This window comes from Bordetella genomosp. 10 (assembly GCF_002261225.1).
In the GTDB taxonomy this organism is placed as follows: Bacteria; Pseudomonadota; Gammaproteobacteria; order Burkholderiales; family Burkholderiaceae_B; genus Bordetella_C.
In genome coordinates, this window is the sequence record NZ_NEVM01000001.1 from 1,990,114 (window position 1) to 2,046,368 (window position 56,255).

A 56,255-nucleotide genomic window follows, 5' to 3' on the forward strand; every position below is an offset into this window, starting at 1 on the left:
AGCCGGCGGTTTTGTCGTATTTGGCGCTGGTCGTGCCGCACGCGGCGAGGACCAGGGTGAAGAGCAGGGCGAAGAATGTACGCGCGACCGACCCGAATCGGGAGGCGTGGATTGAGTGGGCGGGAACGCGGAGAATCACGACGGTTGTTTCCTTGGTGTTAGCATGGCTGCGGTCGATTATATGATTTGTCTCCATGTCCGATATAGCCGCGACTGCGGAATTCCCGTCCGACGACGAACCGCAGACCTTGCGCCTGCCCTTGAACGCCCCCGCCGACCGTCTCGATAAAGTGCTGGCCGGCTATTTGACGGACCATTCGCGCAGCCGCCTGCAAGGCTGGATCGAGGCCGGACACGTCCTGGTCAACGGCGCGCCGGCCAAGGTGCGCCAGCTCGTGGGACCGGGCGATGTCCTGACGATCTGGGCGCAGCCGGCGCCCGAAAGCCTGGCCTACACCCCGGAACCGGTCGATTTCGGCGTGGTGCAGGCCAGCCCGGACTGGATCGTGGTGGACAAGCCGGCCGGCCTGGTCACCCATCCCGGCGCCGGCAACTGGACCGGCACGCTGCTCAACGGGCTGCTGTACCGTTATCCCGAGCTCGCCACGGTGGCGCGCGCCGGCATCGTGCACCGGCTGGACAAGGACACCTCCGGCCTGATGGTGGTGGCGCGGACCGAGCGCGCCCAGACCCATCTGGTGCGCCAGTTGCAGGCGCGCAGCATGGGGCGGGAATACCTGGCGCTGGCGCACGGGCGGCTGGCGGCCGGCGGCACGGTGGACCGGGAAATCGGCCGCGACCCGCGGGTGCCGGTCAGGATGAGCGTGGAGCGGCCGGTGGCGCCCAAGCAGGCCATCACCCGTTATGAGCCGCGCCGCTGGGGCCTGGCCGACGGCGCGCCGGCCACCCTGGTGGCCTGTCGCCTGGAAACCGGCCGCACCCACCAGATCCGCGTGCACCTGGCCAGCCTGGGGCATCCGCTGCTGGGCGACGTGCTTTACGGCGGCCGCTGCGTGGCGGGCGCTACGCGGCAGATGCTGCACGCCCGCGCCCTGCATTTCGAGGATCCGGGCGGCGGCGGCGAGCGCGCCTTCGAAACGCCGCCCCCCGCCGACATGCAGGCCGTCCTCGATGCCGTGCAGTGGCAATGAGCGCGCCGGGCCGCCCCAAGCGCGAATCCTCCCTCGGGGAGGGGGCGCGCAGCGACAGGAGGGCACACAATCAACGCGCCGGGCCGCCCCAAGCGCGAATCCTCCCTCGGGGAGGGGGTGCGTAGCGCCAGGAGGGTAGTCCAGTGAACTATTCATGCCCGGTTACCCGCCATCCCGGCGTTTCTCTCAGGTAAAGCATCCATGCCGCAGCAAGCTTCCACCCCCGATACGCCCGTCCTGCCCGTGGTCAGCGGGCCGGCCTGGCCCGGTCTCCGCTATTTCTGCACGACCCGCGGCGGCGGGGTGGGGCGCGCGCCGCACGATACGCTGAACCTGGGCTTGCGCGCGGGCGACGATCCGGACGCCGTGGCGGAAAACCGCCGGCGCCTGCGCGCCATGCTGCCCGCCGAGCCGCTGTGGCTGAAGCAGGTCCACGGCAGCGGGGTCATCGACGCGGACCTGCCGCTGCCCGGCGCGGAACCGGGCGAGGACCCCGCCGCCGACAGCGCGGTGACCGCGCGCGCCGGCCGGGTGCTGGCCGTCATGGCGGCGGATTGCCTGCCCGTCATGCTGGTCGACCGCGACGCCACCGTGCTGGGCGCCGCGCACGCGGGCTGGCGCGGACTGTCGGGCGGCGTGCTGGAAAACGTGTTGGCGGCCCTGCGGCGCAAGAATCCGGCGGCGACGCAATGGCGGGCCTGGGTCGGTCCCGGCATCGGGCCGTCGGCGTTCGAGGTCGGCGAGGACGTCCTGCGCGCCTTTACCGACGGTGACGGCGACGACGACGGCCAGGCCGCCGCGCTGTTTCGCCCCTATCCCGGCCGGCCGGGCAAATGGCTCGCCGACCTGCCCGGGCTGGCGGCCCTGCGCCTGCGCCGCGCCGGCGTGCAGGACGTGCACGTCAGCGGCCTGTGCACGTATACCGACCACGAGCGCTTTTTTTCCTATCGCCGCGACGGCGCCACCGGCCGCATGGCCATGCTGGCATGGCTGGAACCCGGCGAGGCCGCTCGCTACCCCTGAGGTTACCCGCATTGACAGCCCTCGCGGCGACAATGCACCATCCCTGCAAAAGCCATCATTCATAACAAGGTGTTGAGGTGACAGCCCATCAATCCGCAGCATGGCCCGTTCCGGTGGGCGTGGCGCCGGACGTCCTGGCTCAGATCCAGGCGGATTTCGCCCGCGATTGGCAACGTCTGATGGACGATGCCCGGCAGGGGCAGCTTGCCGCGCCGACCGATCGCCGTTTCGCCGGCGAGGCGTGGCGCGGCAGCGCGCAGCATTTGCTGATGGCGCATGCCTATCTATTGTCGGCCAAGGCCATGGAACGCATGGTCGACGCCGCCGACGTCAGCGACGCGCTGCGCGCGCGGCTGCGATTTTCGGTGATGCAATGGGTCGACGCCATCGCGCCGTCCAATTTCCTTGCGCTCAATCCCGAAGCCCAGCAGTCCATCGTGGCCTCGGCCGGCAAGGCGCTGGACGTCGGACTGTCCAACCTGATCGCCGACTTGCGCAAGGGCCGCATTTCGCAGACCGACGAAAGCCAGTTCGAGATCGGCGTCAACGTGGCCACCACGCCCGGCCAGGTGGTGTACGAGAACAAGCTGTTCCAGTTGATCCAGTACGCGCCCACCACCGAGCGGGTGCATGAGCGGCCGCTGGTCATCATCCCGCCCAACATCAACAAGTTCTACATCCTGGACCTGCAGCCGGCCAATTCCCTCGTGCGCCATGCGGTGGATGCCGGTCTCACCGTGTTCATGGTGTCGTGGCGCAATCCGGTGGCCGGCGACAAGGACGGGACGGAGCACGCCTCCTGGTCGGATTACCTGGACGAGGCCGTGCTGCGCGCCCTGGCCGTCGCCAGCGAGATCAGCGGGCAGGACCAGGTCAACGCGCTGGGCTTCTGCGTCGGCGGCACCATGCTGGCCTCGGCCCTGGCGCTGGCCGAGGCGCGCGGCGAGCAGCCCGTGGCCGCCTTGACGCTGCTCACGGCCCTGCTGGATTTCCGCGACACCGGCGTGCTGAACGTCTTCGTCGACGAGACCCACGCCCTGCTGCGGGACCGGCAACTGGGCGGCGGCGGGCTGATGTCCGGCCGCGAGCTGGCCACCACCTTCAGCTTCCTGCGCCCGAACGAGCTGGTCTGGAACTACGTGGTGGGCAACTACCTGAAGGGCCAGACGCCGCCGGCCTTCGATCTCCTGTTCTGGAATGCCGACGGCACCAACCTGCCGGGGCCGTTCTTCGCCTGGTATTTCCGCAATACCTATCTGGAAAACAATCTGAAGGTCCCCGGCCGCTGCACGGCCGCGGGGCTGCCGCTGGACCTGACCCGCCTGTCGATGCCGGTCTACATCTACGGCTCGCGCGAAGACCATATCGTGCCGTGGCCGTCGGCCTATGCCTCGACGCAATTGCTGCGCGGTCCGCGGCGTTTCGTGCTGGGCGCCTCGGGCCACATCGCGGGTGTCATCAATCCGCCCGCCAAGCAGCGGCGCAGCTACTGGGTGGTGGGCGAGGAAGCAGGGGGGGACGATTATCTGCCGGGCGATCCGGTGGCGTGGCTGGGCCGCGCCACCGAACACGCGGGCAGTTGGTGGCCGGATTGGCTGGCCTGGCTGGCGCCGCACGGCGGCCGCCTGGTCAAGGCGCCCGCCAAGCAAGGCAGCAAGGCCTATCCGCCGTTGGAGCCGGCGCCGGGCCGATATGTGAAAGTGCGGGCCATGTAGCATCGGCCCTGATGTCAATAAGCGTAGTCAATAAGCGTAGCTGCATCTCCGGGGCAATGTATTCCGGACTGAAGTACCCCCGCGACAGAAACAGGAGAATTCAATGAGCGATAAATTGGCATATGTGACGGGCGGCATGGGCGGCATCGGCACCGCGATCTGCCAGCGCCTGGCCAAGGACGGGTTTCGCGTGGTTGCGGGTTGCGGTCCTAGCCGCAATTACCAGCAGTGGCTGGATGAGCAGTCGGCGCAGGGTTATAACTTCTATGCGTCCGTCGGCAACGTATCGGATTGGGATTCCACGCAGGCCGCGTTCGACAAGGTGCGGCAGGACTACGGCCACGTCGACGTGCTGGTGAACAATGCCGGCATCACGCGCGACGGCTTGTTCCGCAAGATGACGCTGGACGACTGGCGCGCGGTGATCGACACCAACCTGAACAGCCTGTTCAACGTGACCAAGCAGGTGCTGGATCCCATGGTCGACCGCCAATGGGGCCGCATCATCAACATCAGCTCGGTCAACGGCCAGAAAGGGCAGTTCGGGCAGACCAACTATTCCACCGCCAAGGCGGGCATCCATGGCTTCACCATGGCCCTGGCGCAGGAAGTGGCCAGCAAGGGCGTGACGGTCAACACGATTTCGCCGGGCTATATCGGGACGGACATGGTGCGCGCCATCCGGCCGGACATGCTGGAAAAGATCGTCGCCACGATACCCGTGCGGCGGCTGGGCACGCCGGAGGAAATCGCCTCCATCGTGTCGTGGCTGGCGTCGGATCAATCCGGCTTCGCCACCGGCGCGGACTTCTCGCTGAACGGCGGCCTGCACATGCATTGAGCGGGCTGGCCATGGACGCTCGCGCGGCGCCAGGCCAGGCGCCGCGCGAGCGAGGTGACAACCTTCATTCCTACAAATACAACGCGATCGACCCAAGCTGGGGATAACCATGACGCAAACGCAAACAGGCGCGGCGACGCGCCTGATCAAGAAATATCCGAATCGCCGTTTATACGACACGCAGACCAGCACCTACATCACACTGGCCGACGTCAAGCAACTGGTGCTGGCCTCCGAGAACTTCCAGGTCGTCGACGCCAAGAGCGGCGAGGACCTGACCCGCAGCATCCTGCTGCAGATCATCCTGGAGGAAGAGGGGGGCGGCGTGCCCATGTTCTCGTCGAACATGCTGGCGCAGATCATCCGCTTCTACGGCAACGCGATGCAGGGCATCATGGGGTCCTACCTGGAAAAGAACATCCAGGCCTTCATGGAAATCCAGGAGCGCATGGCCGAACAGTCCAAGGGCCTGTACGGCAACCAGTTCGGCCCCGAGGCCTGGACCCAGTTCATGAACGGCCAGACGCCGATGATGCAGAACATGATGAACAGCTACATCGAGCAGAGCAAGAACCTGTTCGTGCAGATGCAGGACAAGATGCAGGACCAGACCCGTTCGATGTTCTCGAATTTTCCTTTTTCCGGAAATACGCCGAACACCCGCAAATAGGGAAGCCCACCCCTGAGGGAAGCCCACCCTAAGGGAAGCCCACCCCCTACCCGCTTCGCGGGCCCCCTCAAAGGGGGCGACGTCGGCGGACCGGCAGAGCCGGATCCGCGACGCCCTGGATGGGCATCGAGGCTTGCGGCCGGCCTTTCCTGCCGCCGGGGCGCCAAGGGAAGCCCACCTCGTGCCCGCTTCGCGGGCCCCTCGGGAGCAGCAAGCGGCTGCTGCTTCCGTATCTTCGCGGCGCGCTGGATGTATTACCATCCCGTGTCGCGTCATAAAACCCTGCTACCGACCCTGACTTATACGGCCCCTTTTAAGGTCATGGTAAGCTTCGTGCGTTAGCCTTATGCGAACGGTTCTTGTTTGCATTATTCTTGTAATTTCCGAATGATGAACGGGAACGGCTTGCAAAGCTGACGGTCTATTGGTCGATTGCATAACCCGAAGGAAGATCTCTCATGATGAAGAAGGCCTTGGCCCTGGCCGCCGGTATTGTGTTCTCCAGCGCGGCGTTGGCCGCTGAATATCCGATCGGCAAGCCGGTGGAGAAGGGCGGCATGGAGATCGGCGCGGTCTACCTGCAGCCGATCGAAATGGACCCGCCGGGCGTGATGCGCGCCGCCAAGGACTCCGACGTCCACCTGGAAGCCGACATCCACGCGCTGGCCAACAACCCCACCGGTTTTCCGGAAGGCGAGTGGATGCCCTACCTGGTCGTGAAGTACGAACTGCAGAAGCAGGGCAGCCAGAACGTGATCAAGGGCATGCTCATGCCCATGGTGGCGAACGACGGCCCGCACTACGGCGACAACGTCAAGCTGGACGGCCCGGGCAAGTACCACCTGAAGTACTACATCGCGCCGCCGACGGCCGACAGCATGAGCCATTTCGGCCGCCACATCGACAAGGAAACCGGCGTGGGTCCGTTCTTCCAGCCTTTCGAGCTGGAATATGACTTCGTCTACGCCGGCACCGGCAAGAAGGGCGGCTACTGATGAAGGCGCGCCGATCGCTCCTGGCGTCGGCGGCCCTGGCGCTGGCCCTGGCCGGCGCGGGCGCCCCGGCGCTGGCCGACGAGTTGCCCACGTTCCAGCTCACCTTCAAGGCGGACGGCACCTTCGAACCGCAGCGGCTGGAAGTGCCGGCGGGCCGTTTCAAGATCGAACTGACCAACGAAAGCAAGGAACCGGTCGAGTTCGAGAGCATTCCCCTGCGCAAGGAAAAAGTGCTGGGGCCCGGCGTCAAGTCCTTTGTCGTCATCACGATTTCGCGGCCCGGCGAATATCCTTTCTTCGATGATTTCCATCAGAACGTGAAGGGTACGCTGGTCGTCAAACCCAAGGAATGAAGCGGTCCGCCACGCGCGGACCGGCAGTGCCATGGAACAGGTTTCTTTTATCGTCTGGCGTGAAAGCGTCGAAGCCCTGCTGGTCGTAGGCATTCTGTACACCTGGCTGCGCGCCTCCCCCGAGGGGCGCCGCGGCCTGCCTTACCTGTGGGGCGGCGTGGCGGCGGGCCTGGGCCTGGCGTGCGCGCTGGCGCTGGTGCTGCTGGGCGTGTCGTCCTGGCTGTCGGACGAAGGGCAGGAGTGGTTCCAGGCCGGCATGGCCCTGGTGGCATGCGCGCTGGTGGTGCAGATGGTGCTGTGGATGAAGAAGCACGGCCGCACGCTCAAGCGCGAGCTGGAGACCGGCGCGCGCGACAGCGTGCAGAACGACAACTGGTGGGGCTTGCTGATCCTGGTCACGATCGCCGTGGCGCGCGAGGGCAGCGAGACCGTGGTGTTCCTTTACGGCACGGTGTCGGCCGGCGAAGCCTCCGGCAGCATGCTGTCGCTGGCGCTGGCGGGCCTGGGCGGTTTCGTCGCGGCCCTGCTGACCTTCTGGCTGCTGCAACTGGGCGGCAAGCTGATTACCTGGCGGCGCTTTTTTGCCCTGACGGAATTCCTGCTGCTGCTGCTGGCGGGCGCCCTGCTGGTGGGCGGCCTGGATCATCTGATTTCCCTGGGCGTGGTGCCGCCGCTGGTCGATCCCATCTGGGACAGCAGTTGGCTGCTCAGCGACAGCACCGGCATCGGCAAGGTGCTGGCGGACTTCGCCGGCTACCGCGCCTATCCCGCCCTGATCTCGGTGCTGGCGCTGGCCGTGTACTGGATCGGCGTCTGGCTGACCCTGCGCATGATCGACGCCAAGGCGGCGCGCGCGCAGGCGGCGCGGGCATAGTCCCTACTGGCGCCCGGGCCGGAAGGTCCTGGCCGGGAGCAAGCTGTTAAAGTCCAGGGCTTGAGCAATACGACGCGTGCCGGCTTCGGCACGCAAGGCAGGTAAGTACGATGGCTGTTGTGGCAGCGGGGCGACTCGGGCGCGCTAGCGCGCGGGTCGCCGATTTCCTGCGCGACCATGCCCCCTTGCTGCGCAAGCTGCAGTGGGGCATCGTCGCGCTCTATGCATTTCTGTTGATCGTGCCGGCGGCCATGCCCCTGCCCGACAACACCGCGTCCGTCTTCAACAACCTGACCATCGTCGCCCAGTTCGCCTTCTGGGGCGTCTGGTGGCCGTTCGTGCTGGTGTCCATGCCGGTGATGGGCCGCGCCTGGTGCGGGCTGTTCTGTCCGGAAGGCATGCTGACCGAATGGGCCAGCGAGCGGGGCCAGGGGCACGCCATTCCGCGCTGGATGCGCTGGGGCGGCTGGCCTTTCGTGGCGTTCGCGCTGACCACCATCTATGGCCAGATGGTCAGCGTCTATCAATATCCGCTGGCGGTGCTGGCCGTGCTGGGCGGGTCCACCGCCGCGGCCATGGTCGTGGGCTGGCGCTATGGGCGCAGCAAGCGGGTGTGGTGCAAATACCTGTGCCCGGTCAACGGCGTGTTCAATCTGCTGGCCAAGCTGGCGCCCTGGCATTTCAAGGTCGACGAGCAGGCCTGGCGCCATCCCGTCATCCGCATCGAACCCATCAACTGTGCGCCCCTGGTGCCCTTGCGCCAGATGAAGACCGCCGGCGACTGCCATATGTGCGGCCGGTGCAGCGGCTACCGCGGCGCCATCGCGCTGGCCCCGCGCTCGAGCGAGCAGGAAGTCGTCGAGACATCCGACGGCGACAAGTGGCAGACCGCGCTGATGGTGTTCGGCATGATGGGCATCGCCATGGGGGCTTTCCTGTGGACGTCCAGCCCGTGGTTCGTGACGATGAAGCAGTGGCTGGCCACCTGGCTGATCGAGCGCGACATCACCTGGCCCCTGCTGGACAACGCGCCCTGGTTCATCCTGACCCACTATCCCGAAGTCAACGACAGCTTTTCCTGGCTGGACGGCGCCTGCCTGCTGATGTTCGTGGCGGGCGCGACCGTCGTGATCGGCGGCGCGCTGTACGCCGCCCTGTGGCTGGCCGACCGCATCCTGCCGGCCCTGGCGCCGCGCACCTGGATCGGCGGGCCGGGCCTGCACAAGCTGGCGCAGGCCCTGATTCCCTCCGCCGGCATCGGCGTGTTCCTGGGCCTGTCGGCCACCACCATCACGCTGCTCAAGCACGAGGGCGTGCAGGCCCATTGGGCCAACCCCGTACGCTTCACGCTGTTGACGCTGGCGATCGCCTGGACCCTGCGCCTGGCCTGGCGCGTGATGGGCCGCCGCCAGGGCGCCGGCCTGGGCCGCCGCTTCGCCGCGTGGCTGGTCTTCGCGGCCGGCCTGGCGCCGTTCTGCACGGCGTGGGTGCTGTTCTTCGTGATCTGGTAAGAACGGCGAAGAACGGCGGCGCCGGCATTACGTCCCCGGGAAAGAAAATCTCCGCGATCCGGCGGGCCGGTTCGCGGAGATTTCACTCTCGGGTTCGATCGCGTCGAGGCGTTCTTTATTTACGCGCGATCAACGGGGCGCTTCTTTCTTATTTGTGCGCTTTCGAGGGATCGACCTTGAGGTTGTTCTTCACCTGCGTGACGCCCTTGACGGTGCGGGTCACGCGGGTCGCTTCGTCGCTCTGGGCGGCGGTGGCGACCGAGCCGGTCAGGGTGACGACGCCATTATTGGTCTCCACGGCAATGTCCAACGCGCTGAGCGCCGAGTCCCCGACGATTTCCGCCTTCACCTTGGTGGTGATGACGGCGTCCGAGGTGTATTCGCCCACGGACTGCTTGGGCTTGCCATCGTCGGCGGCATAGGCGGCCGAGGTCGCGAGGGCGCCCAGTCCGAGGGCGGCGGCGGCGATCAGTTTACGGGTTTGCATCATGGGGTACCTCCTTGTTTGCTGCGCGTAGGGATGAATTGCGTGCGGGGGCGCCGAGGCGCCGTCCCGCGTTTATCGGATCGGCTCGCTACCTGCGGAAGGCGCCGCTGAGGATGGACAGCAGGGCCAGGACCAGGAACACGAAGAAGAGGATCTTCGCGATGCCGGCCGCGCCCGCGGCGATACCGCCAAAGCCGAGCACGGCCGCGATGATGGCGATGATGAAGAAGACGACGGCGTAGTACAGCATGGGGAACCTCCTTGTTGATCGGCGCCGGGCATCGGGGGATGGCCGCGCTCGTGCCAGGGGATCGCAATAAGCGTTCCCGGGGAAAGTTCCCTGCTGCGGACGGCGTAAGCCAGGGGAAGGAAGGCCGGCCAGGTCAAACGGCGGCGTTGGGAAATGTAACGGAGCGGCGGAGAAAAGGATTTGCCTTAAGAGACTGTCCGGCCTGTTACAGATGAGCAACGTATCGGCGCGGCGCCGGCCCGGGCCGGGCGCCGGTGCGCCGCGCTGTATCGGCTCGTACTCGGCGTGTAGAAAGGGGTAGAAATGCAGCGGGCGCCCCTGGAGGCGCCCGCTGCATGTTTCCGAAGGCTGTCCCGCGTCAAGCCGGCGCGGCGCTCTCCGCGATGCGTTGCGCGATGTGCGCCAGGGCTTCCTCCACCTGGTCCACCAGGATCAGACACAGGTCGCCCGGCGCCAGGCGGGCCAGCGCCGCGTCGATGGCGACGAATTCGCCGTCGATTTCCTCCGAGTACCGGGCCCGCCCGGCATTGCGCAGGCCCTCGCGCAGCAGGGCGATGACCTCGCCGTCGGCGCGGCCGCGCTGGCACTGGTCCTGGTACAGCAGCACGTCGTCGAAGGCGTCGCCCAGCAGCTCGGTCTGGCGCCGGATATCCTCGTCGCGGCGATCGCCCGCGCCGCTGATCAGCGCCACGCGGCGCCTGGCCGGCATGGCGTCGACGGCCTGGATCAGCGCCAGCATGGCGTCCGGGTTGTGGCCGTAGTCGGCGATCACGGTGGCGCCGCGATAGCCGAAGACGTTGAAGCGTCCCGGCGCCGAGGCGGCGTCGTTGACGAAGCTGCCCAGGCCGCGTTCGATCTGCGTCCAGTCCGTGCCCAGCGCCCACGCCGCGGCGATCGCGGCCATGGCGTTCTCGACCTGGAAGGGGATGCTGCCCTGGCGGGTCAGCGGAATGGCGGACAAGGCGATGGCGTGTTCGTCAGCGCCCTGCGCGGCGACGATGCTGTCGCCGTCGCGGTAGACCACGCGCAGGCCCTGCGCGCGATGCGTGATCATGCGCGGATGGTTCCTGTCCTGCGCGAAGAAGGTGACGTTGCCGGGGCAGGCCGGGGCCATCTCCGCGACGATGGGGTCGGCCGCGTTCAGTACCGCCGTGCCCTTTGAACCGACGTATTGCACGATGACGCGCTTGACCACCGCCAGGTCTTCGACCGTGCTGATGTAGCCCAGGCCCAGGTGGTCGCCCATGCCGATATTGGTGACGACGGCGACGTCGCAGCGGTCGAAGGCCAGGCCTTCGCGCAGGATGCCGCCGCGCGCGGTTTCCAGCACGGCGGCGTCGACCTCGGGATGCATCAGGACGCTGCGGGCGCTGCGCGGGCCGCTGCAGTCGCCGGTGTCGATGCGGCGGTCGCCGATGTACACGCCGTCCGAGTTGGTCATGCCCACGGTCCGGCCGTCCTGGCCCAGGATGTGCGCGGTCAGCCGCACCGTGGTGGTCTTGCCGTTGGTGCCGGCCACGGCGACCACGGGAATGCGGCCGTCCTCGCCTTCCTCGTACATATTGGCGATGATGGCCTCGCCCACCGCGCGGCCCTTGCCGAACGAGGGGTTCAGGTGCATGCGCAGGCCGGGCGCGGCATTGATTTCCACCACGCCGCCGCGCTGCTCCTCCAGCGGCTGGTGCACGGTTTCCGCCACCACGTCCACGCCGCACAGGTCCAGGCCTATCATGCGCGCGGCCGTGACCACGCGCGCCGCCAGCTCCGGGTGGACTTCGTCGGTGACGTCGGTGGCCGAGCCGCCGGTGCTGAGGTTGGCGTTGTTGCGCAGCACCACGCGCGTGCCCGCCGGCGGCACCGAGTCGGGCGTATAGCCTTGCTTGGCCAGCACGCCCAGGGCGATGTCGTCGATGCGGATCTTGGTCAGCGTGGTGGCGTGGCCGTCGCCGCGCAGCGGGTCGGTATTGACCTGGGCGACCAGTTCGCGGATGGTGCGCGCGCCGTCGCCGGAGACTTGCGGCGGATCGCGGCGCGCGGCCGCCACCAGCTTGTCGCCCACCACCAGCATGCGGAAGTCGTGGCCCGGGATGTAGCGCTCGACGATGACGTCGTCGCTGATGGCTTCGGCGGCGGCGTAGGCCGCCGCGATCTGCTCGCGGGTTTCGATGTTGACCGCGACGCCGCGGCCCTGGCTGCCGTCGCGCGGCTTGACCACCACCGGGCCTTGCAGCGCCTGCGCGGCGGCCCAGGCGTCCTCGACGTTGTCGACCGTGCGGCCCAGCGGCACCGGCACGCCGGCGGCGTCCAGCAGCATCTTGGTCAGGTCCTTGTCCTGCGCGATCGATTCGGAAATCGCGCTGGTCAGGTCGGTCTCGGCGGCCTGGATGCGGCGCTGGCGCGAGCCCCAGCCGAACTGCACCATGCTGCCCTGGGTCAGGCGGCGGAAGGGAATGCCGCGCGCCACGGCGGCGTGGACGATGGCGCCGGTGCTGGGGCCCAGGCGCAGGTCTTCGTCCATTTCGCGCAGGCGGGCCAGCGCCGCGGGCAGGTCGAAGGCCTGGTCGGCCATGGCCGCCAGGCAGAGCTGTTCGGCCAGTTCGAGCGCAAGGCGGCCGACCTGTTCCTCGCTGTATTCGAACACCACCTGGTAGATGCCGGGCTCGATGGTGGCCTGCGTGCGGCAGAAGGTGACCGGGCAGCCGGCGTGGGCCTGCAATGCCAGCGCGACGTGCGCCAGCGTGTGCGCCAGCGAGACGTCTTCCAGGTGGCCTTCGGGACGCAGCAGCCCCAGTTGCGGGAAACGCTTGCGCAACTGGCCTTCGAACCCCGGCAGGTGGTCGATCGAGCACTCGGCGTCGGTGCAGGCCACGATGGCCTCGATGGCGGTGTTGCGGCTCCACAGATTGGGGCCGCGCAGCGCGCGTATGCGGGAGACTTCCATGCGGATGATTCCTGTCGTCAGCTTTGCTGGATCCAGCGGCGGACCAGGTTGATGGTGGGTTCGGAGGCGCCTTCGTCGGTTTGCAGCAGCAGGAAGTCGCCCGGACGCAGGCGGGCCAGCGCGTCGCGCGCGGCGCGCGCGTGGTCGGGTTCGTCGACGATTTCCAGCGCGCGTCCGGCGCCGGCCTGTTCCAGGCCGGCGCGCAGCAGGGCGCGCGCCTGGCCGGCCGGCCGCTTGCTGGGCACCGAGGCGTCGTCGTAGAGCACCACGCGGTCGAAGACCGCGCCCAGCGCCAGGCCCTGGGCCACCAGGTCTTCGTCGCGGCGGTCCACGCCGGCGCCGTAGACGACGGTGCGGTGCTGGGCCGGGAAGTGCCGGATCGCATCGGCCAGCGCGTGCAGCGCCGAGACGTTGTGCGCGCCGTCGACCACCACGGTGGCGCCGTCGCGCTCATAGGGCGTGAACTGCCAGGGCGCGTCGGCCTGGTCGATGTCGAAGGTTTCGATGCCGACGCGGATCAGGTCGGCCGGCACGCCCAGCGCCCAGGCGGCGCCGACGGCGGCCAGCACGTTTTCCAACTGGAAGCCGACGCGGGCGCCCTGGGTCAGGGGCAGGTTGATGGCCGCCGACAGGGTTTCCTCGCGCGAGCCCGTGGCCATGATGACCTGGCCGTCGCGCACGTAGACCGCGCGCTTGCCCAGCGCCAGGTGCGAGGCGATGACGGAATTGCGCGGGTCGAGTCCGAAGTAGAGGACCTCGCCGTCGCACAGCTCGGCCATCTCGACCACGCGCGGATCGCGCGCGTTCAGCACCGCGGCGCCGGTGGGCAGCACCACGTCGACCTGCGTGCGCAGCACGTTGAACATGCGGTCGGCGTCGCCGATGTCGAAATCGCCCAGGTGATCGGCGGCGTCGATGTTGGTGACCACGCCGACCTGGCAGCGGTCGTAGGCCAGGCCCTGGCCCAGCACGACGTCGCTGCCGTTCTCGATGACGGCGGCGTCGACGGAGCGGTTCATCAGCACGCGGCGGCCGGACGCCCAGTTGGCGCAATCGCCTTTCTGCACCTGGCGGCGGTCGAAATACAGGCCTTCGCTGCAGGCCACGCCGACATGCCTGCCCCACAGCGAGAGCAGGCGGCCGACCAGGCGCGAGACCACGGTCTTGCCGTTGGTGCCGGTCACGCCCACCACCGGGATGCGGCCGTCCTCGCCTTCCGGGAACAGGTGGTCGACGATGGCGCGCCCGACGGGGCGCGGCTGGCCGGCGGCCGGCTTCAGGTGCATCAACAGGCCGGGACCCGCGTTGACCTCGACGATGGCGCCGCGCTGGTCCTCCAGCGGGCGCGAGATGTCCTCGGCCACCAGGTCCACGCCGGCCACGTCCAGGCCGACAACGCGCGCGGCCAGCACCACCGCCCGCGCGACGTCCGGATGGACCTCGTCGGTGCAGTCGAAGGCGACGTTGCCGTTGCGCTGGATCAGCACGCGGCGGCCGGCTTCCGGCACCGCTTCCGGCGTCAGGCCCTGGCGCGCCACTTCCAGGCGCGCCGCGGAATCCAGGCGCACGGGGTTCAGGGGGCAGTCCTCGCCGCGGCCGCGGCGGGGATCGGAATTGATCTGGCTTTCGATCAGCTCGTCGATGGTGGAGACGCCGTCTCCCACCACCCAGGCCGGCTCGCCGCGGGCCGCCGCCACCATGCGCTCGCCCACCACCAGCAGGCGGTGTTCGTTGCCGACCACGAAGCGTTCGACCATCACGCCGCTGCCTTCTTCCTCCGCCACGGCGTAGGCCGACGCGACCTCCTCGTAGGTGGCGAGGTTGGTGAAGACGCCGCGGCCGTGATTGCCGTCATAAGGCTTGATCACCACCGGCAGGCCGATGTCCTGCGCGGCTTCCCAGGCTTCGGCGGCGCTTTCGACCAGGCGGCCTTCCGGCACCGGTACGCCGCACTCGGACAGCAGCGACTTGGTCAGGTCCTTGTCGCGCGAAATGCCTTCGGCGATGGCGCTGGTCTTGTCGGTTTCGGCGGTCCAGATCCGGCGCTGGCGGGCGCCGTAGCCGAACTGCACCAGATTGCCCTCGAACAGGCGGATATAGGGGATGTCTCGGTCGTCGGCGGCGTCGACGATGCAGGCCGTGCTCGGTCCCAGGCAGTGGCGGTCGACCAGGCGGCGCAGCCGCGCGACGGTGGCGTCGACGTCGAAAGGCCGGTCTTCCATGGCGGCCATGACCAGGTCGCGGGCCTCGGCCAGGGCGGCGCGGGTGACCTGCTCCTGCCAGGCGCGCACGACGACCTTGTAAACGCCCCGTTTCGAGGTCTCGCGCGCCTTGCCGAAGCCGCCGGGCAGGCCGGCCAGGTTCTGCAATTCCAGCGTGACGTGTTCCAGGATATGGCCCGGCCACGTGCCCTCGCGCAGGCGCTGCAGGAAGCCGCCCCGCACGCCGGGGCTGCAGCGGTGTTCGATCAGCGTGGGCAGCCAGGCGGACAGGCGCTCGTAGAAGCCGGGAATGGTGTTGGAAGGAAAGTCCTCCAACTCGCCGATATCGACCCAGGCTTCCAGCACCGGCCGGTAGGTCCAAATGTTCGGGCCGCGCAAAGCCACGACATCGAGAAATTCAATGTCTTTCTTTTTCATGTTTTAATTTGAGGAGATATCCGATGGCGGACGGAAGGGCTTCCAGGCATTTGCGGCAGGGCCGCGACAGGACCGGGGCGCGTGGTGTTCAGCGCTTTTTGTGTGTCCGGGCGATTCTTGCAGATGTTGTCGATTATAGAAAATGAGACCCTTTTTGTCGGGCATTGCCCCTCGGTCATGGCGCCTGCTCTGTTGTAAGGAAGGAACACGTTTTCAGCTCTCCGGCCGAAACCGCGAACTTGCCTTGTTGGTCCGGCCGCGGCTTTGAACGTTTTCGATGAAGAATCATTCGTCTGTTTCCACATACGACGGTCATTTATTGCCCAGCAACTGGCGTGACGACGTCCTGGCCCAATTGGGTGCGGATGAAACCGTGCTGGCATGGCTGGAACTAGACCTCGATACCGCCCTTAAGTTCCGGCCGGGCCTGCTTCTGGTGACCGACCGGGCCATCCTGGCGCGCGATCCCGATCGTGCCGGATGGCGCCGCTGGGCGCTGGCCGATACCCGCACCCTGACCCTGTCCGACCACGCGGGGGCGGGCGCCCTGGAGCTCTACGACAACCACGCCCGCCTGGCGGCCTGGCGCTATACGCTGGGTCGCAACCCCGCGGCGCTGCGCCTGCTCGACGCCTATGCGCGGCGGCATTCGAGCCTGAATGCGCCGGACGCCGGCGCCGCCGAGGGGGACGCCGTCTCCGACGGCCGGATCTGCCCCAGTTGCCAGGCGCCGCTGCCGGCCGGCCAGGACGAATGCCCGTCCTGTGGCGCGGAAACCGGCCCGCCTTCGACCTGGGCCCTGCTGCGCCTGTGGCGCTTCGCGCAGCCCTACCGCACGCCCCTGATCACCGGTTTCATCTTGACCTTGCTGGCGACCGCCGCCACCCTGGTCGCGCCCTACCTGACCATGCCGTTGATGGACGACGTGCTGATCCCGTTCCAGAGCGGAGCGCCGATCGACTACGACCACGTCCGCTGGCTGCTGCTGGGCCTGCTGGGATCGGCCCTGCTGGCCTGGGTGTTGGGGTGGGCCCGCACCTATATCCTGGCCTGGGTCAGCGAGCGCATCGGCGCCGATATGCGCACGGCGACTTACGCACACTTGCAGAACCTGTCATTGGAGTATTTCGGCGGCAAGCGCACCGGCGACCTGATTGCGCGCATCGGCAGCGAAACCGACCGCATCTGCGTCTTTCTGTCGCTGCATTTGCTGGATTTCGCCACCGACGTGCTGATGATCGTGATGACCGCGGCCATCCTGATCTCCATCAATCACTGGCTGGCGCTGGTGACGTTGGTGCCGCTGCCTTTCATCGCCTGGATGATCCACGTGGTGCGCGACCACCTGCGCCACGGCTTCGAAAAGGTCGACCGGGTGTGGTCGGAAATCACCAACGTGCTGGCCGACACCATTCCCGGCATACGGGTGGTCAAGGCCTTCGCCCAGGAAAAGCGCGAGGTGCAGCGCTTCCGCGACGCCAATAACCGCAACCTGGAAGTCAACGACCGAGTCAATACGGTATGGGCGCTGTTCTCGCCCACGGTGACGCTGCTGACGGAAATCGGCCTGCTGGTGGTGTGGATCTACGGCATCTGGCAGGTGTCGCGCCACCAGATCACGGTGGGCGTGCTGGCCGCTTTCCTGGCCTACATCGGCCGCTTCTACACGCGCCTGGATTCGATGAGCCGCATCGTTTCGGTGACGCAGAAGGCGGCCGCCGGCGCCAAGCGCATCTTCGACATCCTGGACCACGTATCCAGCGTGCCCGAGCCCGCCCGGCCGGTGCCGGTGCCGCACGTGGAGGGCCGCATCGAGCTGCGCGGCGTGGGTTTCCGCTACGGCAACCGCTCGGTGATCCGGGGCCTGGACCTGACGATCGCGCCGGGCAAGATGGTCGGCCTGGTCGGGCACAGCGGTTCGGGCAAGAGCACGCTGATCAACCTGATCTGCCGGTTCTACGACGTTTCGGAAGGCGCCATCCTGGTGGACGGCGTCGATATCCGCGCCATGTCGGTGGCGCAGTACCGCGGCAATATCGGCCTGGTGTTGCAGGAGCCTTTCCTGTTCTTCGGCACGATCGCCGAGAACATCGCCTACGGCAAGCCGGACGCCTCGCGCGAGGACATCATCGCCGCCGCGCGCGCGGCGCACGCGCACGAGTTCATCCTGCGCCTGCCGCATGGCTACGATTCGCTGGTGGGCGAGCGGGGCCAGGCACTGTCCGGCGGCGAGCGGCAGCGCATTTCCATCGCGCGCGCGCTGCTGATCGACCCGCGCATCCTGATTCTCGACGAGGCGACGTCCTCGGTGGACACCGCCACCGAGAAGGAAATCCAGATCGCGCTCGACAACCTGGTGCGCGGCCGCACCACGATCGCCATCGCCCACCGGCTCAGCACCCTGCGCAAGGCCGACCAGTTGGTGGTGCTGGATCGCGGGCAGATCGTCGAGCAGGGCGGCCACGAGGAACTGATGGCGCGCGAGGGCGCCTACTATCGCCTGTACCAGGCGCAGGCGCGCGCGGCCGAAGCCGAGGCGCAGACCGAGGACGACGACGATCTGGTGTTGTCTTGATCCGGTGCTGTCTTGATCCGTGCTGTCTTGATCCGTGCTGTCTTGAACGGCGCTGCCCTTGAGGAATCCGCGGCCATGAGTTCAACCGCTTTCACATTGCATCGCAACGCCCTGGGCCGCCTGGTCCACACCGGCGCCGACGGCGTCGCCCGCGAGGGCGTGCTGCCGGTGCGCGCCTTTCCCATCAGCGATCCCGACCGCGGCCTGTCGCTGGTCGACGCCGAGGGCCACGAAGTGGCCTGGATCGATTCCCTCGACGACCTGCCCGCGGACATCGCCGCCTTGCTGCGCGAGGAGTTGGCCAGCCGCGAGTTCATGCCGGAAATCCAGCGCATCGTGTCCGTGCAGGGTTACGCCACGCCCAGCAACTGGGAGGTGATGACGGACCGCGGTCCCACCACCTTCATCCTGCGCGGCGAGGAAGACATCCGCCGCCTGGGCGCGCATACGCTGTTGATCGCGGACAGCCACGGCATCCATTACCTGGTGCGCGACCTGTCCACGATGGACAAGGCCAGCCGCAAGCTGCTCGATCGCTTTCTCTGATTCGTTTTCTCTGGTTTCAACGCGCCATGACGCGATTGCGGCCATGGCGCTTGGCTTCGTACAGGCCGCGGTCGGCGGCGTCGATGAGCTGGGTGAAGGAGTCCAGCCTTTCGGGCATCAAGGTGGCCACGCCGACGCTGACCGTGAGCCATTCCGCCGTCGCCGAGTCGCGGTGGGGAATGCGCAGGGCCTCGATGGAACGGCGGATCTTCTCGGCGATCAGCCGCACGCCGCCGGCCGGCGTGCCGGGCAGGACCACGGCGAACTCCTCGCCGCCGAACCGGGCCGGCAGGTCGGCGGAGCGGTCGCAGCAACTGGCGATGGTGGCGGCCACTTTCTTCAGCACTTCGTCGCCGGCCATGTGCCCATAGGCGTCGTTGTAGCTCTTGAAGTGGTCGACGTCGATCATCAGCAGGCTCAGGTCCAGCCTTTCGCGCAAGGCGCGCTTCCATTCGGCGCCGAGATAGCCGTCGAAGTAGCGGCGGTTGGCCAGGCCGGTCAGTCCGTCGGAATTGGTCAGGCGCCGCAATTCCAGGTTGGTTTCCAGTAGCTGCTGCTGGCTCTGCCGCAAGGCCTGGTAGGCCTCGTCGCGCTGGAGCATGGCGAGGTAGCTGCGCGAGTGGTAGCGGATGCGGGCCACCAGTTCGATGCTGTCGGGCAGCTTGACCAGGTAGTCGTTGGCGCCCGCGCTGAAGGCGGCGCTCTTGACCACGGCGTCTTCCTTGGTCGACAGCACGATGATGGGGATGTCGCGGGTGGCGGGGTTGGCGCGATAGGCGCGCACCAGCGTCAGGCCGTCGACGCCGGGCAGCACCAGGTCCTGCAGGATGACCGTGGGCCGCGTCTGGGTGGCGACGTTCAGCGCCTCGTGCGGATCGGGGCAGAAATGGAAGTCTATATTCGGCTCGTCGGCCAGGGCGCGCCGTATCGCTTCGCCCACCATGATCTGGTCGTCGACCAGCAATACCATCGCGTTCTGCGGGCGCTGGCCCAATCCGCCGGTGTAGTCCATGACGGGTTCCATAGGTCTTCCTTCTTTACGTTCTTGGTGCGCCGGTCGTCGCGCCGAGCGCGGCGATCAACCTGGGCGCAATGCGGTCCAGCGGCAGGATCTCGACGGCGGCGTCGAGTTCCGCGGCGGCCTTGGGCATGCCGTAGACCGCGCTGGTGGCGCGGTCCTGGGCGATGGTCAGCATGCCGTGCTCGCGCATGGCCTGCAGGCCGCGCGCGCCGTCGCGGCCCATGCCGGTCAGCAGGATGCCGATGGCCTGCGCCCGGCCATGCCGGGCCACGCTCTCGAAAAACACGTCGATGGAAGGCCGGTAGAGGCCCTCGGCCGGTTCGCGCGTGTATCTTAAGGTGCCGTCGTCGTGCAGCACCAGGTGATCGTCCGTCCCGGCCAGCAGCACGGCGCCCGGCTGGGGGCGTTCGCCGTCGACGGCCAGCCGCACGGGCAGCGTGACCTGCTCGTCCAGCCAACTGGCCATGCCGGCGGCGAAATTGGCGTCCACATGCTGCACCAGCACGATGGCGGCCGGGAAGTCGGCCGGCAAGCCGCCCAGCAGCGCGGCCAGCGACGGCGGGCCGCCCGCGCTGGCGCCGATGACGATCAGGCAAGGGGCGAGGGCGGCGGCCACGGGCCGGACCGGCGGCACGGGATGCCGGGGCCTGTCGCGGTCGTAGGCGCCGATCAGCCAGCCGACGTTGCGGATCTTGCGCAGCAAGGGCGCGGCGGCGGCCTGCGGGTCGGCGCCGCCCATCTGCGGCGTATCGATGGCGTCCAGCGCGCCGTGGCCCATGGCCTCGAAGACGCGCGAGGTATTGCGGTCCATGTCGCCGGTGACGATGATGATGGCGCAGGGCGTTTGCGCCATGATGCGGCGCGTGGCCTCCACGCCGTCGACCACCGGCATCAGCAGGTCCATCAGGATGATGTCCGGGCGTTGCGCCGCGCAGGCATGCAGGGCCTGCTCGCCGTCGCCGGCCACCCAGGCCACGCTCAGCCCGGGGTCGAGCGCGAGCGCCTGTTGCAGGGCCTCTACCGCCAGCGGCATATCGTTGACGATGCCTATTTTCATTGTGCGCGTCCGATCAGGTCTTCGACCGCCTGCAGCAAGGCGTCGTCGTGGAAGCTGCTCTTCCCCAGGTAGTAGTCCGCGCCGGCATCCAGGCCGCGCTGCCGGTCTTCGGGCCGGTCTTTATAGGACACTACCATGACATGCATGGACCGCAGGCGGGCATCGTGTCGGATGCGCGTCACCAGTTCGATGCCGTCCATGCGCGGCATGTCCACGTCGGTCACGACCAGGTCGTAGGCGCCGGCGCGCAGCATGTTCCAGCCGTCCATGCCGTCGACCGCCACCGCGACCTCATAGCCGCGGTTCTGCAGCAGCTTGCGTTCCAGTTCGCGCACCGTCAGCGAATCGTCGATGACCAGCACGCGCTTGCGGCGCCGGTCGTCGGCGCGCGGCCCGTCGCCCACCCGCAGCAGGTCGCCGCTGGCGACCCGTTTTTCGATCGAGCGCAGCAGGTCCTCGACGTCCACGATCAGGACCGGCGCGCCGTCGTCCATCAATGCGCCGGCCAGGATGTCCTGCAATTTGCCCAGGCGCGGATCCAGCGGCTGCACCACCAGCGTCCGTTCGGCGACGTAACGGTCGACCGCGATGCCGAAGGTATGGACGGCGTCGCCCAGCAGGATCACCGGCACGTCGCCGGCCGGCGGCGATCCCGCCGGATATTGCAGCAGCAGGCGGCCGGCCACCAGGCCGATCTGCCTGCCCTCGTGGGTGAAGTGCTGGCGGCCCTCCAGTTGCGCGATGGCGTCGCGCGGCACCGTCAGGGCGCGCTGCACGTAGGCCAGCGGGAAGGCGTAGCGTTCGTCGCCGATGTCGACGATCAGGCAGCGCGCGACGGACAGGGACAGGGGCATTTCCAGCGTGAAGCGCGTGCCTTCGCCCTTCCGCTGGTGGATCCGGACCGTGCCGCGCAACTGGCGCATCATGTCCTGCACGACGTCCAGGCCGACGCCGCGGCCGGAGACCTCCGTCACCGCGTCGCGCGTGGTGAAGCCGGGCAGGAAGAGGAAGCTGAGCAGTTCGCTTTCGCTCAAGGCGTCCGCGGTGTCGGCGCTGGCCAGTTGGCGCTGCACGACTTCCTCGCGCAATTCGTCCAGGTCGATGCCGGCGCCGTCGTCGGCGACCTCGACCAGCAGCATGCCCGCGCTGTGGCGCGCTTCCAGCGTCACGGTGCCCGTGGCCGGCTTGCCGAGCGCCTCGCGCCGGGCCGGCGTTTCGATGCCGTGGTCGACGGCGTTGCGCAGGAGGTGGTTCAGCGGGGCGTCCAGCCTTTCCAGGACGTCGCGGTCGACCCGGGTGGCGTCGCCGCTGACGACCAGGCGGATCTGCTTGCCGAGGTCGCGGGCCAGATCGCGCAGCATGCGCGGCAGGCCGCCGGTCGTGTCGCCGAAAGGACGCATGCGGCACGCCAGCGACGCGTCGTAGAGCCGTTGCGCCAGGTCGCCGATGCGCCAGCCGAACTGGTCGGCACGGGCCATGCGGTCGCCCAGGGTCTGCTGGCATGCGTCGGCCAACTGGCGCGCCTGCGCGAGCGCTTGCCGCAGGGTGTCGCCGTCGGCCGCGTCGTGGTCGGCCGCGGCCAGCGTCCGGGACAACTGTTCCTGCATGCGCTTGAGTTGCAGCAGCGAGGCGGCGAAGGGGCCCAGGCGATGCGATTCGACCAGGGTTTCGCTGCTCAGGCCCAGCAGGCGGTCCAGCGTCTCGGCGTTGACGCGCAGGTCGCGTTCGGCGCCGGCGGGGTGGGGTGGCGCGGGCGGCGCGGTGTGGGGCGCGCGGGTTTGGACGGCCACGGCAGGCGCCGCCTGCGTGACGGGAGGCGCCTCCTGCGTATAAGCCCATGGAGAGGGGGGCGCCGATGCCGGGGCGGCGGCTTGGCCGCCATCGTCGAGGCCTCCCTTCAGGTGCTCCGCCAGGGCGGCGACGTAGGCGTCGGCCTGGGCGATGCCGTCCGCGGTTCCCATGCCGGGCAGTTTCAGCAGGAGATCGGCGCCGCGCAGCAGCAGGTCGATGTCCGCCGCGATCAGCCGGCGCCGGCCGGCCTGGGCGTCGACGAGCAGGTCCTCCATCACGTGCGCGGCCCGCACGCCGCTTTCCAGTCCCACGATGCGCGCCGCGCCCTTCAGGGAATGCGCCGCGCGCATGCAGGCTTCCAACTGGTCGGCGGCCGTGGCGTCGCGCTCCAGGGCCAGCAGCCCGCCGTTGAGCGCCTGCACCTGCGTGCGCGCTTCCAGCAGGAACAGGTCCAGCAGCGAGGCGTTGCGGATGTCGTCGCCCGGATTCATGCGAGGCTCCGGTCGATGGCGTGCAGAAGGCGCTCGCCGTCCAGCACGCCGATGGTGCGTTCGCCGTGGCGCGCGATGGCGCTGGTGTAGCGGTCGGCGCCGAAGGTCGACGGCACGGGACCCAGCGCGTCCGCCGAATAGGCGCGTATGCCTTCGACTTCGTCCACCGGCGTCGCCAGGGCGCGTGGCGCGCTGTTCAGGATGAGCAGGCGCGGCAGCGCCTTGGCCGAGGCGCCCGCAGGGGCGGACGCGCCGGCGGGCGCGGCCAGGCCCAGCAGCGCGGGCAGGGAAATGCAGGCCAGCAGCCGGCCGCGGATATTGCAGACGCCGGTCACCACGCCGCTGCGGCGCGGCAGCGTGTGGATGGGCCGCATGGTCGCCACCTCGGCCAGCGTCGAGGTGGGCAGCGCCAGCCATTCGGCGCCCAGGCGGAAGACCAGGATGGAGAGGGTCGATGCCTTGCCGGCATCGGCGGACGGCTGGTCCCATGGGCTCCGTGGGTTCCATTGGTCCTGTCGGTCCCACTGGTCCTGTCGGTCCCACTGGTCCCGTTGGTCCCCTTGATCCCCCCGATGCCGTTGATCCCGTTGCTTCGGCAGGTCCGCGCGATGCATGCCGTCCCGCCAGGCCGGTAGTCCGGCCGCGCCGCCCGCGCCTCCGTGGCCGTCTTCGGCCTGCCCGCCATCGGGGGCGCCTTGCGGAAAGGCCGCGCGGTCCAGCAGGCGCGTGGCCGCGGCGGCATAGATGGGACAGTTGCGGCAATGGATGTGCTCGCGCAGCCGCGGGCAGGACTGGTCGCCGCGGATGCCGATGCGGTTCCAGCAGTCGTCGATGCGGCCGGCTTCGCGTTCAAACATGGCGGGCTCCCGCGCGGGCGGCGCGCTGGCGCAGTTGTCCCGCCGCCGCGGCATCGCCGCGCGCCTCGGCCAGCGACGCCAGGTGCAGCAAGGCTTCGTGGTGCTCGGGTTCCAGGTAGAGCGCCTTGCGATAGGCGGCCTCGGCCGCCGCGCTGGCGCCGGAGGCATCATGGAGCAGGCCGATCAGGTAATAGGCCGGCGCCGAGGCGCCGTGCCGCTCCAGGTGCCGCGCGCCCGCCTCCAGCGCGGCGGCGATGCGGCCACTATCCGCCAGCGCCTGCACCGCGGCCAGGGACTCGGCCGTCGCGGCAGCGGCGGCGGAGGCCGGGGCTGCGGCGGGGATGTCCGCGGCGGCGCCGGGCCGGGGCGAGGCCGCCGCGTGGCCGCGATAGCCGGCCATGCCGGCGCCGCGCGGCGCGCCCGGGCGGCTTGCGCCGGCCTCCGTCTCGGTCCTCGCCGCGGGAAGGAAGGCCGCGCCGGCGCGGTTGCCGCGATAGGTCCTGGCCCCGGCACGGGAATGTTGGGCAAGGCGGCCGGAAGGCTGGGAGCGGGCCGGCGCCGGCGCTTCCCGGTGGAAGGCGAACGCGCCGGCCGCCTCGACCTGCCGCAAGCCCATGCGGGTCAGGAGGCTGGCCTCGGCGGGGCCGACGAAAAGATAGCCGTCCGGCCGCGCCAGGCCGACCAGGACGTCGACGGCGGCGCGCTGGGTCGCCTCGTCGAAGTAGATCAGCAGGTTGCGGCAGAACACGAAATCGAAGCTGGCGGGCGGCAGGTCCAGCATGGGGTCCAGCAGATTGCCGGTCTGGAACGCCACGTCGGCGCGCACGCGCGGCAGCACCGAATAGCCCGCCTCCGTGTCGTTGAAATGACGCGCGCGAAAGCCCAGCGCATCGCCCCGGAAGGAGTTGCGGCCGTAGACGCCATGGCGCGCGTGCTGGATCAGCCGCGCGCTGACGTCCACCCCCGTCACCGAAAACCGGTTGGCGTCGACGCCGGCGTCCAGCAGCGCCATGGCCAGCGTATAGGCTTCCTCGCCGCTGGAGCAGGGCAGGCTGAGCAGGCGCAGCCGGCGGCCGTCGGCCAGTTGCCGGCGGGCCAGCACGGCCAGCGTGTCCATCGATTCCCCGTGGCGGAAGAAGGAGGTCTCGGGCACCACCACGGTTTCGATCAACTGCTGCTGTTCTTCGCGCGAGCCGGCCAGCAGCCGCCAATAGGCGGCGGCATCGCCTCCGCTGCACGCCTGCGCCCGCTGGCGCACCGCGCGGTCGATGGCCGCCTGGCCGATGGCGGCGGCGTCCAGTCCGATCCGCTGCTTGAGCAGGTCGTTGAACGCGGCCTTCAGGCCCATGTCCGGGGCGGCGGAGGCCGGCGCGGTGTTCGACGGGATGGTCGACGGGGCGTCGGAGAGGGCGGCCGATGCGGTGGTCGATACGGTGTTCAATGCGGTATTCAACGCGACATTCGACGCGACAGCCGGCGCGGCAGTCGATGCGGCAGTCGATGCGGCATCCGGCGTCGCGGCCGGGCTGGACCCGCTCGCCCACGTAGCGCCGCGCGGCTGCGCGCCGCCGGCGCCGTGCCCCGAATACGGCCGTGCGCGATTCATTCCTGCGCCTCCCGCGCCGCGCCGAACAGGCGCTCGCGCGCCGCCGCGGGCACCAGCTCGTCGACGCGCAGCCATTGCAGCAGCGTGCCGCCGGTCTCCAGCACCGGTCCCAGGTACGGCGCATCGCGATGATCCAGGCCGGACGGCAGGAACGCCGAGGGATCGTAATGCGCCGTCTCCGTGGCTTTCTCCAGGATCAGGCCCAGCGGCGCGCGGCCGCCGCCGGGCGCGGGACTGTCGACCACCGCCACCCGGGTGCTCGTCAGCCGCGCGGCGGCCCGTCCCGTGGCCAGCGCCGTCACGTCGACGACCGGCAACGCGCGTCCGCGGTGCATCGCCAGCCCGGCGACCCAGGGCGGCATGCCCGGGATCTGCTTGCAGGGCGCGAGCGGCAGCACTTGCAGGACCTCGCGCGTATCCAGCACATAGACGTCCGCCCCGATGGAAAACCGCAGGAACAGGCGCCGCTGCGCGGCGGCGCGGTGGCCGGAGAGGGGCGTGCCGGGAACCGGGCTCATCACAGCCTGAATCGCGTCACGCCGCCCCGCAGGTCGCCCGCCACGGTGTTCAGGTCGTCGATCGCCAGGCTGGACTGGCGCAACGATTCGACGGTCTGCTGCGTGGCGTCGGCCAACTGCGTCAGGGCCTGGTTGATCTGCTCCGCGCCGGTGGCCTGCGCCTGCATGCCCTCGTTGACCGCCTGGACGCGCGGCGCCAGCGTCTGCACGTGCTGGATGATCTGCGACAACTGCTCGCCGACCTGCTGCATGTCCTGCATGCCGCGCCGCACCTCTTCGGAGAACTTGTCCATGCCCATCACGCCGGCCGCCACCGAGGACTGGATTTCGCGCACGATCTGCTCGATGTCGTAGGTGGCGACGGCGGTCTGGTCCGCCAGGCGCCGGATCTCGGTGGCGACGACCACGAAGCCGCGTCCGTATTCGCCCGCCTTCTCGGCCTCGATGGCGGCGTTCAGCGACAGCAGATTGGTCTGGTCGGCCACCTTGTTGATCGTCGTGACCACCTGGTTGATGTTGCCGGCCTTCTCGTTGAGCACGCCCAGCTTGCCGTTGACCGAGCCGGCGGCTTCCACCACGCTGCGCATGGTGTGCTCCATGCGCGACAGGTCGTGATGGCCGCCATCGGCCAGGGCCGCGGTCTGGTCGGCGGCGGCGGAGACTTCGTTCATGGTGCGCACCAGGTCGCGCGCGGTCGCGGCGATCTCGCGCGACGTGGCGCCGATCTCCGTGGTGGTGGACGCCACCTCAGACACCGTGGCCTGCTGCTGCCGCGACGTCGCGGCGATTTCCGTTACCGAGGTCGCGACCTGGATGGCGGAACGCTGCGCCTTGCCGACGAGGTCGGCAAGCTCGTCGGCCATGCGGTTGAAGCCGGCTTCGATGGCGCCGAATTCGTCCCGGCGGCCCAATTGCAGGCGCGCGCCCAGGTCGCCGTTGCCGAAGCGGCCCAGGCTGTCGACGATTTTCCGCATGGGGCTGTTGATGGCGCGCATGATCAGCGCGCCGAACGCGATGGCGGCCAGCAGCGCGAGCACCAGGCCCATGCCCAGGATCAACTCGGCATGGCGCAGCGTCTGGAGGATGCGATTGACGGACTGGCCGGCGCGTCCGCTGTTCTCCTCGACCATATGGTCCAACTGGACGCGGCCGCTGGCGTAGGCGGGGTCCACGCCGTCATGCAATTGCGCCAGCGCGCGCGCGGCGTCGCCGCCTTGCAGGCTGGCCACGACCTCGGCGCGCGCCTGGCGATAGGCGTTCATGGTCTTCAGGAAAGCCGCGTAGACCTCGCGGTCGTCGAGGATGAAGGCGCTTTGCGCGTAGCCGTGCAATTGCTCGTTCATCCGGGTGTCAGCTTGCTCCAGCGCGTTGCGCAGCGTCGGCGCCGGGGTCTGGCGGGCGACGCCCTGGCTCAGGACTTCATAGCCCTGCTGCCAGGCGCTGAGGAGGCGGGCGCTGTACTGCAAGCCGGGCAGGGAGTCGTCATGGACGGCTTGCGATTCGCTGTCTATGGCCAGCAGCCGGTTGTAGTCCACCAGCGCCATCAGCAGCATGATGACGAGGATGGCGGCGAAGCCGGCCCGCAGGCGCTGCCGCAGGGTGAGTTTTTTCATGGCGGTCGATATCTTCCCATCGCGTTGCCTATCCACGCAGACGCTTTGTCATGAATGGAAGTGGTCAGCGTGTTCCCCGGTCCGTCACGCGTGGGAAATTTCAAAAATAACGAGCAAGGGTCCGACACAATACGCTGAACAGTTACGTCTGTTCAAGCGTCGCTCGAACTAAAGATCTAGTCGATAGGACGTTGCCAAAAACATACAGAGTGGGAGCCCCGGGGGGAAACCCGGCCGGCCCGGGGACCAGGCCGCCGCCGGGCAGGGCCGGGAGATCGAGCGCGGGATCAGACCGGGGGATCGGACTGGGGGATTGGACTGGGGATTCGAAGCGAGGTCACGGTTCGCCCTGGCGGAAGGGCGTATGTTCTTCCAGTTCCTCGCGGTAGGCGGTCATGGCGTCGCCTTCGCGCCGCAGGAAGTCGGCGATGGCGTCGGCGAACCGGCGGTCGGCGATCCAGTGCGCCGAGCAGGTCGGCGTGGGCAGCAGGCCGCGGGCGATCTTGTGTTCCCCTTGGGCGCCGCCCTCGAAGCGGTCCAGGTCGTGAGCCAGGCAGTATTCGATGCCCTGCAGGTAGCAGGTCTCGAAATGCAGGCCGGGCACGAAGGCCATGGCGCCCCAATGGCGGCCGTACAGGGCCTGGCCGTCGGTCATGTTCAGCGCCGCGGCCAGGGGCTGGCCGTCGCGACAGGCCAGGATCAGCACCAGGGCCTCGGGCATGCGGTCGCGCAGGCGGCGGAAGAAATCCAGCGTCAGGTAGGGGGACGACCAGTGGTTGCGGTAGGTCTCGACATAGCAGGCGTGGAAGAAAGACAGGGCCTCGTCGTCGATGGCGGCGCCGGCCAGCCAGCGGAAGGCGATGCCCGCCGCGGCGACTTTCTTGCGGTCCTGGCGGATTTTCTTGCGCTTGTCGTGGTTGAGCGCGCCCAGGAAGGCGTCGAAATCGCCATAGCCGGTGTTCTGCCAGTGGAATTGCACGCCTTCGCGCACCAGGTAGCCGGCTTCTTCCAGGGCCGCGCGGTCTTCGGCCCGGGGAAACAGCACGTGCAGGGAAGACAGCTTCAGGCTCTGGGTGAGCTCGATGGCGCCGCGCGCCAGCCGCACGCGGTCGGCATGGGCATGCGCGAGCAGGCGCGGCCCGCCGACCGGGGTAAAGGGGACGGCCGACAGCAGCTTGGGGTAGTAGGCCAGGCCGTGGCGCTCGAAGGCCTCGGCCCAGGCCTGGTCGAACACGTACTCGCCGCGCGAGTGCGTCTTGACGTACAGGGGCATGGCGCCCGCCAGCGCGCCGGCGCGCCGCAGGATCAGGTAGTAGGGCGCCCAGCCCTTGGCCGGCGCGGCGCAGCCCATCTCGTGCAGGGCGGAGAGGAAGGCGTGCGACAGGAAGGGCTGGGGACCGGCCAGGGCGTCCCATTCGGCCGGATCGATGCCTTCCAGCGAGCGCGTGACCGCCAGGCGCGTATCGTCCGGGTCGGCGGCGGGGGAGGAGGCACGCTGGGAGTCGTTCATGGAAGCGGGGTGTGCGGCAGGCGGACAGGATCGCCCGGTGATTGCCTGGTGATTATAAGAACGCGGCGCGCGGGCCGCCGCCGGGCCGGGGACCGTTCCAGGATTCGCGCCGGATTTGTTAACCTGCCGCGATGGAAGATGAGCTACACATATTCGCGCCAGCGGAGCTGCGCCGGGCCGCGCTGGCCGCCCTGGCGCTGGACGACGGTCCGCGCAAGCTGGCGGCGGTGCGCGCGCTGGACGCCACGCTGCCGGTGGATCCCGCGGCGGTCCTGGCCGCGCCGGGGCAGTTGCCGGGCCGCCCGGCGCAACCCGTGCTGGTGGCGCCCGCCCGGCTGAAGTCGCGCCCGGTCGGCACCCCGCAGGGACGCGCGGCGCTGCTGCACGCGCTGGCCCATATCGAATTCAACGCCGTCAACCTGGCCCTGGACATCGTCTGGCGCTTTCCCGGCATGCCGGCGGATTTCTATCGCGACTGGATCGGCGTGGCGCGCGAGGAAGCCGGCCATTTCGAGCTGCTGAACGAGCACCTGGCCACCCTGGGCCATGCCTACGGCGACTTTCCCGCGCACAACGGCCTGTGGGAGATGGCCGAGAAAACCAGCGACGACATCGCCGCGCGGCTGGCGCTGGTGCCGCGCATCCTGGAGGCGCGGGGCCTGGACGCCTCGCCCCTGATCCGCGACAAGCTGGCCGGCGCGGGCGATGCGCGCGGCGCGGCCATCCTGGACATCATCCTGCGCGACGAGATCGGCCACGTCGCCATCGGCAACCGCTGGTACCGCTGGCTCTGCGAAAAGGGCGGCCACGATCCCGTGGCGTGGCACGCCGCGCTGGCGCAGCGCTACGCGGCGCCGCGCCAGCGCGGCCCCTTCAACCTGGACGCGCGCCGCGCCGCCGGTTTCGACGAGCGCGAGCTGGCGGTCCTGACGGAAGGCGGCGCCGGTTCTTGACGCCTTGCGCCGTGTGCGGCGCAAGGCGCGCCCTGGCCCATGCATGGCCGGCGCGCTGCGTTCTGGCCGGCCCCGGCGCCTACTTTCTCGCGCCGCCGGCCAGGAAGTCGATGATTTCCGGCACCGGCGCCTGGGCGATGCCGGCCTCGCTGGCGGCCGCGTAGGTATCGCGGATGGCTTCGGCGGCGGCGTGGGGCGCGCCGGTTTCTTCCGCCATGGCCGTGTAGTAGCCCATGTCCTTCAGCGCATTGGCGATGGAAAAGCGGAAGGCCTCGGTGTCGCCGTGCTCGATGTAGGGACGCAGGCGGCCCAGCACCACGCCGTCGCCGCCGCCCTTGGCCAGGATGTCCATGAGCACGGCGCGATCCACCTGGGCCCGTTCGGCGCAGGCGGCGGCCTCGGCCAGCACGGCGGAAAAGCCCAGCGACACGTAGTTGTGCAGCAGCTTCAACCGGTGGCCGGCGCCGACCGGTCCGGCATGGGTGATGTTCTCGGCGTAGCTGCGCAACAGGGGCAGGCAGTATTCGAAGAGGGCTCGGTCGCCGCCCACGATCAGGTTCAGGCGGCCCTCGGCGGCTTCCTTGGGCGTGCGCGTCATGGGGGCGTCCAGGAAGCGGCCGCCGGCGTCCGTGACCGCCCGCGCCACTTTCAGGGTGGACGAGGGAATGGCCGTGGAGCAGTCGATGACGATGCCTTGCGGCCGCAGCCCGGCCAGCACGCCGTCGTCCCGCAGCAGCACGTCCTCGACCTGCGGCGTGCCGGTGACGCACAGCACGACGATGTCGGACTGGCGGGCGACCTCGGCCGGCGTCGCGGCCTGCCGGGCGCCCCGGGACAGCAGGTCGCCGACCGGCTGGTTGCCGGGATGATCCAGCAGCACCAGCGGATAGCCGGCCTTCAGGATGTTGCTGGCAATGCCGTGGCCCATCTGGCCCACGCCGGCGATGCCGACGCGAGGCTTGCCGTTGGGGGTGTTGCTCGTCTCCATGCCTGTCCCTTCCCGATGGTTGTTGGCGACAAGCGTTACATCTTACGCTCCGCCGGCCAGCTTCCGTATGTCGGCCAGCAGGGCGTCGGGCACCTCGACGCCGCGCGAGCGCGCGCCGTCGGCCAGGGTTTCGCGGCGCTGTCCCGGCAGGCGCACCTGGCTGTCCTCCAGCATGGCGGCGACCAGGGTCTCGACCCGTTCCAGGTAGACCGCCTGGCCCGCCAGGGCGCCCGGATCGATGACGAGGAAGGCCTGGCCGATGCGTGCGCGGTTGCCCGCCTCGGTGAAAAAGGAATCCGCCTCGAAGCCGAAGTGCGCGCCGGTGAGGGCACAGGCCAGCAGTTCGACGATCAGGGCCAGCATGGCGCCCTTGGCGCCGCCCATGGGCAGCATGCTGCCTTCCAGGCCGGCGCGTGGATCGGTGGTCGGCTGGCCTTGCGCGTCCAGGGCCCAGCCCAGGGGGATCTCGCGGCCTTCGCGCGCCGCCACCATCAGCTTGCCGCGCGCCACTTCCGACAGGGACAGGTCGATGACCAGCGGCGGGGCGTCGCGGCGCGGGAACGCCGCGGCGATGGGGTTGGTGCCGAACAGCGGCCGCTTGCCGCCGTGCGCCGGCATGGCGGCCGGCGAGTTGCCCATGGCCAGGCCCACCATGCCGCGGCGGGCGACCGCGTCGAGATGGTAGGCGGCCACGCCGAAATGATGGCTGTTGCAGACGCCGGCGTAGGCCACGCCGTATTCGCCGGCGCGGCGGATGGCTTCCTCGATGGCCAGGGCGCACGCCGGGAAGGCCAGGCCGTCGTGGGCGTCGACCAGCACCGCGCCGCCGCGTTCGCGCGCGATGCCGGCGACGGCGGCGCCGTCGGCGCGGCCGTTGCGCAGGTGGGTGGCGTAGAAGGGAACGCGCGAGGCGCCGTGCGAGGCGATGCCGCGCGCTTCGGCGTAGGCGAGCGCGGCGGCGGTGTCTCGCGCCATGGCGGGAGAGGCGCCGGCGCCTTCCAGCGCGGCGCGGCAGAGGTTTTCGAGGGTGTCCAGGTCCAGCGTGGCCATTTCAGCAACTCCGTGATTTCAATGCCGGGGGTTCGATATTCGCGGTCCGCGGGCGATTCCGTTGCATCGTACGCCAATGCGGCGGGGCGGCAGGCGCCGGCCTGGCTTACGGGGCACGAAGGACTTGCGCGACGCGCTGCGCCGTCATGTCCGAAACGCGCGTATTCGCTTCCTCGGTCAGCCCGGCGATATGCGGCGTCAGGATCAGGTTGGGCGCGTCGGCCAGGGGGCCGCCGCCGGGCAGGGGTTCGTTGTCGAAGACGTCGATGGCGGCGCCGCCCAGCTTGCCCCCGCGCAAGGCGTCGGCCAGGGCGGCCTCGTCGACGATGCCGCCGCGCGCGGTATTGACCAGGACGGCGCCGTCTTTCATTTGCGCCAGGCGCGCGGCGTCCAGCAGGCCGCGGGTCCGTTCCGTGAGCGGGATGTGCAGCGTGACGGCGTCCGCCGTGCGCAGCAGGTCGTCCAGTTCGGCGCGTTGCGCCAGGCCCTCGCGCCAGGCGGGGTCGTCCGCCCCCAGCATGGGATCGGCGGCGATGACCCGCATGTCCAGGCCGCGCGCGAGGCGCGCCACCAGGCGGCCGATGCCGCCGTAGCCGACGATGCCCAGCACGCGCTGGTTGACTTCGCGGCCGTTGGACAGGGCGTTGCGCGGCCAGTCTCCCGCGGCGACTCGCGCGGTCGAGCCATAGGCGCCGCGCAGCAGCATCAGGACGGCGGCGATGACGTATTCGGCGACCGCGCGGGCATTCGCGCCCGTGGCCGGCAAGACGGCGATGCCGCGTGCTTCGCAGGCCGGCACGTCGATGTTGTCCAGGCCGACGCCCAGGCGGCCCACGGCCTTCAGCCCGGGCGCGGCGGCGAGGAGATCCGCGTCCACGCGGGTGCGGTTGCGCACGATCAGCGCGTCGGCGGCCGCCACCGCGCGCAACAACTCGTCGCGGCGGTCCACCAGATCGGGTTCGTAGCGCACGTCGAAGTCGCGCCGCAGCGCGTCGACGGCGGGTTCGTCCATGAATTCGGAGATGACGATATGCATGAGAGGGAGCCTGGAGAAAGGGAGGGGCAGTCCCGCGACTGCCCCGGTTCGGGTGGGACAGGCAGGCGGCTCAGCCGACCTGGATGTTCGCGTCGTGGATGATCCTGGCCCAGCGTTCGACCTCGCCCTTCAGGTAGGGCCCGAATTCCGCGGCCTCCATCGGCTGCGCGCCGAAGCCCAGGGTCACCAGGCTCTTGGTCATTTCCGGCTGCCTGATCTGCTTGACGATGGCCTTGCCGATGCGGTCCACCAGGGGCTGGGGCGTGCCGGCCGGCGCCATCACGCCGGTGAAGTTGGCGACCACCAGGCCGGGCAGGCCCGCTTCCTCCACGGTCGGCACGTTGGGCAGTTCCGGGCTGCGCGTCTTGCTGCTGACGGCCAGCGCGCGCAAGGTGCCGCTTTTCACGTAGGCCAGCGATTCGGGATAGTTGGAGAAGATCACGTCCACCTGGCCGCCGATGAGGTCCGTCAGCGACGGCGCGCCGCCCTTGTAGGGGACGTGCAGCAGCTTGGTGCCGGTCAGGCGCTGGTACAGCGCCAGCGTCAGGTGCGGCGGCGTGCCGTTGCCGCTGGATGCCGCGGACAGGGACCGCGTCTTGGCGGCCTGCAGCAGATCGTCCATGGTCTTGATGGAGCTCTTGGGATTGACCACCACCATCATGGAGGAGGAAGCCATACAGGCCACCGGCACCAGGTCCTTCAACAGGTCGTAGCCGGCCTTGCCCTTGAACAGCGTGGCGTTGGCGGCGTGCGACAGCGTCATCGCCAGCCACGTATAGCCGTCGGGCTGGGCGCGCGCGACATAGGCGGCGCCGATATTGGCGCTGCCGCCCGGCTTGTTCTCCACCACCACGTTCCAGTTCTCCGCCGTGCCCAGCGCCTTGGCGGCCTGGCGCGCCGCGACGTCCGTCAAGCCGCCGGGCGGAAAGGGCACGACGTAGTTGATGGGCTTGTCGGGCCATTTGTCCATCGATCCGCCGGCGGCGCGCGCCGGCAGCCAGGGCGTCAGCGTCGCCAGGGCCCCGGCGCCCAGCAGGCCCAGGGTCGAGCGGCGTTGCGCCGATGCGGGTTCATCGCGTCGCGCCGGATGGGCGGCGCCAGGGGTGACATCGTTCTTCTTCTGCATGGTCGGTCTCCTCCGGTAGGCCCGCCGGGCGACGGGCGAAAGGGCGCCCGGCCGTCTGCGGGCCGGTGCGCCTGGACGGACCGGCGCGCCTGCATGGCCTGCGCCCCGGTTTGTCCCCCTTGCTGCGTGCGCTTACGCGCTTTCGTACAGGCGGGTCAGCACGAACTCGCGGTGACCCAGCGCCTCGGCCGAGGTCCAGCGGCCGTTGGCGGTGGCCAGCATGCATTCGAGCAGCTTGTCGCCGGCCTGGTCGAGGTCGATTTCGCGCTGCAGCAGGCCGCAGGTGTCGACGTCGACGTGTTCCGACATGGTGCGCACGGTGCGCGGATTGGCGCAGATCTTGATCACCGGCAGGATGGGATTGCCGATGACGTTGCCCTGGCCGGTCGGGAAGAAATGCACCGCGTAGCCGGACGCCGCGCACAGCGTCACCATTTCCGCGGCCGCCGATGACGAGTCCATGAACCACAGGCCCGGGCCGGTGGGGATCTCCGCCTTGTCGAGCACGCCGTCGACCCGGCATTTCTTGCCTATCTTCTGGATGTTGCCCAGCGCCTTTTCCTCGATGGTGGTGAGGCCGCCGGCGATGTTGCCCTTGGTGGGCTGCGACTCGGACAGGTCGCTGGTCTTCCAGCGGTCGATCATGTCCTGGTAGCGGTTGAACATGGCCATGAACTCGTCGCGCACCTTGTCGTTGGCGCAGCGCTGGGCCACGATGTGCTCGCCGCCGGTCAATTCCGATGTCTCGCCGAAGACCAGCGTGGTGCCCAGGGCATAGAGCTTGTCGAAGGCGTTGCCCACGGTGGGATTGGCGCCACAGCCCGAGGTCGTGTCCGACTCGCCGCATTTGGTCGAGACCCACAGGTCCTCGATGGGACATTCGGTGCGGTACAGCGACGTGGCGTAGTGCACGAACTCCTTGGCCTGCTTGGAGGCGCGCATGATGGTGTCATGGTCGCCGTGCAGTTCGATGCTGAAGCCGGCCACCGGCTTGCCGGTGCTGGCGATGCCGTCGACCACGCGCTTGGTCCAGCCTTCCTCGATGCCGATGACGATCACGGCGGCGACGTTGGGATTGCAGCCGGTGCCGATCAGCGTGCGGAAATGCAGTTCCAGGTCCTCGCCGAACTGCAGGCGTCCATAGGGATGGGGCAGGGCCAGGGTGCCCTTGATGTTGTTGGCGACCGCTTCGGCGGCGGCATTGGAAATATCGTCGACCGGCAGCACGATCACGTGATTGCGCACGCCGACGCGGCCGTTGTCGCGGCGGTAGCCGCGGAAAGTAGTGGAGGCGGAAACGACAGCCATGGGGAATCCTCGCAGCAGGGAATGGGATGGAAAGGCTTACCAGCGCTTGGTCTTGATGTTGTGGACGTGCGCGTGCTGGCCCACCTGGATGGGCGCGACGACCTTGCCGATGTCGACGCCGTATTTGTAGATGGTGTCGCCCGTATTCATGTCCTTCAGGGCCACCTTGTGGCCGATGGGGATGTCCTGCTTGGCCGTGACATGGATGATCTTGTCTTCATCCATGATCCAGGCGTTGAGTTCCGTGCCGGCGGTGATGCCTTCCACCACCGCGACCGCCACGGTGTCCTTGGCGTCGTGCAGTACGGCGTGAATCATGTCTTCCTCCTGATAGGGGCGGCCGCGCGGCGGGCGCCGGCAAGCCGTTCGTCGATGTGCGAGGACATCTTATTTTCAAACTTCATTTGAGTCAACCAAATCATATATATGATTTGATGAAGTTTGGAAGGGCCTTTGGGAAGCCCTCTCCAGGGCGCGCGTTCGAAACGAAAAAGGGCCCCTGATACCAGGAGCCCTTCATTGCCGCCGCGGCTTGCGCGGCGCTTCAGCGTTCAACCGCCTGCGTTCAGCCGCGGGCAAGCCGTTCGCGGCGTTGGCGCACCGCCTGCGCCAATTGGGCCAGCACGGGGCCGGTCTGCGTCCAGCCCAGGCAGGCGTCGGTGATGGAGACGCCGTGCTTGAGCGGCACGCCGGGCGTGAGATCCTGGCGGCCCTCTTCGAGATGGCTTTCGATCATGACGCCGCAGATGCGCCGTTCGCCGCCGGCCAACTGGGCCGCGATGTCCGCCGCCACCTCGACCTGGCGCGCATGCGACTTGTTGGAGTTGGCGTGCGAGCAATCGATCATCACCTGTTCGCGCAAGCCCGCCTTGCGCAGGCTCTGGCAGGCTTCCTCGACGCCGGCGGCGTCGTGGTTGGGGCCCTTCTTGCCGCCGCGCAGGATGACGTGCGTGTCGTCGTTGCCGCGGGTTTCGAAAATGGCCGCCATGCCCATCTTGGTCATGCCCATGAACGCATGCTTGGCGCGCGCCGCGACGATGGCGTCGGAGGCCACCTGCACGCTGCCGTCGGTGCCGTTCTTGAAGCCCAGCGGGCAGCTCAGGCCCGAGGACAACTGCCGGTGGCTCTGGCTTTCGGTGGTTCGCGCGCCGATGGCGCCCCAGGAGACCAGGTCGGCGATGAATTGCGGGCTCAGCAGGTCGAGGAATTCGGTGCCCACGGGCAGGCCCAGTTCGCCGATTTCCAGCAGCAGCTCGCGGGCGCGGCGCAGGCCTTCGTTGATGCGGTAGCTGCCGTCCAGGCGCGGGTCGTTGATGTAGCCCTTCCAGCCCACGGTGGTGCGCGGCTTCTCGAAATACACCCGCATGACGACCAGCAATTCCTTGTCGAGGTCGGCGGCCGCCGTCTTGAGCAGGCGGGCGTATTCCATCGCCTGGTCGTGATCGTGGATGGAACAGGGGCCGACCACCACCACCAGGCGGTCGTCGCGGCCGTGCAGCACGTCGGCGATCTCGTTCCGGCTGCGTTCGACCAGGTCCTGGGTCGCCGGCGCGATGGGCAGCTCGTCCAGCAGCAGGGCGGGCGAGATGAGCGGACGCACGGCGCCGATGCGCACGTCGTCGATGCGGGTGGTGTCGTGGGTGGAGTCCGCGTTGCCGACTTCGCGGTCGCGGCTGGGGTCATCGATGCGGGTCAAGATTCTCTCCGAGGCAAGCGGGGATTATCGCATTTGGCGATGTCCTGATGGCGTAGGCCGCCGCCCCTTCCCCAGGGAAACCCGGGAAAGACTCTTTTTGTCACGGTTTGTTCCCTTGTAGAGCAGGCGGCGCGGTTCTAGGATTGCGGGCGTCACTCTTTCCTGACGGAGACCTTCATGGCCAAGCGACTTTTCGCGGAGTTTTTCGGGACTTTCTGGTTGGTGTTCGGGGGTTGCGGATCGGCGGTGCTGGCGGCTGCCTTCCCGCAATTGGGCATCGGGTTCGCCGGGGTGGCGCTGGCCTTCGGGCTGACGGTGGTGACCATGGCCTACGCGGTCGGCCATATTTCCGGCGGCCACTTCAATCCGGCGGTGACGCTGGGGCTGTTCGCCGGCGGGCGCATCCCGGCAGCGGACGTCATTCCCTACATGGTGGCGCAGGTCATCGGCGCGGTAGCCGCGGGGGCCGTCCTGTTCTTCATCGCCAGCGGCAAGGCCGGTTTCGACGCCACCGCGGGCGGTTTCGCCAGCAATGGCTACGGCGAGCATTCGCCGGGCGGCTACGGGATGGCCGCGGCCCTGGTCGCGGAAGTCGTGTTGACCGCCATGTTCCTGTTGATCATCAACGGCGCGACGGATGAGCGCGCGCCCAAGGGCTTCGCGCCGCTGGCCATCGGCCTGGCGTTGACCCTCATCCACCTGATCAGCATTCCGGTGACCAATACGTCCGTGAATCCCGCGCGCAGCACGGGCGTGGCGCTGTTCCAGGGAACGTGGGCCTTGCAGCAGTTGTGGCTGTTCTGGGCCGCGCCGCTGGCCGGAGGCGTGCTGGGCGGCGTGATCTACCGCTTCCTGCTGGCCGCGCCGGCCGCCTCGCGCGTGGCCGTGACCCCGGCGCCGCCCGCCCCGCCCGCGGCGCCGGCCTGATCGGTCCGGCGGTTCCGGGGGGCCGTTCCGCCGCGGGCCCGTGCCCGCGGCGTTTCTTGCCAATGACGCCGGTCCGGCCATGCGCCGGGTTGCGCGTCTCGCCGCGCCGAACGCGGGCGGCGTTCAGCGCCGATGCGGGTTATCGCCTCATGCACTCGCGCCTTGCGCGGGCGCGGCGTTTTCGGCCGTCTGCGCGGCGTCCGTGCGCTTCGTGCGCAGCGTCATGCACAGCAGCGATCCCACCACGGGGAAGATGGCGAGCGTCAGCAGGGCCATGTGGAAATCGTTGGTCTGGTCCTTCACGAAGCCGACCAGGTAGGGGCCGGTGAAGCCGCCGAGCTGGGCGAAGCCGTTGATGGCCGCGATGCCGCCCGCCGCCGCCGAACCCTGCAGAAACTGCGGTGGCAGGGTCCAGAACACGCCCATGTAGGACCACAGGAAGAAGGCGCAGATGCACAGCAGCACGAGCCCCATGAGCGGGGTGCTGGCATAGGTCGACAGCGCGAGGAAGATGCCGCCCACCAGTCCGCCCATGGCGGTGTGGAATTTCCGCTCGCCGGTGCGGTCGGAGTGGCGCGCCACGACGATCAGGCCGATGCCCGCGAAAATGAAGGGAATGGCGGAGATGAAGCCGGTCTGCACCGTGGTCAGGTTGCCGAGCTGCTTGACGATTTGCGGCAGCCACATGATGACGCCGTAGACCGCGATGCCGTTGAACATGTAGACGATGGTCAGCAGCCAGACGCGCGGGTCGCGGAACATGGCGGCCAGGTCGTGCCGGGACGAGGCCGCGCCCGCTTGCCGTTCCTGGTCAAGCTTGGCGATCAGCCAGGTGCGTTCTTCGGGGGTGAGCCATTTGGTGTCTTCTTCGGGGCGGTTGACCAGATAGCGCAGCGTGATGACGCCCAGGATGACGGCGGGCAGGCCTTCGAGGACGAACATGGCCTGCCAGCCTTTCAGGCCGAGGAAGCCGTTGGCCGCGTCCAGCAGCCAGCTCGACAACGGCGAGCCGATGATGATGGACACCACCGTCGCCGTCATGAAAAGCGCCGCGGCCCGGCCGCGCTCGCGCGCGGGGAACCAGTAGGTCAGGTAGAGCAGTATTCCCGGCGCGAAGCCCGCTTCGGCCAGGCCCAGGAGGAAGCGCAGGATATAGAAGGAGGTCGGTCCCTGCGTGAAGGCCATGGCGGCCGAAACGATGCCCCACGTGATCATGATCCGCGCGATCCAGATGCGCGGACCGAAACGGTGCAGCATCATGTTGGAGGGCACTTCGAACGCGAGGTAGCCGATGAAGAAGATCCCCGAACCCAGGCCGAACATATAGGACGTCAGGCCCAGGTCGGCGTTCATGTGCAGCGCGGCGATGCCGACGTTCACCCTGTCCAGGTAATTGATGATGAAGCAAATGAAGGCGAACGTGATGATCCGCTTGTTCAGCTTGCCGATGACGCGCGCGCGCAAGCTTTCGTCCTGCGCGTCCAGCGCGGGACCGGTGGGGGTCTGCTGCATGATTTCCCTCCTCTGGGAACCTCTTATCGATTGGAGCCGGCGGCTTCCAGATCCGGACCGTATTTGACAGCCGTGGCCGGCATTTTAAACTTGCATCCCGAATCCCGCCGGGTGGATTGACCGCGGCGGGCATGGCAAAGGGAGATAGACGGCATGGCCGACGGTGGTTTTTTTGTGGGGCGCACGGCGCTGGTGACGGGGGGCGCTTCGGGAATCGGGCGGGCCGTGTGCGAGCAGTTGCTGGAAAAAGGCGCGAATCTGGTTGTCTGGGACCTGAACGCGCAGCGGCTGGACGAGCTGCGGGCGATGGCGCCCGACCGGGTCGAAACGGCGGTGGTCGACGTCTCCGACAGCAAGGCGGTGGACGCGGCCACGCAGGCGGCGCGGGCGCGGTTCGGCGGCCTCGACCTGCTGCTCAACAATGCGGGCATCATCGGGCAGCACATGTCGGTCACCGATTTCAACGAGGCCGAGCTGGACCGCGTGCTGGCGGTCAACCTGAAAAGCGCCTTCATCGTCGCGCACGCCTTCATCCAGGCGCAGACGGACAAGCCGGGGCGGGCCATCGTCAACCTGTCCTCGATCGCCGCGCGCACGGGCGGCATGGTCGGCAATATCGCCTACGCGACGACCAAGGGAGCGCTCCGGTCCTTCACCATCGCGCTGGCCAAGGAGCTGGCGCCCGAGGTCAGGGTGAATGCCATGGCGCCCGGCGTGATCGATACCGAGATCCAGAAAGACGTATTCAAGGATCCCGCCAACATCCAGGCAATGTCCAACCTCATTCCGATGAAGCGGCTGGGCACGGCGAAGGAGGTGGCGGATTGCGCGGTCTGGCTGTTGTCGGACGCGGCCACCTACGTGACCGGCGTCATCGTCGACGTCTCGGGAGGACGCTGATCATGAGCCATGCAGCAAAAGCACTGCGCGCCGCGCTGGCGACCGGAAAGCTGTTGCAGGCGCCCGGGGCGCCGGACCCGCTGGTGGCGAGACTGGTCGAACGCGCGGGTTTCCCGGCGGTCTACATGACCGGTTTCGGCGCCACGGCCGCCCGGCTGGGCATGCCGGACATCGGGCTGATGAGCCAGACCGAGATGACCGACCATGCCCGCAACATGGTGCGCGCCACCACGATTCCGGTCATCGCCGACGCGGATACGGGCTATGGCGGGTTGGCCAACGTGGCGCGGACGGTGGAGGAATACATCGGCTCGGGCGTGGCCGCCATCCACCTGGAGGACCAGCAGATGCCCAAGCGCTGCGGCCAGCGCTCCGGGGTCCGGGTCATCGACGCGGAAGAGAACGCGCGGCGCCTGGCGGCCGCCGTCAAGGTGCGCGGCGACGCCGATATGCTGCTGATCGCGCGCACCGACGCCTTGCCGGTCATGGGGGTCGACGCCGCCATCGAGCGCTGCAAGCGTTATCGCGATGCGGGCGTCGACCTGGTTTTCGTCGACGGCATCAAGCGCATCGCCGAGGTCGAGGCGGTGGCGCGGGCGGTCGACGGGCCCAAGGTCGTCAGCATCGTCGACGGCAACGAAACCGTCGCATTGAAGGCGGCGGACCTGGAGCAGATGGGTTTTTCCGTCGCCTTCTATGCCTTGTCGGCCTTGTTCACGGCGGTGCGGGCGGTGTCCGACACCCTGGCCGCCTTGAAGGCCGAGGGCACGCCCGCGAGTCGGGCCGGCGCCATGGTCAATTACGCCGAGTTCGCGAAAATCGTCGATCTCGACCGGTTCGACGGGCTGGACCACGATTACGGGTGGCCCGCCTGAAGTCCACCTGACGCCGGACTGAGCTCCGGCGTCAGCTTCGATCGCCGCTCGATTGCGTCAGGTCGACGCCGCGGCGCTCGGGGCTGAAGAAAATGAGGACCGCGATCACGATGGCGACGATGCCGATCACCGTCGCCATGACGGTCGCGTAGTCGTTGCCGTGGGCCTCGGCGATCTTGCTTTGCATCGGGCCGTTGACGGCCGCGAACAGGTTGCCGAGCTGGTAGACCAGGCCCGGGAAGGTCGCGCGGATGGCGTCCGGGGAGATTTCGTTCAGATGCACCGGGATGACGCCCCAGGCGCCTTGCACCGAGATCTGCATCAGGAAGGCGCCCAGCGCCAGCATGACGGGCGTCGTCGAGAACGCCCACAGCCAAAGCACCGGCAAGGCGATCAGCGCGGCGATGCAGATGGCGTAGCGGCGGCCGATTTTCTCGGAGATCATGCCAAACAGCAGGCCGCCGAGAATGGCGCCGATGTTCAGCACGATCGTGATCACCGAAACCGTGTGCGGATCGAACTTCAACTGCTCGCGCAGGAAGGTCGGGTACAAGTCCTGGCTGCCGTGGGAAAAGAAGTTGAAGCACGTCATCAGGACGATGGCGTAGATCGACAGCTTCAGGTGGCTGCCGATGGTGCCCCACAGGTTGGCGCGCTTGACGGTCTTGTCCAGCGCGCTCCAGGCGGGGGATTCGGGCACGCTGCTGCGCACGTACAGCACCAGCAGGGCGGGGATCACGCCGACGAAGAACATGCCGCGCCAGCCGATATGCTCATAGAGCAGGCCGAAGACGATGGCGGCGAGCAGGTAGCCGCTGGGGTAGCCGGCCTGCAGCAGGCCGGAGACCACGCCGCGCGATTTCGCGGGAATGGTTTCCATGGTCAAGGCGGCGCCCACGCCCCATTCGCCGCCCATGGCGATGCCGTACAAGGCGCGCAGAACGAGGAAAACGACGAGGTTGGGCGAGAACCCGGACAGGAATTCGAGCAGCGAATACAGGATGATGTTGAACATCAAGGTCGGCTTGCGGCCGAACCGGTCCGCGATGCGGCCGAAGACCAGCGCGCCCAGCGGACGCATGATCAACGTCAACATGATGGCGAACGAGACGTCCGACACCTCGGTATGGAACTCGGCGGCGATATCCTTGAGGATAAAGACGGTCAGGAAGAAGTCGAATGCGTCGAGCGTCCAGCCCAGATAGGCCGCGATGGTGACGTGCTTCTGATCTCTGGTCCAGCTCACGAGTCGCCTCCAGGTCTTTGTCTTGTCATGGCGGACCTCGGGTCTTGTGGACCTGGAGGCCGATGCCGCTACAAGCGCAGTATTTGCCTGAATGGCTGTCTAAGAACTGAAGGCAATTGGGGGCGGGGTGTTTCCTAGTGGAAAACCGTCGTGGATTCGGGCATCGGCGACAGCGCGCGGATCAGCGCGTCGCGCTCGCTGCGCAGGGATCGCAGTTCCGCTTCCAGCATCAGCAGCGCGGCGGCCGCTTCCTGGGCGTCGCGCTGTCCCAGCCGCAGTTCGTCGAGGTAATGGTGCTGGCGTTCGATGCGATACAGGTCTTCGGCGATGCGCCGATCGATATTGCGCAGGATGCGGTAGGGAGCATGGGGGTCGGACATGGGAAGACTCCTGCTTCGCTTCGTGAGATAGGTATTTCAGGCTAGGTTGATTATCAGGCACACGGCGGATTTTCGAGCTGGAAAAATCGCATGCACCGAACCTGATGCCAGCCAAAAGGATGAGGGGGCGCCATGCACGCTTTCAACTCCGCCCCCCCTGCAAGCCGCGCGCCCGCCCGTCCCGGGGACGCGCGGGGCCCCCTTTGCCGGCGAAATCGGTTCTAATCCCGCCATTCCTTCGACCCATCCTTTCAACCCATCCCTTCAACGACGGACGGCGTTATGTTCTCCTTCTCCGACGCGCTGCTGCTTTCCCTGGGCATCGCGGTCGTCCTGGTCATGCCCGGCCCCACCAACACCTTGCTGGCGGCGGCCGGCCTGCGCCAGGGCGTGCGCCGGGCCGTGCGCCTGACCGTGGCGGAACTGGCTGGCTATATGGTGGCGATCACGCTCTGGGGCGTCTTCCTGAACCAGGCGGCGCGCCGGTTTCCCTGGCTGCCCATGGCGACGCGCATGTTCTGCGGCGTCTACGTCGCGTGGCTGGCGGTGAATATGTGGCGCAGCGCGGTGGCGCTGCCCACGGCGGAACGGCGCGAAATCGGCCTGCGCACCCTGTTCGTCGCCACCTTGCTGAATCCCAAGGCGGCGCTGTTCGCCGGCACGCTCTTCCCGGCCGTGGCGTTCGCCACGGTTCCGGCGTATCTGGAGGCGATGGCCATCTTCGCCATCCTGTTGCTGCCCATCGGCCTGGCGTGGATCGCCTTTGGCGCGCAACTGGGCAGCGGCCGCCTGCGCTGGCTCAATCCCGCGCACGTGCAGCGCGGCGCTTCCATCGTGCTGGGGGCATTCTCCGCGACGCTGGCCTGGGCGGCTTTTCACTGAGCGCGGGCGAAGGCAAAAAGCAGCATGGCGCGGCGTCCCGGACGGACGCCGCGCCATTTTCTTCAATGGACGGGCAGGAACGGGCGTTCGCTTGCCCGTCGCCTGGCGCGCTGGTTCAGACCGTCGCGATCGGCGTCACCGGGGAGCCGATCGCGTGCGGCAGCCGCAATGGCGGCGCCGTCAGCATGAAGCGATGGCGGCCGTGGGCGCGCAGCCATTCGGCCAGCTCCTTCAGATACCAGAGCTCCGCCAGCGGCAGGCCCAGCTTGAACAGGCAGTGGTGGTGCAGGGGGAGCATGGCGCGCGGTCCCTGGCGCTCGCGGGCGGGGAAGGCCTCCACCGCGTAGTTGTCCGCGCACAGGGCGGCGATGCCGCTGTCGCTGATCCATTGCAGCAGCTCGGGGTCCGTCCCGTCCAGCGCCGCCCCGTAGGCATGCAGCACCTCGGCGTCCGGCTGGCCCGCCATCTCCACCACGGCTTCGGCGAAGCCGGTGCGCAGCACCAGCATGTCGCCCCGTTCGACCTCGATGCCGTCGGCCGCCAGCGCCTGGCGCAATTCCCTGGCGCCGATCAGGGTGCGGCCCAGGCCGAAGTGGCGCGCCAGGTCGACCAGCACGCCGCGGCCCTGCATGCCCTTGGCGGCCATGTTCTCCACGCCCAGCTTCAGCGCGGCCGAGGGCCCGTCGCCATCGCAGCCGCAGCCGGCATGGCTGGCGTCTTTCGGGCCGACCACGTCGATGCCGGCGCGATAACCGTTGTAGTAGCAGAGCTCGGCGCGGCCGTCGCCGTCGGCGTCGAACAGCGCGCCGACGTGCGCCAGGGAGTCCCACTGCGTCGAGTACTGCATGGACAGCAGCACCTGGTCATCGCTCAATACGTCGACGGCGTCGGGATTGAGCGTGCGCAAGGGGAAATTCAGATAAGGCGTGTCCTGCAGCCGGGTGGGCCTGAGCCGGGGCGGATGACGGCGCGGGTTCAGCACGTTGCCGCCCGGCAGGTCCAGGGGCAGCGACAGGCAGAAGGTCTTGCCCGCGCGGATCTCGCGCGCGCCCTTGAGCACCTGTTCCTCGCCGATCAGGTTGACCCGGCCCAGTTGATCGTCGGGGCCGAACTCGCCCCAGTTCGATCCGGGCGGACGTTGTTTCCAGCGCGCCATGGCTTACCCCTTCAGAAAATCGACCAGCAGGCGGGCGTAGGCCTGCGGCTGCTCCCAGTTGGCGATGTGCCCGGCGTCCAGTTCCTCGTAGCGCGCGCCGGGGATGGCGGCGGCCAGTTCGCGGCCTTGCTGCGGCGGCGTGGAGGCGTCGTGCGTGCCGGCGATGACCAGCGTGGGCGCGGCGATGCGGCCCACCTGTTCGCGCAGGTCGCCGTCGCGCAGGGCGGCGCAATTGCCGGCGTAGCCCGCGTCGGAATGGCGCCGCATCATGTCCACCAGCACCTGGGCCAGGCCCGGATTGGCGGCGCGCCATTGCGCGGTGACCCAGCGTTCGATCAGCGCCGGCGCCATGGCGTGCAGGGTATCGCGCCTGACGGCCTCGATGCGCTGGTTCCAGCCGTCCACGCCGCCGATGCGGGCCGCCGTGTTGGACAGCACCAGGCGGTCGATGCGGTGCGGGTTGTCCAGCGCGAATTGCAGGCCGGTGGGGCCGCCCATGGACAAGCCGCAGAAATGCGCGCGCTCGATCTTCAGGAGGTCCAGCAGTTCGACGACGTCCCCCGCCAACTGCTTGAAGCTGTAGTCGCCGGCCGGCGCCGAGGACAGGCCATGGCCGCGCGTGTCATAGCGCAGCACGCGGAAATGGCGCGCCAGCTCGGGAATCTGCGGCGCCCACATGTCGGCGCTGGATCCCAGCGAATTGGACAACACCAGCACGTGCGCGTCCGGCGGGCCGTCCAGGACGTAGTACAGGCGGGCTTGGCTCAGGTCGGCGTAGGACATGGGGACTCCGGGTAAACGAATTCAGGGAATTCAGATGTGGCACTTGCCGTCGACATAGGCCTTGCGCCAACGCGTGATGACCACGCGGTCGAACAGGTCGGCCTTGGAGAAAGGATCGGCGGCGATGAAGCGTTCCGCTTCCTCCCGCGTATCCAGCGCGACCACGTAGAGGCCGCCGCCGAGGTCGCTGCCGTCGTCATGCAGCTTGGCGCCGCAGGCCAGCAGCACCGCGCTGTTCGCCTTGAGGAATTCGAGGTGCGCCGGACGGTGCTGCTGGCGCACTTGCTGGTGGTTCGGCTTGTCGAAGGTCTCGATGATGTAGGGCATGGCGGACTCCGGCTGGACGGGGAGGAGACGGATGGACGGCGGGGCCGCGTCAGATCGCCGAGGGGTGGCGGGCCAGCGCGGTGACCTGGATGTCCATGTAGGGGAACAGCGGCAGCGACGAGAGCAGGGTGTGCAGTTCGTCATTATCGGCCACGTCGAAGATGCTGACGTTGGCGTAGCGGCCCGCCACGCGCCACAGATGCACCCACTTGCCTTCGCGCTGCAGGCGCTGGGCCAGGGCTTTCTCGTCCGCCTTCAGCTTGTCGGCGGCTGCGGCGGGCATGTCGGGGGGCAGGTTGACCTGCATTTGGGCCATGAACAACATGAGGGGGCTCCTGGAAAAAAGCGCGCCCGCCGGGTCGCGGGCGCAGGGGAAGGGTCAGACGGGCGCCACGCCCAGCGTGGTGCCGCCGCACACGTAGAGGATCTGTCCGGTCACGAAGCCGTTCTCCGGCGCCAGGAAGAACATCGCGGCGCGGGCCACGTCTTCCGGCGTGCCCAGGCGCTTGACGACGATGCTGTTGATGATGCGCTGGGTCTGCGGCGCGCCTTCCGGGTTGCTCTTCATGAACAGGTCGGTGGCGATGGGGCCGGGGCCGATGGCGTTGACCGTGATGCCGTCGCCGCCCAGCTCCATCGCCAGAGTGCGCGTCATGCCGATCAGGCCGGCCTTCGTGGCCGAATAGACCACCCGCTCCGGCTTGCCCAGCGCGGCCCGCGAGGCCATGTTGACGATGCGGCCGAAGCCGGCCGCGCGCATGGCGGGCAGCACGGCCTGCGTCAGGATGAGGGCCGTGCGCAGGTGCAGGTTGACGACGTAGTCGAGGTCGGCCATCGACGCCGTGTCGGCGGTGCCGGGACGGGTGGCGCCGGCATTGTTGACCAGGCCGACGATGTCGTAGGCTTCGGTGACCTGGCGCGCCACGGCCTCGGTCTGGGCCTGGTCGGTCAGGTCTGCCTGGAAGGAGACCAGGCCGGCCGGCGGATCGGCGGGCAGGCGATAGTCGATGTTGACGACCTGGCGGCCCGTGTCGAGCAGGGCGCGCGCGATGGCCGCGCCGATGCCGGCGCTGGCGCCGGTAACCAGATAGGCTTGCGTTTTCATGGAATGGGATTCCTTTCTCTTGCTTCCGTTTTCCGTTCTCGGGATGGCGTTCGCGCTCAGTGGGTCATCAGGCCCCAGGCCAGCACGGTGACGATGTGCAGCACGCCGACCCAGATCATCATGATGACGGTATAACCCATGATGTCGCGCAGCTTCAGCTTGGACAGGGCCAGCGCCGGCAGGATCCAGAAAGGCTGCACCAGGTCGTTCCAGGCATTGCCCAGCATGACGGACATGGAGGTCTGGTCGATCGAGCTGCCGATGGTCTTGGCCGCCTCGATCATGAACGGGCCCTGGATCACCCAGTGGCCGCCGCCCGAGGGGGCGAAGAAGTTGATGACGAAGGAGCTGATCAGGCCCCAGAAGGGCAGCGTGCCGGGGGTGGCGACGTCGACGAAGATCCTTGAGATCGTGTCCACCAGGCCGGAACCCGCCATGATGGCCATGATGCCGGCATAGAAGGGGTACTGGAGAATGATGCCGGCGATGGTCTTGATGCCCTCGTTCAGCTTGGTGACGTAGGCCAGCGGCGTGCCCAGCAGGATGATGCCGAGGAACAGGATGATGAAGTTGATCAGGTTCAGGTCCAGCGTGCCGCCGTCGATGAAGGTGAAGGCCACGTAGGCGACGCCCATGATGCCGATCAGCAGGCTGAGGATGCGGCTGTTGTTCAGGCGCGAGGCCAGCGTGTTGCGGTCCTCGTCGTCGCCGGCGGCCTTGGCCGGGGCGGCGTCCAGGGCCGGGTCGATCTCGGTGATCTCGCCGGCGTTCTTGGGATGCAGGCAGGCGTTGAGCAGGGGCAGGGTGATGAGGATGGCCAGGCTCAGCAGCAGCATCGGCGCGGAGAAGATCGTCTGCGACAGCGGGATCACGCCCATCTGCTTGGCCAGCGGATGCCCGGGGGTGGCGATCAGCACCGGAATGCTGGCCGACAGGCCCAGGCCGTACATGGTGAAGCCGCTGTACGCGGCCGCGATGATCAGGGGGTAGTGCACGCCCTTGACCCGGGTGGCCAGTTTCTTGGCGACCACGCCGCCGATCACCAGGCCGAAGCCCCAGTTCAGGTAGCTGCCGATGCCGCCCACCAGGGTGGCGACGATGACCGCGGTGCGCGGGCTGTGGACGTGGCTGACGATGCGGTCGAGCAGGCGGTCGGTCAGCGGCGCGGTGGCCAGCACGTAGCCCATGGCCAGGATCACGGCCATCTGGGTGGTGAAGGCCAGCAGGCTCCAGAAGCCCTTGCCCCATTCACGGGTGATCGCGCCCAGGCCCTGGCCTTCGACGCCCCAGGCCAGGAGCAGCGACAGCAGGGTCAGCGCAATGGCGAAAACAAAAGGATCGGGCAGATACTTGCGCATCAACTCGGTGAAGAAACTGGCGAGTCGGCTCATTGCGTCTCCAAACGGCTCGTATGGTTTTATCGGATGATGGGAAAAGGTATGCGCGGCGTGGGTCCCGATGCGGATCCCGGGGCGCCTCCTGCGCATGCCATGGCGTGGATTCGGGTCTTGATTCAGGCCGCCATTCAGGCGCCGGACCGCGCGCCGAGCCAGGCCGCGAGTTCGGCCAGGGCGGCGCTCTTCTCGCGCAGGACGCGGTCGCGCCGCTCGGGGTCCCAGGTGTAGAAGCCTTGTCCGCTCTTGGCGCCGAAGTGGCCCTCGCGCACCTTCTCGCGCAGCAGGTCCGACGGCGTCGTGCGGTTTTCCAGGTCGGGATAGAGGTATTCGGCGATCGCGCAGTGCACGTCGATGCCGTTCATGTCGCGCTGTTCCAGCGGGCCCGTCAGGGCCAGGCGGATGCCCAGGCTCCACTTGACCACTTCATCGATGTCCTCGGCGCTCGCCACGCCGTTTTCCAGCAGAGAGATGGCCTCGCGGGCCAGCGCGTGCTGGATGCGGTTGGCGATGAAACCGGGGATGTCGCGGCGCACCAGCACCGGGCGCTTGCCCGCGTCGCGCAGGGCGGCCATCACGCGGGTCACGGTGTCCTCGGAGGTGTCGTCGTTGCGCACCACCTCCACCAGCGGAATGACGTCGGCGGGGGTGAAGAAGTGCATGCCGACGAAGCGGTCGCGCCGCGTGACGGCGTCGGCCAGGGCATTGATGGACAGGCCCGAGGTATTGGTGGCGAAGAGGGTGTGGGCGGGGCAGAGGCTGTCCAGGCGCGCGAAGATGTCGCGCTTGAGCTCCAGCTTTTCGGGCACGGCCTCGATCACCAGCTCGGCGCCGCAGGCGGCCTCCAGGCCGGCTTCGTAGCGGATGCGCCGCATCGTCGTCGGCACCGCGCCGGCGGACGAGGAGAGCACCTGCAGTTGCCGGTCGATGTTCTGGGCCGCGCGTTCGAGCGCGCCCTCGATCGGGTCGATGAGAACGACGTCCAGGCCGCGCGCGGCGAACAAGGCGGCAATGCCGCTACCCATGGCGCCGGCGCCGATGACGGCCAGGTGTTGCAGAGGAGAAGTCATGTGGAATCTCTCGCGGAAGCCCTCGCCTTGGGGCAGCCCGGCCGCGGCGTCCAATCGGGGCGTCTCTTCCGTGCTTGCCTTTCCGTGCCTGGGCCAGAAAAGTCGTTTTGTTCTATATGCGAACATATGTACGTATATAGAATTCTGCGGCGCATGGTAGACCGGCTTTCAGGTTCCGGACAAATCGGGTATCAGCTTGTGTTCATGCAGTGGACGGATGAGGATGGCAAACAGTTTTCCGCGTTCATGGGTCGAACGGGGGAGGGGGCGGAGATAGGGAGTCGGCCTGTGAGCCGTGGCGCAGGGGCAGGGGTGGCCGCTTCGGCCCAGAGCCGGGGCCAAGCGTGGGCCGTGTGGTCGTCGGGCGAAAGGGAGCTGAAAGAGGTATACTGTTGGGTCCAACTGGGGCCGATCCGGATTCGACGTGGGTCGCGAAACAGTCAGGGCATGCCGAGCACCAGTAAGCTCGTAAATCCACTGGACAACACATAAACGCCAACGACGACGTTTACGCTCAACAGCCGGCCCTGCTGGCTGCTTAATTGAGCCGCTGCACTGATTTGTCTTTGGGTCAGGTGGAGGGGGGCAACTCCCTAGAGGGCAACCTCGAACCACAGCAGTGTCATTGAACAAAGAATCGACGTATTCCGGGGTCGCACGGGGTACGTCTAAATTACGCGACTCGCCTCGGTCCGGCCTGTCGGTTGGCTAAGTCTCGGGGTTAAATCCAAATAGATCGACTATGCATGTAGATCTGCCTGCGGAGGGCTTGCGGACGGGGGTTCAATTCCCCCCGGCTCCACCAGAATTCCCAGAAAAATCAGTACCTTAAAAATGGTCGGCCTCGAAAGCCGGCCATTTTTTTGCTTTACGCAAAATTATTCATCAAGGATAATTATCCAAATCAAATAATTTTGCCTAATTCCCATGCCTTTCCATCGCCCTGTACTTGCCCGCGAGATGGCGGACCAGCTTCTGCATCCTCGTGGCCTGGATACCGAGCTTGCGGGCGGGGTGTTCCTGTCCGGTCCACGCCGGATCGGCAAGACCACGTTCATGCGTCAAGACCTGATCCCGGTGCTACAGGATCTGGGAGCCATCGTCGTGTATGCGGATTTGTGGAGCCAGCCTCGCGCCAACCCGGCCGAACTGGTCGCGGCCGCGGTCAGGCAGACCTTGAAAGACCTGGAAACCCCGGCCTCAGCCCTGTTTGCCCGCGTGGCCGCGCAGGTCAAGCGGATTTCACAGGTCGATGTCGGTGCGGCCGGATTCAAGTTCGCGTTCAAGCTCGATCAAGTCGGAACCGCTGGCGGCCCGACCTTGGCGCAAGTCTTTACGGATTTGGTCGACGAGACGAAAACGGACGTGGTCCTCATCATCGATGAGATCCAGCATGCACTTGGCAGCGCCCAGGGTAACGACCTGCTCTTTGCGCTGAAAGCGGCTCGGGATGCGGTGAGCCTGAGACCTGGCACGCCTGGCCGGCTGTTCATCATCGGGACCGGCTCGCATCGCGCGCAAGTCCAGGAAATGGTCATCCGAGGCAACCAGGCCTTTCAAGGGGCTGCGTCCAGACCGTTCCCGGTACTCGGCGAAGACTACGTGGCACACGTGCTGGACCTGACCCGGGCGCAACTCGGCGCCAGGATGCCGACGCTGCCCGCGGCTGTCCAGGCCTTCCAGGAGTTGGGCCATCGTCCGGAGGAGTTGCTCAAGGCGCTCAACGTGCTGCGCGACAGCCCTTCAGAGATCCCTGCCGATACGCAACTGCCCATCATCGCGCGAACGCTGCGGCGCGCTGCCGCCGACGTTGAAATCAGCCGCGTCGAAGGCATGGGCGATCTGGCGGTCGCCGCGTTCAACCGGATCTGCTTGAACGACCGGCCTACCAGCGGTTTCTATACGGCCGACACCTACAAGGCCCTGGCCGCGGAGGTAGGCATGCCGGTCACCCAGAGCGCGGTACAGAACGCGCTCCTTGCCTTGACCGATGCCAATCTGGTCATGGCGCTGGGCAAAGGGAAGTACGACGCGACGGATCCGTTCGTCAAGAATGCATGGCGAGAGGAGAGGGGATTGGAGGCTGTCTTGGGGCTTGCCGATCCGCCCGCGACGAAAGCATGATTGCATGATTCAACGCGGCCGTGCCCGGTATGCTGAGGCCGGAGTGGCGGCCGCGCACCCCTTCCAGTGTCTGCCAACTTCCGGTGGGAGCGCTGGGGCGGCGCACTTGGGTGGCCGGTCCCTTATTTGTCTTGGGCTAAATCTGCTTCGGAAATACGCTTCATGTTGTTTTGCAAGTTATAGCTTGCAAAATGGAGGAGTAACCAAGAAAATGCAAGCTATGACTGACAAAATCCGCCTCCTGAGTGACTTGGCTCCCCTCTTGAAAGCCTTGCGGGAATCCGCCGGGCTTTCAAAGTCCGAGCTCGCTCAACGCGCCGGCAAAGTCCGGGAAGTCATCTATCGCCTCGAGTCGGGCGAGGACGTTACGGTTTCGTCGTTGCTGGCGGTGTTGGGGGCGATGGGGCTGGCGCTGCAGATCGTCAAAGCGGGCCTGCCTACGATGCAGGAAGTCGCCGATCGCTTCGCCGAAGACGAGGAATAACCGGGATGCTGCCCGAGAAGATTCCCGAGCTGCAGATTTCAATCGGGCGCGATGCCAACGCCGGACAACTGCTCAAGCGGTCGAGATATGAATTCCGCTACCTGGCACCACAATTTGATCAATCGTCCGTTGCATTGCTGATGCCCGCCAGCGCGCAGCTCACCTGGCAAGACAGCGATCTGTTCCCGGTCATGGACCAGAATCTTCCCGAGGGGGATTTGTGGCACCGACTGCGAGCAGCTTTTCCCAAGCAGCCGCTCACCCCCATGCACTTGCTTGCCTTGATCGGCAATAACGGCATAGGTCGACTTGGCTACCGTCTGCCAGGCAGTCCTGCCGTGGCGGCGGCGCCGATCATGACCAAGGAAACGCTGCTGAACACGGCCTACACGCCCGAGGTGTTCGATGACCTTGTGCAGGCGTATCTCAGCACAGGAGCGGGAATCGCGGGAATGCAACCCAAGATCATGGTCCCGGATCGAGCCACGGTGCCGATCCCGTCGTTGATCGTCAAGGCGGGGAGTCCAGCTTATCCCGGGCTGGCCGCCAACGAATATCTGTGCCTGACGGCCGCGCGGCTCGCAGGCATCGCCACGCCAGAGTTTGCGCTCTCCCACGACGGGCAGATGCTGGTGCTGGACCGCTTCGACCTGGTAGCAACCGCGGATGGCGGCGTCGAGCGCCTGGGCTTCGAGGACATCGCCGCGCTAGCAGGCTTACGCGTGCGCGACGTGCTGGCCGACCGCAAGTACCAGGGGAGCTACCAGCGTGTGGCCGAACTGCTCAAGCAATTGCAGTTGCCCCGAGTCAATCTGCACCGCTTCTTCGAGCAGGTGGCCTTCACCGTCATGGTTCGCAATGGCGATGGCCACCTGAAGAACTATGGGGTGCTGTACCGATCCGCCGAGGATGCCTGGCTGGCGCCCATGTTCGATGTCGTCACCACCTCGATCTATCGCTACGCTCGCTACGATGGCGGTCCGGAACTGGAAGACCGTACGCTGGCGTTGAAGCTCTTCGCGGGCAAGCACCAGACCCGGACCTACCCCACGCCCGATGAGTTGCTGTTGTTCGGCAGCAAGGTCTGCGAAGTCAGCAATCCCCGCGAGGCCTTGCAGCGCATCGCGGACGGCATGCGCGAGGCGATGCGGCAGGCCAAGCAGGATGCGCGTATTCCGGACGCCTTGCGCACGGCCATGGCGACGGCTTGGGGGCTGGCCGGCTGACCGTGACGTGCCGCCGGCGAGCCCCCGGCGGCGCGTGATCGTGGCGGTTTATTCCGGCTTCAGCATGCCTGACGAGATCAGGGGCTGGAGCTTGGCTTCTTCGGCCGCGATGATCTTCGAGGCCTGGTCCAGCGTGGAGGGGACGACTTCCGAGCCTACGGCCTGGAGCGCGCGTTTGACGTCGGGGTCGGCGACCGCTTTGGTCAGGGCGTCGTTCAAGGCCTGGCGGATGGCCAGGGGCGTTCCCTTGGGGACCATCAGGGCTGAATAGGTGACCATTTCGAAATGGGTTTTGGTCAGTTCCGCGACCGTAGGCGTGTCGGGGACGCCGGGCGCGCGCTTGATGGAAGTGACGGCCAGCGGCAGCACGGTATGCGCGTCGATCTGCGGCTGCGAGCTCGTCAATTGATCGACCATCGCGTCGACCTGGCCGCCCACCAGGTCGCTGAGCGCCGGCGCGGAGCCCTTGTACGGGATCAGGTTCAGCTTGATGCCGAAATCGCGCTCCATCATCAGGGCCGCGATCTGGTTGGTGGTGCCGTTGCCGGCATGGCTGACGGAAATGTCGTTGGGATGCGCTTTCGCGTAGGCGAGGAAACTGCTGAAGTCCTTGATGCCTTTCTTGTTATGGGCATTGACCTCCAGCACGGACGGCGCGACCGCGAGCATGCCGACCGGCTCGAGATCGCTCAGCTTGACCTTGGTCGACGGCACCATGACGGGATTCACGACCAGCGGGACGACGGTCGTGGATAGCACGGTATAGCCATCCGGATTCGAGCGCGCAGCATAACCGGCGCCGATGGATCCGCCCGCGCCGCCCATATTCTCGACGACCAGCGAGGCCTTCATGATGCGCGCCATCGCGGTGGTGATGGCGCGCGTCGTAATGTCGAGATTGCCGCCCGGAACATAAGGAACGATTACACGGATCGGTTTATCGGGATAATCGGCGGCAAGCGCCGCCGTCGAACAGAAAGACAACGCCACGGCGAGACCGAGCGCCTTGACCCCAATGGAAAACTTCTTCATGTAAATCTCCAAACGTTCTGGTTTTAAACAACACCGGGGAATCTCTTTCCCCGGATATACAAATCGGTCCCGATGGGACGCGAATGCATTCCTGACGGCGCGAGTGCCGCGCCATGCTCGATTCGAAGACGATGCGATCCCGCCGCCACAAGGCGTGGCGGATCACGCTCGACCACCCATCGGGCCAAGCCGGCTGGTATGGCCTCTCAGACCTTTGCGGTTTTTGCGGTCTTTACGGCTTTTGCGAAATCGCCGGGTTGCCGGCCGGCACGGCCCGCAAGGGCGCGTTGTTCGCGGGAAGCGGCGCGTGGGCGTGGCAGGTCGCGGCCGCGAACAAGCAGCCTGGTGCAGGCGCGCTTCCCGCTCCGCTTCGGGTCACCGGTCTCCGTTCGGTGAAATTTTTAAAAATATGCTTTAGATGCAGGGCCTTACGAGGAATGAGGCGCCAAGCGGCCAGGCGGCGCGGCGGCTTGGATCGTGAAGAGGAAGATGCTAATCAGGATGCACGGTTCCGCATTGCCAATTTGAGAACGCGGTTTTTCCCGCGCAGCAAGGAGGCGTCGTCCTTGAACATTCGCGCCGCTGCGCCATGCCTGCCCGGTCGCGTCTCAACGCGAGTCAGCGTCCGCGTGGTTCATGATCGACAAGGACGCGGGGTCGCGAAGGCCACGGGCTCGAAACAGAGACAAGGCGAAAAAATCGATTCGAAAGAAATGCCGGTATCCGTAAATCGGATAACTGAAACTAGCGCAACCGTATTACTCCCGCGGCGGGTAGGCGAATAAACGATATTCCCAAGCCCCGTATCCGGAAGCCACGCACCCCACTCGAAGTCAATACCCGGCCGTCGCCCTGTCGTTTTTATTATTTACGATTTCTATAAACACTGGGACTTACGTTCCAACGTTTCCTGAATCCACGCTGCAAGGAATCCGTGGAGACGAATCCGCATTCCCGCGCAATATCGTCGATGCCCCAGTCCGTCTCGATCAATAAGGACGCGGCATATTCAAGCCGCATGGCAAGCACATAAGCGTGCGGCGTCATGCCGATCTCGCGGGTAAATACGCGATTGAAATTCCGCACGCTCATCGAGACCTTGTCCGCGAGCGTTTCGGCGCGGAGATCCTTCGACAGGTTCTGCTGGATCCAGGGCAGCAATTCCCGTATGGCGCTGCGCGGCCGGGCCTGGCTGTCGAGCAGCGTGCTGACCTGCGGCGCGGTTCCCGGTCGTATGCTGGGCAGCACGAGCGTGCGGGCAATGTCGACCGCGCACTCCCTGCCGAGATCGTCCTCGACAAGCGCAAGGGCAAGGTCCATCGCCGGCATGATGCCGCCACAGGACCAGATATTCCCATCCCGGACGAAGATGCGGTCACGAACCAGTTCCACGTTGGGAAAATGGCTGCGGAGATGATCGCAATGCGCCCAATGGGTGGCGCAGCGCCGTCCCTCCAGCAGATTGGCGCGGCCCAGCGCATAGACGCCCGTGTAAATACAGACCATGCGGCGGGCGGTGGCCGCCGCCGTCTTGATCCAATCCACCAGGTCTTCCCGGACCAGCTCCTTCTGGACGATTTCGGAGGGGCCGCTCGCGACGATCAATGTGTCTATGCTCTGCGGTTCGATCGATCGCCATG

Annotated in this window: 52 protein-coding genes and 1 other RNA gene (2 of these 53 only partly in view); 21 read left to right on the forward strand and 32 right to left on the reverse strand. The window is 67.6% G+C overall.

The features are described 5' to 3' along the window. Window positions 1-139: the beginning of an outer membrane protein assembly factor BamD gene (locus CAL29_RS08670; RefSeq protein ID WP_373559706.1), read on the reverse strand. It extends 710 nt beyond the left edge of the window; the window shows 139 of its 849 coding nt (coding positions 1-139); the start codon lies at window positions 137-139; its stop codon lies beyond the left edge, outside the window. A 55-nt stretch (window positions 140-194) separates the two neighbouring features. Here CAL29_RS08670 and CAL29_RS08675 point away from each other — a divergent pair, with 55 nt between their 5' ends. From CAL29_RS08675 to CAL29_RS08715, 9 genes are all read left to right on the forward strand, one after another. After that, window positions 195-1,151 carry an RluA family pseudouridine synthase gene (locus tag CAL29_RS08675; protein ID WP_094852470.1) on the forward strand — a complete coding sequence of 319 codons (957 nt, stop codon included), beginning with the start codon at window positions 195-197 and terminating at the stop codon, window positions 1,149-1,151. 201 nt (window positions 1,152-1,352) lie between these two features. After that, a complete protein-coding gene (gene pgeF, locus CAL29_RS08680; protein ID WP_094852471.1) occupies window positions 1,353-2,174 on the forward strand; it encodes a peptidoglycan editing factor PgeF in 822 nt (273 codons plus the stop codon). 77 nt (window positions 2,175-2,251) lie between these two features. Then, window positions 2,252-3,889: a class I poly(R)-hydroxyalkanoic acid synthase gene (phaC, locus tag CAL29_RS08685; RefSeq protein ID WP_094852472.1), complete on the forward strand. Its 1,638-nt coding sequence runs from the start codon at window positions 2,252-2,254 to the stop codon at window positions 3,887-3,889. Window positions 3,890-3,992: 103 nt separating this feature from the next. Further along, window positions 3,993-4,730: a 3-ketoacyl-ACP reductase gene (locus CAL29_RS08690; RefSeq protein ID WP_094852473.1), complete on the forward strand. Its 738-nt coding sequence runs from the start codon at window positions 3,993-3,995 to the stop codon at window positions 4,728-4,730. A 109-nt stretch (window positions 4,731-4,839) separates the two neighbouring features. Then, on the forward strand, window positions 4,840-5,400 hold the full coding sequence (phaR, locus tag CAL29_RS08695) for a polyhydroxyalkanoate synthesis repressor PhaR (protein WP_094852474.1): 561 nt from the start codon (window positions 4,840-4,842) through the stop codon (window positions 5,398-5,400). Between the two features lie 458 nt (window positions 5,401-5,858). Beyond that, window positions 5,859-6,395, forward strand: a complete 537-nt coding sequence (locus tag CAL29_RS08700; RefSeq protein ID WP_094852475.1) for an iron transporter — start codon at window positions 5,859-5,861, stop codon at window positions 6,393-6,395. After that, the gene (locus tag CAL29_RS08705; protein WP_094852476.1) at window positions 6,395-6,748 is read left to right on the forward strand and encodes a cupredoxin domain-containing protein; all 354 of its coding nucleotides are present in this window, start codon (window positions 6,395-6,397) and stop codon (window positions 6,746-6,748) included. The genes CAL29_RS08700 and CAL29_RS08705 overlap by 1 nt, the downstream gene beginning before the upstream one ends. Window positions 6,749-6,779: 31 nt before the next feature. After that, window positions 6,780-7,622: an FTR1 family iron permease gene (locus tag CAL29_RS08710; RefSeq protein ID WP_094852477.1), complete on the forward strand. Its 843-nt coding sequence runs from the start codon at window positions 6,780-6,782 to the stop codon at window positions 7,620-7,622. Between the two features lie 110 nt (window positions 7,623-7,732). After that, window positions 7,733-9,133: a 4Fe-4S binding protein gene (locus CAL29_RS08715; RefSeq protein ID WP_094852478.1), complete on the forward strand. Its 1,401-nt coding sequence runs from the start codon at window positions 7,733-7,735 to the stop codon at window positions 9,131-9,133. 148 nt (window positions 9,134-9,281) lie between these two features. On the opposite strand, the gene CAL29_RS08720 is transcribed toward CAL29_RS08715, so the two are convergent. From CAL29_RS08720 to cphA (CAL29_RS08735), 4 genes are all read right to left on the reverse strand, one after another. Beyond that, on the reverse strand, window positions 9,282-9,620 hold the full coding sequence (locus CAL29_RS08720) for a BON domain-containing protein (protein ID WP_094852808.1): 339 nt from the start codon (window positions 9,618-9,620) through the stop codon (window positions 9,282-9,284). Between the two features lie 88 nt (window positions 9,621-9,708). Next, complete coding sequence (locus CAL29_RS08725) at window positions 9,709-9,870, reverse strand: DUF1328 domain-containing protein (RefSeq protein ID WP_094852479.1); 162 nt, start codon at window positions 9,868-9,870, stop codon at window positions 9,709-9,711. A 358-nt stretch (window positions 9,871-10,228) separates the two neighbouring features. Continuing rightward, window positions 10,229-12,811, reverse strand: a complete 2,583-nt coding sequence (gene cphA / locus CAL29_RS08730) for a cyanophycin synthetase (protein ID WP_094852480.1) — start codon at window positions 12,809-12,811, stop codon at window positions 10,229-10,231. Window positions 12,812-12,828: 17 nt separating this feature from the next. Then, window positions 12,829-15,450 (reverse strand): cyanophycin synthetase, encoded by a 2,622-nt coding sequence (gene cphA, locus CAL29_RS08735; protein WP_094852481.1) that lies wholly within the window; start codon window positions 15,448-15,450, stop codon window positions 12,829-12,831. Between the two features lie 277 nt (window positions 15,451-15,727). Here cphA (CAL29_RS08735) and CAL29_RS08740 point away from each other — a divergent pair, with 277 nt between their 5' ends. Both CAL29_RS08740 and CAL29_RS08745 read left to right on the forward strand, forming a co-directional pair. Continuing rightward, the gene (locus tag CAL29_RS08740; RefSeq protein ID WP_094852482.1) at window positions 15,728-18,025 is read left to right on the forward strand and encodes a cyanophycin metabolism-associated ABC transporter; all 2,298 of its coding nucleotides are present in this window, start codon (window positions 15,728-15,730) and stop codon (window positions 18,023-18,025) included. A 75-nt stretch (window positions 18,026-18,100) separates the two neighbouring features. After that, complete coding sequence (locus tag CAL29_RS08745) at window positions 18,101-18,571, forward strand: cyanophycin metabolism-associated DUF1854 family protein (RefSeq protein WP_094852483.1); 471 nt, start codon at window positions 18,101-18,103, stop codon at window positions 18,569-18,571. Window positions 18,572-18,587: 16 nt separating this feature from the next. On the opposite strand, the gene CAL29_RS08750 is transcribed toward CAL29_RS08745, so the two are convergent. The 8 genes from CAL29_RS08750 to CAL29_RS08785 form a co-directional block, all read right to left on the reverse strand. Continuing rightward, a complete protein-coding gene (locus CAL29_RS08750) occupies window positions 18,588-19,595 on the reverse strand; it encodes a response regulator (protein ID WP_094852484.1) in 1,008 nt (335 codons plus the stop codon). Between the two features lie 13 nt (window positions 19,596-19,608). Continuing rightward, a complete protein-coding gene (locus CAL29_RS08755; RefSeq protein WP_094852485.1) occupies window positions 19,609-20,649 on the reverse strand; it encodes a chemotaxis response regulator protein-glutamate methylesterase in 1,041 nt (346 codons plus the stop codon). Next, window positions 20,646-22,931 carry a hybrid sensor histidine kinase/response regulator gene (locus CAL29_RS08760; RefSeq protein ID WP_094852486.1) on the reverse strand — a complete coding sequence of 762 codons (2,286 nt, stop codon included), beginning with the start codon at window positions 22,929-22,931 and terminating at the stop codon, window positions 20,646-20,648. The genes CAL29_RS08755 and CAL29_RS08760 overlap by 4 nt, the downstream gene beginning before the upstream one ends. Further along, a complete protein-coding gene (locus CAL29_RS08765) occupies window positions 22,928-23,788 on the reverse strand; it encodes a chemotaxis protein CheW (RefSeq protein ID WP_143277639.1) in 861 nt (286 codons plus the stop codon). Before CAL29_RS08765 ends, CAL29_RS08760 begins: the two co-directional genes overlap by 4 nt. After that, entirely contained in the window at window positions 23,781-25,241 is a 1,461-nt protein-coding gene (locus tag CAL29_RS08770) for a CheR family methyltransferase (RefSeq protein WP_256977269.1), read from the reverse strand. Before CAL29_RS08770 ends, CAL29_RS08765 begins: the two co-directional genes overlap by 8 nt. Before the next feature lie 149 nt (window positions 25,242-25,390). Continuing rightward, a complete protein-coding gene (locus CAL29_RS08775) occupies window positions 25,391-25,912 on the reverse strand; it encodes a chemotaxis protein CheW (RefSeq protein WP_094852488.1) in 522 nt (173 codons plus the stop codon). Next, on the reverse strand, window positions 25,912-27,525 hold the full coding sequence (locus CAL29_RS08780; RefSeq protein WP_094852489.1) for a methyl-accepting chemotaxis protein: 1,614 nt from the start codon (window positions 27,523-27,525) through the stop codon (window positions 25,912-25,914). The genes CAL29_RS08775 and CAL29_RS08780 overlap by 1 nt, the downstream gene beginning before the upstream one ends. Before the next feature lie 337 nt (window positions 27,526-27,862). Next, window positions 27,863-29,035 carry a GNAT family N-acetyltransferase gene (locus tag CAL29_RS08785; RefSeq protein WP_094852490.1) on the reverse strand — a complete coding sequence of 391 codons (1,173 nt, stop codon included), beginning with the start codon at window positions 29,033-29,035 and terminating at the stop codon, window positions 27,863-27,865. Window positions 29,036-29,166: 131 nt separating this feature from the next. On the opposite strand from CAL29_RS08785, the gene CAL29_RS08790 reads away from it, so the two are divergent. Next, window positions 29,167-29,988 carry a ferritin-like domain-containing protein gene (locus CAL29_RS08790; protein ID WP_094852491.1) on the forward strand — a complete coding sequence of 274 codons (822 nt, stop codon included), beginning with the start codon at window positions 29,167-29,169 and terminating at the stop codon, window positions 29,986-29,988. 79 nt (window positions 29,989-30,067) lie between these two features. On the opposite strand, the gene CAL29_RS08795 is transcribed toward CAL29_RS08790, so the two are convergent. From CAL29_RS08795 to CAL29_RS08825, 7 genes are all read right to left on the reverse strand, one after another. Then, a complete protein-coding gene (locus CAL29_RS08795; protein ID WP_094852492.1) occupies window positions 30,068-30,976 on the reverse strand; it encodes an NAD(P)-dependent oxidoreductase in 909 nt (302 codons plus the stop codon). Window positions 30,977-31,018: 42 nt separating this feature from the next. Next, the gene (locus CAL29_RS08800) at window positions 31,019-32,026 is read right to left on the reverse strand and encodes an Ldh family oxidoreductase (protein ID WP_094852493.1); all 1,008 of its coding nucleotides are present in this window, start codon (window positions 32,024-32,026) and stop codon (window positions 31,019-31,021) included. Window positions 32,027-32,132: 106 nt separating this feature from the next. Next, window positions 32,133-33,062 (reverse strand): hydroxyacid dehydrogenase, encoded by a 930-nt coding sequence (locus tag CAL29_RS08805; RefSeq protein ID WP_094852494.1) that lies wholly within the window; start codon window positions 33,060-33,062, stop codon window positions 32,133-32,135. Window positions 33,063-33,132: 70 nt separating this feature from the next. Continuing rightward, window positions 33,133-34,188: a Bug family tripartite tricarboxylate transporter substrate binding protein gene (locus tag CAL29_RS08810; RefSeq protein ID WP_094852495.1), complete on the reverse strand. Its 1,056-nt coding sequence runs from the start codon at window positions 34,186-34,188 to the stop codon at window positions 33,133-33,135. A gap of 132 nt (window positions 34,189-34,320) precedes the next feature. After that, window positions 34,321-35,496 carry a UxaA family hydrolase gene (locus tag CAL29_RS08815; RefSeq protein ID WP_094852496.1) on the reverse strand — a complete coding sequence of 392 codons (1,176 nt, stop codon included), beginning with the start codon at window positions 35,494-35,496 and terminating at the stop codon, window positions 34,321-34,323. Window positions 35,497-35,532: 36 nt separating this feature from the next. After that, window positions 35,533-35,814 carry a UxaA family hydrolase gene (locus tag CAL29_RS08820; RefSeq protein ID WP_094852497.1) on the reverse strand — a complete coding sequence of 94 codons (282 nt, stop codon included), beginning with the start codon at window positions 35,812-35,814 and terminating at the stop codon, window positions 35,533-35,535. Between the two features lie 247 nt (window positions 35,815-36,061). Further along, entirely contained in the window at window positions 36,062-37,192 is a 1,131-nt protein-coding gene (locus CAL29_RS08825) for a 3-deoxy-7-phosphoheptulonate synthase (RefSeq protein WP_094852498.1), read from the reverse strand. A 177-nt stretch (window positions 37,193-37,369) separates the two neighbouring features. Between CAL29_RS08825 and aqpZ the strand changes: the two genes are divergently transcribed. Next, complete coding sequence (aqpZ, locus tag CAL29_RS08830; RefSeq protein WP_094852499.1) at window positions 37,370-38,119, forward strand: aquaporin Z; 750 nt, start codon at window positions 37,370-37,372, stop codon at window positions 38,117-38,119. Between the two features lie 147 nt (window positions 38,120-38,266). Here aqpZ and CAL29_RS08835 read toward each other — a convergent pair whose 3' ends face one another. Further along, window positions 38,267-39,631: an MFS transporter gene (locus tag CAL29_RS08835; RefSeq protein WP_094852500.1), complete on the reverse strand. Its 1,365-nt coding sequence runs from the start codon at window positions 39,629-39,631 to the stop codon at window positions 38,267-38,269. A gap of 153 nt (window positions 39,632-39,784) precedes the next feature. Here CAL29_RS08835 and CAL29_RS08840 point away from each other — a divergent pair, with 153 nt between their 5' ends. After that, window positions 39,785-40,531 (forward strand): SDR family NAD(P)-dependent oxidoreductase, encoded by a 747-nt coding sequence (locus CAL29_RS08840; RefSeq protein ID WP_094852501.1) that lies wholly within the window; start codon window positions 39,785-39,787, stop codon window positions 40,529-40,531. Between the two features lie 2 nt (window positions 40,532-40,533). Then, window positions 40,534-41,406 (forward strand): isocitrate lyase/PEP mutase family protein, encoded by an 873-nt coding sequence (locus tag CAL29_RS08845; protein WP_094852502.1) that lies wholly within the window; start codon window positions 40,534-40,536, stop codon window positions 41,404-41,406. Between the two features lie 31 nt (window positions 41,407-41,437). On the opposite strand, the gene CAL29_RS08850 is transcribed toward CAL29_RS08845, so the two are convergent. Together CAL29_RS08850 and CAL29_RS08855 are read right to left on the reverse strand one after the other, a co-directional pair. After that, window positions 41,438-42,652 carry an MFS transporter gene (locus tag CAL29_RS08850; protein ID WP_094852503.1) on the reverse strand — a complete coding sequence of 405 codons (1,215 nt, stop codon included), beginning with the start codon at window positions 42,650-42,652 and terminating at the stop codon, window positions 41,438-41,440. Between the two features lie 134 nt (window positions 42,653-42,786). Next, a complete protein-coding gene (locus CAL29_RS08855) occupies window positions 42,787-43,032 on the reverse strand; it encodes a hypothetical protein (protein WP_094852504.1) in 246 nt (81 codons plus the stop codon). Window positions 43,033-43,314: 282 nt separating this feature from the next. Here CAL29_RS08855 and CAL29_RS08860 point away from each other — a divergent pair, with 282 nt between their 5' ends. After that, window positions 43,315-43,914, forward strand: a complete 600-nt coding sequence (locus tag CAL29_RS08860; RefSeq protein ID WP_094852505.1) for a LysE family translocator — start codon at window positions 43,315-43,317, stop codon at window positions 43,912-43,914. 115 nt (window positions 43,915-44,029) lie between these two features. On the opposite strand, the gene CAL29_RS08865 is transcribed toward CAL29_RS08860, so the two are convergent. The 7 genes from CAL29_RS08865 to CAL29_RS08895 form a co-directional block, all read right to left on the reverse strand. Then, window positions 44,030-45,070, reverse strand: coding sequence for a cyclase family protein (locus tag CAL29_RS08865; protein WP_094852506.1), 1,041 nt, complete (start codon window positions 45,068-45,070; stop codon window positions 44,030-44,032). A 3-nt stretch (window positions 45,071-45,073) separates the two neighbouring features. After that, complete coding sequence (gene pcaD, locus CAL29_RS08870; protein ID WP_094852507.1) at window positions 45,074-45,853, reverse strand: 3-oxoadipate enol-lactonase; 780 nt, start codon at window positions 45,851-45,853, stop codon at window positions 45,074-45,076. Between the two features lie 30 nt (window positions 45,854-45,883). Next, a complete protein-coding gene (locus CAL29_RS08875) occupies window positions 45,884-46,180 on the reverse strand; it encodes a YciI family protein (protein WP_094852508.1) in 297 nt (98 codons plus the stop codon). Window positions 46,181-46,229: 49 nt separating this feature from the next. Continuing rightward, window positions 46,230-46,505 (reverse strand): muconolactone Delta-isomerase, encoded by a 276-nt coding sequence (gene catC / locus CAL29_RS08880; protein ID WP_094852509.1) that lies wholly within the window; start codon window positions 46,503-46,505, stop codon window positions 46,230-46,232. 54 nt (window positions 46,506-46,559) lie between these two features. Continuing rightward, entirely contained in the window at window positions 46,560-47,285 is a 726-nt protein-coding gene (locus CAL29_RS08885) for an SDR family oxidoreductase (RefSeq protein WP_094852510.1), read from the reverse strand. 56 nt (window positions 47,286-47,341) lie between these two features. Next, window positions 47,342-48,676: a short-chain fatty acid transporter gene (locus CAL29_RS08890; RefSeq protein WP_094852511.1), complete on the reverse strand. Its 1,335-nt coding sequence runs from the start codon at window positions 48,674-48,676 to the stop codon at window positions 47,342-47,344. Window positions 48,677-48,810: 134 nt separating this feature from the next. Beyond that, a complete protein-coding gene (locus CAL29_RS08895; protein ID WP_094852810.1) occupies window positions 48,811-49,749 on the reverse strand; it encodes a 3-hydroxyacyl-CoA dehydrogenase NAD-binding domain-containing protein in 939 nt (312 codons plus the stop codon). Window positions 49,750-50,153: 404 nt separating this feature from the next. On the opposite strand from CAL29_RS08895, the gene ssrA reads away from it, so the two are divergent. The 4 genes from ssrA (at window position 50,154) to CAL29_RS08915 (ending at window position 53,583) form a co-directional block, all read left to right on the forward strand. Continuing rightward, window positions 50,154-50,554, forward strand: a transfer-messenger RNA (tmRNA) gene (gene ssrA / locus CAL29_RS08900). Window positions 50,555-50,676: 122 nt separating this feature from the next. Beyond that, window positions 50,677-51,873, forward strand: a complete 1,197-nt coding sequence (locus CAL29_RS08905) for an AAA family ATPase (protein ID WP_218831823.1) — start codon at window positions 50,677-50,679, stop codon at window positions 51,871-51,873. 220 nt (window positions 51,874-52,093) lie between these two features. After that, the gene (locus CAL29_RS08910; RefSeq protein ID WP_094852513.1) at window positions 52,094-52,357 is read left to right on the forward strand and encodes a helix-turn-helix domain-containing protein; all 264 of its coding nucleotides are present in this window, start codon (window positions 52,094-52,096) and stop codon (window positions 52,355-52,357) included. A gap of 5 nt (window positions 52,358-52,362) precedes the next feature. Beyond that, entirely contained in the window at window positions 52,363-53,583 is a 1,221-nt protein-coding gene (locus CAL29_RS08915) for a type II toxin-antitoxin system HipA family toxin (protein WP_094852514.1), read from the forward strand. Window positions 53,584-53,631: 48 nt separating this feature from the next. Here the strand turns inward: CAL29_RS08915 and CAL29_RS08920 are convergent, their stop codons facing one another. Next, on the reverse strand, window positions 53,632-54,615 hold the full coding sequence (locus CAL29_RS08920) for a Bug family tripartite tricarboxylate transporter substrate binding protein (RefSeq protein WP_094852515.1): 984 nt from the start codon (window positions 54,613-54,615) through the stop codon (window positions 53,632-53,634). A gap of 113 nt (window positions 54,616-54,728) precedes the next feature. Here CAL29_RS08920 and CAL29_RS31285 point away from each other — a divergent pair, with 113 nt between their 5' ends. Continuing rightward, on the forward strand, window positions 54,729-55,400 hold the full coding sequence (locus CAL29_RS31285; protein WP_143277640.1) for a hypothetical protein: 672 nt from the start codon (window positions 54,729-54,731) through the stop codon (window positions 55,398-55,400). 79 nt (window positions 55,401-55,479) lie between these two features. Here CAL29_RS31285 and CAL29_RS08925 read toward each other — a convergent pair whose 3' ends face one another. Then, a protein-coding gene (locus CAL29_RS08925; protein WP_094852516.1) for a GlxA family transcriptional regulator crosses the window boundary here: on the reverse strand, window positions 55,480-56,255 show its 3' portion. The gene runs 211 nt beyond the window's last position; only the last 776 of its 987 coding nucleotides appear in the window; its start codon lies off the right edge, out of view — the gene reads right to left on this strand; it ends in the stop codon at window positions 55,480-55,482.

Coding starts and splice junctions, on each gene's coding strand:
- CAL29_RS08780 (WP_094852489.1), bottom strand. CDS start 27,525: ATGAAAAAACTCACCCTGCGGCAGCGCCTGCGGGCCGGCTTCGCCGCC.
- CAL29_RS08905 (WP_218831823.1), top strand. CDS start 50,677: ATGCCTTTCCATCGCCCTGTACTTGCCCGCGAGATGGCGGACCAGCTT.
- CAL29_RS08775 (WP_094852488.1), bottom strand. CDS start 25,912: ATGAGCCCGGTTCCCGGCACGCCCCTCTCCGGCCACCGCGCCGCCGCG.
- CAL29_RS08855 (WP_094852504.1), bottom strand. CDS start 43,032: ATGTCCGACCCCCATGCTCCCTACCGCATCCTGCGCAATATCGATCGG.
- CAL29_RS08890 (WP_094852511.1), bottom strand. CDS start 48,676: ATGAGCCGACTCGCCAGTTTCTTCACCGAGTTGATGCGCAAGTATCTG.
- CAL29_RS08785 (WP_094852490.1), bottom strand. CDS start 29,035: ATGAACGACTCCCAGCGTGCCTCCTCCCCCGCCGCCGACCCGGACGAT.
- CAL29_RS08915 (WP_094852514.1), top strand. CDS start 52,363: ATGCTGCCCGAGAAGATTCCCGAGCTGCAGATTTCAATCGGGCGCGAT.
- CAL29_RS08910 (WP_094852513.1), top strand. CDS start 52,094: ATGACTGACAAAATCCGCCTCCTGAGTGACTTGGCTCCCCTCTTGAAA.
- CAL29_RS08840 (WP_094852501.1), top strand. CDS start 39,785: ATGGCCGACGGTGGTTTTTTTGTGGGGCGCACGGCGCTGGTGACGGGG.
- CAL29_RS08800 (WP_094852493.1), bottom strand. CDS start 32,026: ATGGCCACGCTGGACCTGGACACCCTCGAAAACCTCTGCCGCGCCGCG.
- CAL29_RS08755 (WP_094852485.1), bottom strand. CDS start 20,649: ATGAAAATAGGCATCGTCAACGATATGCCGCTGGCGGTAGAGGCCCTG.
- CAL29_RS08715 (WP_094852478.1), top strand. CDS start 7,733: ATGGCTGTTGTGGCAGCGGGGCGACTCGGGCGCGCTAGCGCGCGGGTC.
- CAL29_RS08810 (WP_094852495.1), bottom strand. CDS start 34,188: ATGCAGAAGAAGAACGATGTCACCCCTGGCGCCGCCCATCCGGCGCGA.
- CAL29_RS08920 (WP_094852515.1), bottom strand. CDS start 54,615: ATGAAGAAGTTTTCCATTGGGGTCAAGGCGCTCGGTCTCGCCGTGGCG.
- CAL29_RS08690 (WP_094852473.1), top strand. CDS start 3,993: ATGAGCGATAAATTGGCATATGTGACGGGCGGCATGGGCGGCATCGGC.
- CAL29_RS08750 (WP_094852484.1), bottom strand. CDS start 19,595: ATGGAACCCGTCATGGACTACACCGGCGGATTGGGCCAGCGCCCGCAG.
- CAL29_RS08795 (WP_094852492.1), bottom strand. CDS start 30,976: ATGGAGACGAGCAACACCCCCAACGGCAAGCCTCGCGTCGGCATCGCC.
- CAL29_RS08845 (WP_094852502.1), top strand. CDS start 40,534: ATGAGCCATGCAGCAAAAGCACTGCGCGCCGCGCTGGCGACCGGAAAG.
- CAL29_RS08875 (WP_094852508.1), bottom strand. CDS start 46,180: ATGCCCTACATCATCGAGACCTTCGACAAGCCGAACCACCAGCAAGTG.
- CAL29_RS08820 (WP_094852497.1), bottom strand. CDS start 35,814: ATGATTCACGCCGTACTGCACGACGCCAAGGACACCGTGGCGGTCGCG.
- CAL29_RS08885 (WP_094852510.1), bottom strand. CDS start 47,285: ATGAAAACGCAAGCCTATCTGGTTACCGGCGCCAGCGCCGGCATCGGC.
- cphA (WP_094852480.1), bottom strand. CDS start 12,811: ATGGAAGTCTCCCGCATACGCGCGCTGCGCGGCCCCAATCTGTGGAGC.
- phaR (WP_094852474.1), top strand. CDS start 4,840: ATGACGCAAACGCAAACAGGCGCGGCGACGCGCCTGATCAAGAAATAT.
- CAL29_RS08835 (WP_094852500.1), bottom strand. CDS start 39,631: ATGCAGCAGACCCCCACCGGTCCCGCGCTGGACGCGCAGGACGAAAGC.
- CAL29_RS08895 (WP_094852810.1), bottom strand. CDS start 49,749: ATGACTTCTCCTCTGCAACACCTGGCCGTCATCGGCGCCGGCGCCATG.
- CAL29_RS08765 (WP_143277639.1), bottom strand. CDS start 23,788: ATGTTTGAACGCGAAGCCGGCCGCATCGACGACTGCTGGAACCGCATC.
- CAL29_RS08700 (WP_094852475.1), top strand. CDS start 5,859: ATGATGAAGAAGGCCTTGGCCCTGGCCGCCGGTATTGTGTTCTCCAGC.
- CAL29_RS08760 (WP_094852486.1), bottom strand. CDS start 22,931: ATGAATCCGGGCGACGACATCCGCAACGCCTCGCTGCTGGACCTGTTC.
- CAL29_RS08740 (WP_094852482.1), top strand. CDS start 15,728: ATGAAGAATCATTCGTCTGTTTCCACATACGACGGTCATTTATTGCCC.
- CAL29_RS08705 (WP_094852476.1), top strand. CDS start 6,395: ATGAAGGCGCGCCGATCGCTCCTGGCGTCGGCGGCCCTGGCGCTGGCC.
- cphA (WP_094852481.1), bottom strand. CDS start 15,450: ATGAAAAAGAAAGACATTGAATTTCTCGATGTCGTGGCTTTGCGCGGC.
- CAL29_RS08815 (WP_094852496.1), bottom strand. CDS start 35,496: ATGGCTGTCGTTTCCGCCTCCACTACTTTCCGCGGCTACCGCCGCGAC.
- pgeF (WP_094852471.1), top strand. CDS start 1,353: ATGCCGCAGCAAGCTTCCACCCCCGATACGCCCGTCCTGCCCGTGGTC.
- CAL29_RS08790 (WP_094852491.1), top strand. CDS start 29,167: ATGGAAGATGAGCTACACATATTCGCGCCAGCGGAGCTGCGCCGGGCC.
- pcaD (WP_094852507.1), bottom strand. CDS start 45,853: ATGTCCTACGCCGACCTGAGCCAAGCCCGCCTGTACTACGTCCTGGAC.
- CAL29_RS08675 (WP_094852470.1), top strand. CDS start 195: ATGTCCGATATAGCCGCGACTGCGGAATTCCCGTCCGACGACGAACCG.
- CAL29_RS08720 (WP_094852808.1), bottom strand. CDS start 9,620: ATGCAAACCCGTAAACTGATCGCCGCCGCCGCCCTCGGACTGGGCGCC.
- CAL29_RS08860 (WP_094852505.1), top strand. CDS start 43,315: ATGTTCTCCTTCTCCGACGCGCTGCTGCTTTCCCTGGGCATCGCGGTC.
- CAL29_RS08805 (WP_094852494.1), bottom strand. CDS start 33,062: ATGCATATCGTCATCTCCGAATTCATGGACGAACCCGCCGTCGACGCG.
- CAL29_RS08710 (WP_094852477.1), top strand. CDS start 6,780: ATGGAACAGGTTTCTTTTATCGTCTGGCGTGAAAGCGTCGAAGCCCTG.
- catC (WP_094852509.1), bottom strand. CDS start 46,505: ATGTTGTTCATGGCCCAAATGCAGGTCAACCTGCCCCCCGACATGCCC.
- CAL29_RS08865 (WP_094852506.1), bottom strand. CDS start 45,070: ATGGCGCGCTGGAAACAACGTCCGCCCGGATCGAACTGGGGCGAGTTC.
- aqpZ (WP_094852499.1), top strand. CDS start 37,370: ATGGCCAAGCGACTTTTCGCGGAGTTTTTCGGGACTTTCTGGTTGGTG.
- CAL29_RS08725 (WP_094852479.1), bottom strand. CDS start 9,870: ATGCTGTACTACGCCGTCGTCTTCTTCATCATCGCCATCATCGCGGCC.
- CAL29_RS08745 (WP_094852483.1), top strand. CDS start 18,101: ATGAGTTCAACCGCTTTCACATTGCATCGCAACGCCCTGGGCCGCCTG.
- CAL29_RS31285 (WP_143277640.1), top strand. CDS start 54,729: ATGCTCGATTCGAAGACGATGCGATCCCGCCGCCACAAGGCGTGGCGG.